Origin of the sequence: Streptomyces sp. NPDC127197, from assembly GCF_042672405.1 — a bacterium.
Classification (GTDB): domain Bacteria; phylum Actinomycetota; class Actinomycetes; order Streptomycetales; family Streptomycetaceae; genus Streptomyces; species Streptomyces flavusporus.
Genome location: NZ_JBHXVG010000026.1, coordinates 1 through 55917, shown reverse-complemented (window position 1 = coordinate 55917; position 55917 = coordinate 1). Strand labels below are relative to the sequence as shown.

Here is a 55917-nt window from a genome sequence, read left to right as displayed (position 1 = left end):
GCGCAGCGGCGTGAGTTCGTGGATCGCCGTGTAGATGGCGACGATCGGGATCTTCCAGAGGAAGTCGAAGACGAGACTGCCGAGCCCCATGGTGACGCTGGTGGCGGCGTCCTTCGCCTCGTAGCCCGCCGCGTCCTCGTCGGGATGGAGGCGGACGCTGATCATCTCGATCACGGTGAGCAGTACGAAGGCGGGTATCGACCAGACCACGACATCGGGGAGGTTCGGCATGGCTGCACCGTAGGACCGCGGATCGGCCACGGCTAGACGTTGTTACCGACAAGTATTACCGGGGGTACGCGCTTGCTTGTTGGCGATCTCCACCAATGGCGCACGCGCGCGTGCACTCTCAGCCGGTACGCCCCGAGCAGGAGGACGGACCTGCGCCCCTGACGGACGGCGATGTCAGTCCCGGCCCGTATTCTCAGTGACCATGCTCGAAGACCGCATGACCGCAGCGTCCTCCCCCACCGCGTGGCCGGCCGCGTATCCCCACGGATATGCGGTCGTCGACGTGGAGACCACGGGCCTGGCCCGGGACGACCGGATCATCTCCGCGGCCGTCTACCGGCTGGACGGGCGCGGCGAGGTCGAGGACCACTGGTACACGCTGGTCAATCCGGAGCGGGACCCCGGGCCCGTGTGGATCCACGGTCTGACGAGCGAGGTACTCGAAGGGGCGCCGCTCTTCCAGGACATCGCCGAGGAGTTCGCGACCCGGCTGGAGGGCCGGGTGCTCGTCGCGCACAACGCCGTGTTCGACTGGCAGATGATCGCCCGGGAGTACGCGCGCGCGAAGAGCGAGGCCCCCGTGCGTCAACGGCTGTGCACCATCGCCCTGTCCAAGGTGCTGGAACTGCCGCTGCCCAACCACAAGCTCGAGTCGCTGGCCGCGCACTTCGGCGTCGTCCAGCAACGGGCGCACCACGCACTGGACGACGCGCGCGTGCTGGCCGAGGCGTTCCGGCCGAGCCTGAGAGCCGCGGCCGAGAGCGGCGTACGGCTGCCGCTGCACGAGTGCCGGCCGCTGACCGAGTGGTGGGAGCCGCCCGCGCCCCGCATCGGACAGCAGGCGACGGGCGGGTACGGCGGCTACCGGCCGGGAAGTTGGCGGCCCTCCCGCAAAAGGCCCGCCTGCCCGTATCCCAACCCGGGTCGGTACGAAGAGGGCAAACGCCTCAAGCAGGGCATGCGGGTCGCCTTCTCGGGGGACACGTCGGTCGAGCGCGAGCTGCTGGAGGACCGTGCGACCGAGGCCGGGCTGCATGTCTCCACGAGCCTGTCCCGGCTGACCAGCCTGCTCGTCACGAACGACCCGGACTCGGGTACGTCGAAGGTCGTCAAGGCCCGGCAGTACGGCACGCCGGTGGTCGACGAGGCGGCGTTCGGACAGCTCCTCGGGGACGTGGAACCGGCGTCGGAGCCGTGAACCCGGCAGGCAGCCGTACGGACGGGTGATTGCCGAGCGACTCGCCCGGCGCCCGCTCGCTCGTGCGGCGGAGACGGCTCACCCTGTGGCGCATGGCGACATGTGAAGTTTGCGGCAATAGCTACGGAATGACCTTCGAGGTGCACGCACAGGGCGCGGTGCACGTCTTCGACTGCTTCTCCTGTGCGATCCACCGCATGGCCCCCATCTGCGAGCACTGCCGGGTCCAGATCATCGGCCAGGGCGTCGAGGCCGAGGGCCACTGGTACTGCGGCGCCCACTGCGCCCGCGCAGAGGGGAAGGTGGGGATCATCGACAAGGTCTGAGACGGTCCAAGCCCCACCCGATCCCCTGCGGCACACCCCAGCGACAGCACCCCGCAGCCCGAGATGTACGGTCGTGGGGTGTACCGCTTCCTGTTGTCCCGGCAGTGGGTGATCCTCACCCTTGTCGCCCTCGCGCTCATCCCCACGATGATCGAGCTGGGCTTCTGGCAGCTTCACCGGCACGAGAACAGGGTCGCGCTGAACCAGGTGATCGCCGACTCGCTGGCGGCCGAGCCGGTCCCGGCCGAGTCGCTGACCTCGCCCGGCGCCGAGGTCGAGGACGCGGACCTGTACCGCCGGGTCACCGCGAAGGGCCGCTTCGACACCGCGCACGAGGTCGTCGTACGCCGCCGGACCAACGCGGACGACGAGGTCGGCTTCCACGTCCTGACGCCCTTCGTCCTCGACGACGGCAAGGTCCTCCTGGTGAACCGGGGCTGGATCCCTGCGGACGGCCCCAGCCAGACGGCGTTCCCGAAGATCCCCGCACCGGCGGAGGGTGAGATCACCGTCACCGGACGGCTGATGCCCGACCAGACGACCGCCGAGAGCGGCATCAAGGACGTCAGGGGGCTGCCGGACCGCCAGGTCATGCTGATCAGCAGCGAGCAGGCGGCCGAGCGCCTCGGCAAGCAGGTCCTCGGCGGCTACATCGAACTGACCTCGCCCGAACCCAAGGGCGACACACCCGAACTGATCCCGGCTCCGGACCACGACAGCATCGGCAACCACATGGCCTACGCCATCCAGTGGTGGCTGTTCTCCGCGGGCGTCCCGGTCGGCTGGGTCATCCTCGCCCGCCGCGAGGTCCGGGACCGCGCGGCGGCGGCGAAGCAGAAGCAGACGGAGGCGGAACCGGCGCCGGTGTAGGGCGGACACGCCCTAACCCCGTCATCCGCCCGGCTCTTGCCCGGATTGCCCCCACGGCCCCCGGGAACCCGGGATCCGTGTACCCGCCCACCGAGAACCGAGCCCAGAGCAAAGCCGAGAACGGCGCCGGTATCGGCGCCGTGAACTGCATCGAGGACTACGCCCTCATCGGCGACGAACAGACCGCCGCCCTGATCGGCAAGGACGGCTCCGTCGACTGGCTCTGCCTCCCCCGCTTCGACTCGGCCGCCTGTTTCGCCAAGTTGCTCGGCAACCAGGAGAACGGCCACTGGCGGATCGCCCCCAAGGGCGCCGAGGGCAACTGCACCCGCCGCGCCTACCGCCCCGGAACGCTGGTCCTCGACACCGAGTGGGACACCCCGGAGGGGTCGGTCCGGGTCACCGACCTGATGCCGCAGCGGGACCGCGCACCCGACCTCGTACGCGTCGTGGAGGGCCGCAGCGGCCGGGTGACCGTACGCAGCACACTCCGCCTGCGCTTCGACCACGGCTCGATCGTGCCGTGGGTACGCAGGACCGACGGGCACCGGGTGGCCGTCGCGGGCCCGGACTCGGTGTGGCTGCGCAGCGAACCCGCCGTGCGCACCTGGGGCGAGGACTTCGGCACGCACTCGGAGTTCACGGTCGAGAAGGGCGAGAAGGTCGTGTTCGTCCTCACCTGGCACCCCTCCCACGAGCCGCGCCCGCCCCTCGTCGACCCGTACGGGGCACTGCGCAGCAGCGTCACCGACTGGCGGGCGTGGGCAGCCCGCTGCCGTTACGACGGCCCCCACAAGGACGCGGTCGTCCGGTCGCTGATCACCCTCAAGGCCCTCACCTACGCGCCGACCGGCGGCATCGTCGCCGCTCCCACCACCTCACTTCCCGAGGAGATCGGCGGTGTGCGCAACTGGGACTACCGCTACTGCTGGCTGCGCGACTCCACCCTCACCCTGGGCGCGCTGCTGTCGGCGGGCTACCAGGAGGAGGCGGAGGCCTGGCGCAACTGGCTGCTGCGTGCGGTCGCGGGCGACCCGGCGGACCTGCAGATCATGTATGGACTGGCAGGTGAACGGCGGCTTCCGGAGTACGAGCTGCCCTGGCTGACCGGTTTCGCCGGTTCCGCACCCGTGCGGATCGGCAACGACGCCGTACGGCAGTTGCAGCTGGACGTGTACGGCGAGGTCATGGACTCCCTGTCGCTGGCCCGGCTTTCGGGCCTGTCCGTCAAGCCGGACATGTGGCGGCTGCAGTGTGCCCTGATGAAGTTCCTTCGTACGGCGTGGCGGCAGCCGGACGAGGGGCTGTGGGAGGTGCGCGGCGGCCGGCGCCAGTTCGTGCATTCGAAGGTGATGGTGTGGGTGGCCGCCGACCGCGCGGTGCGCACGCTGGAACGGCATCCGGAGCTCAAGGGTGACCTGGCGGGCTGGCGGGAGATGCGCGAGGAGGTGCACCGCGAGGTGTGCGAGCGGGGGTACGACCCCGAGCGGAACACCTTCACGCAGTACTACGGTTCGCGCGAGCTGGATGCCGCGCTGCTGCTCATTCCGCGCGTCGGCTTCCTGCCGCCGGACGACCCGCGCGTGAAGGGAACCATCGACGCGGTGCGCGAGGAGCTGTGCCACCAGGGCTTCCTGCGCCGCTACAGCACCGACGGGACGGTCGTCGACGGGCTGCCCGGCAGCGAGGGCACCTTCCTGGTGTGCTCGTTCTGGCTCGCGGACGCACTGCACATGACGGGTCGTACGGACGAGGCCCGCGAGCTGTTCGAACGACTGGTGGGGATGGCGAACGACGTGGGGCTGCTGGCCGAGGAGTACGACCCCGTGACCGGCCGCCAGCTCGGCAACTTCCCGCAGGCGTTCAGCCATATCGGCCTGGTGAACACGGCCCTCGCCCTGTACGGGGCGGACAGGGCAGGATAGGGGCTATGGATCTTGGACTGAAGGACCGGGTGTACGTCGTCACCGGGGCCACGCGCGGCCTGGGCAACGCCTCCGCGCGCGAGCTCGTGGCCGACGGGGCGAAGGTGGTCATCACCGGGCGGGACGACAAGCGGGTCGCCGACGCGGCGGCGGAGCTGGGGCCGAACGCGTACGGGGTGGCCGTGGACAACGGCGATCCGCAGGCGGCGGCCCGCCTGATCGGTGCCGCGCGCGAGCGGTTCGGCGGCTTCGACGGCATCCTCGTCAGCGTCGGCGGGCCGCCCGCCGGCTTCGTCGCCGACAACACCGACGAGCAGTGGCAGTCGGCGTTCGAGTCGGTGTTCCTGGGTGCGGTACGGCTCGCCCGTGCGGCGGCGGCGGAACTCGAAGCCGGGGGCGTCATCGGGTTTGTGCTGTCCGGCTCGGTGTACGAGCCGATTCCGGGGCTGACCATCTCCAACGGGCTGCGGCCGGGGCTGGCGGGCTTTGCCAAGTCGCTCTCGGACGAGCTGGGGCCGCGGGGTATTCGCGTCGTCGGGGTGCTTCCCGGTCGTATCGACACGGATCGCGTGCGTGAGCTGGACTCCTTGTCCGCGGATCCGGAGGCGACACGTGCGGCTGCCGAGTCGCGTATTCCGCTGCGGCGGTACGGGGCGCCGGAGGAGTTCGGGCGTACGGCCGCGTTCCTGTTGTCGCCGGCTGCGTCCTATCTGACGGGCGTCATGGTGCCGGTGGACGGCGGAGCGCGGCACGGCTTCTGAGAGGCACGTCAACTGACCCTTTCCGCACGGTGCTTGACGCCCCTCAGGCGGACCTCGGCCGGCAGCGACGCCAGGCCCGCCGAATCGCGGGCGTGGGCCAGGGCCTGGGCCGTGAGGCGGTGCAGTGCGTCCCCGGGGTCCACGTGCGGCTCCACCAGGAGCCGTACCCGTGCCTCCGGTGCGCTGCGGCGGCCCGTGAGCTGGACGTGGGCGCGGGCGACGCCGTCCAGGGCGCCCGCCTCACCGGTGAGTACGCCCTCCAGGGCCTGCCCGCGCAGCAGGGCGCCCTCCCCGTCGCCGGTGTCGACGAGCACCTCGGAGAGCCGGCGCCGGCGCAGCACCGCGACCAGCCACCACAGGGCGAGCAGGACGAGGACGGCGAGCGCGGCGAGGACGGTGGGCCACCACCAGCCGGCGCCCTGCCAGCGGGTCCGCTCGGCGTCGCCGAGCAGCACGTCGTTCCTGCCGTGATGGATCCACCAGGACGGGGGGTCGACGCCCAGCCCGACGGCGAGCACCGCCCCGCCCAACACGACCAGCACCAGCCCGACGATCGCGAGCAGCACCCGGTTGACGGTCCTGAGCATCGCGCTCACCCCTTCCGGCCGGGCCGCCGGACGTGCACCGTCAGCGCGGGCCGCCGGGCCAGGCCCAGTCCCCTGATCGCGTCGGCGAGCACGCTGTCCAGGTCGGCGCGTACCTCGTCCAGTTCACGGAAGTGCGAGACCGCCCGTACGTCGGCCCTCTTGCGGCGCATCCGGACCCGTACCGACTGCACACCGGACACCTCCATGGCCCGGTCGCGCAGCACGGTCGCGGCGGCGTCGCGGTGCAGTCCGGCGCGTACGTCGGCATGGGTGCGCCGCATCGGCAGGACAGCTCGCAGGCCGGGCGTCGTGGCCAGCACGATCAGCCAGAGGCCGAGGGCGGCGGCGACGCCGGCGCCAACGAGGACCCAGGTGTCGTCGAGGGGGCGTTCGGCGAGTTGGCGGGCGAGTTCCCGGCGCCAGCGCATGGACGGCCGGTCGGCGCGGACGGCGGCGATGTCGTAGAGGAAGGCGCCCGCGACGACGAGGAGCAGCAGCGCGACGATGCCCGCGGGGATACGGCGGGCCGACCAGAAGCGGTGGTTTCCGCCGTTGTCCGCGTCGGCGGCCGGCAGCGGTTCGTAGGCAGCCGACGAGGCGGACTGGCCGAGTTCGGGCTCGGCCGCCTCCTTCTCGATGACCGGCAGTTGCTGTGTGGTGCCCTCGGAGCCCTGGGACTCGCTCATCGCGCCCTCCCCTGCGCCGCCGCCAGATGCAGCTGCTCCACCTGGACGGCGACCTCCGGAACGTCCATTCCCACCAACGCGCCTACCCGTTCCACGACCCGGCGACGCACCTGCCCGCAGCGGGAGCCGATGTCGCTGGGGTAGTCGAGTTCGAGGTGGATGCGGACCCGGGCGGCGTCGTGGTGCACGACGACCGTGGCGTGCGGGCGGGCCGCCTCGGGCGGCAGCGTGCCGAGCGCCTCGCGGGCCGCCTGCGCGGCGATCTTCGCGACCACGCGGTCGGCGATCAGGGTCGCCCCGCGCTCGCCCGGAGGTACGACGGTGACCGGTCTGCGAGGTTCGGCGGCCCCACTGCTCACGGGCGTCACCGCCGGCGTTCGCCACGCGAACGGAAGAAGTCGCCGACCTCCAGGTCCCCCTCCAGGAACCGGCCGACGACGAACCCGACGGCTCCCAGGGCCGCCACCAGCAGGAAGGCACCGAACCCGCCGAAGTACCCGGCGAAGCCCAGGGCCATCCCGGCGATCATGCCGACCAGGGCCATGCTCATCGTGCGCTCCTCAGCTAGTCAGCGGCGCGTCAGCCGTACGGTGCTCCGGTCGCCGGGGCGTCACTGGATCCGGGTTTCCGTCTCCTCTTCTTCTTCCTCCGGAAGCTTGACATCACTCACCGCGATGTTGACCTCGACGACCTCGAGTCCGGTCATCCGCTCCACGGCCGAGACCACGTTCTCCCGCACGGCCCGCGCGACGTCGGCGATCGCGACGCCGTAGTCGACGACGATCTCCAGATCGAGCGCGGTCTGCACCTCTCCGACCTCGGCCTTCACCCCGCGCGTCACGGACTTCGCCTGGCCGGGCACCCGCTCGCGTACGGCCCCGAAGGTGCGGCTCAGTCCGCTGCCCAACGCATGCACGCCGACGACGTCGCGGGCGGCGAGTCCGGCGATCTTCTCGACGACCCCGTCGGCGATGGTGGTCCTCCCCCGGGTCCCCGGATCGCCGCCGCCACGCCTGGTGGGCTTGCGGGTCTGCACTGGAGGCTGGGTTTCGCTCTCAGGAGCCTGTGTCCGGTTCATCTCGGTCATGACCGTGCGTCCCTTTCGGTCGTCGTCCCCTTCGCCCACGGTAAGCGCGGTTACTCGGGGGCGCGCCAGGAATGCGGCAGGCTGGAGTAATGACGGCGGACGGATGGACACGGGCGGTACGGCGGCAACTGGGGCTCGGCAGGCTTCTGCCGCTGGGCGGCCCGCGCGACGGCGCGTGGATCACGGAGCGGGCGGTGGAGGCGGTGCTGCGGCACGCGGCGGGCGCGGTGCCCGGCGTGCGTCTGGGCGCGGTCGGGATCAGCCTGGCCGATCCGGAGGGCGCCCATGAGCCCGCCGTACCGCCACCGCCGAGCGCCCTGCCGCCCGGCCCCCTCCGTGTGACCGCCGGCTTCGCGGCCACGGCCGCCGAACCGCTGCCGACGGCGGCCTCCCGGCTGCGGAGGGCCCTGGCGGCGGCCGCGTCGCAGCGGCTCGGGCTGACGGTGGCGGAGATCGACCTGCGGGTGACCGCCCTGCTGGACCAGGAGGCGGAACCCGACGCCGTACAACCCCCGGAGCCGCCGCAGGCGCGGGAGTCGACAGACGCCGAGGAAGCCCTGGTGGCCGACGCCGCCCTCGCCGTCCAGGGCGTGAGCCGTCTGACCGGGGCGCTGGGCGGTGTGGGCCGGGCGGTGCACCTCGAGGCGGAGCCGGGCGACCGCGCGCTCCCGCGCCGCCATGTGCGGATCGAACTGGCGGTACGCGCGGACCACCGGGCCGTGGACGTGGCCCGGGAGGTCCGCGCGAAAGTGGGCGAGGCGCTGCCGGATCACCCCACGGTGGCGGTACTGATCACGGCGGTCGGCTGACCGTCCTACTCGCCGATGCCCGCCAGATCCCGCAACCGGCGCGCCTGAGCGGCGCGTTCGGCGACCCGCTGCTCCTCGTACGTACGTTCTCCCACACCCCGCAGCAGGGCCTTGGTCTCGATGACCGCGTCCCGTGGCGCGGCAAGGAGCGCCGCCGTCAGGTCCCGTACGGCGCCGTCGAGTTCGGCCGGCGGCACGGCGACGTTCGCCAGCCCCGTACTCACGGCCTCCTCGGCCTGTACGAAGCGCCCGGTCGCGCAGATTTCGAGCGCACGGGCATAGCCGACGAGCCCGACCAGCGGATGGGTGCCGGTCAGGTCCGGCACCAGCCCCAGGCTGGTCTCGCGCATGGCGAACTGCACGTCGTCCGCGACGACGCGCAGGTCGCAGGCGAGGGCGAGTTGGAAGCCCGCGCCGATGGCATGCCCCTGCACCGCGGCGATGGACACGATGTCGCTGCGCCGCCACCAGGTGAACGCCTCCTGGTACTCGGCGATGGTCGCGTCCAGCTCGGCGTCACCGCCGCGCGCGAGGTCGATGAAGGACGGCTCGCCCTCGAAGCCCTCGGGCGTGAACGCCTGCCGGTCGAGCCCGGCCGAGAAGGACTTGCCCTCGGCGCGCAGCACGACCACGCGGACGGTGCCCGGCAGCAACCGGCCCGCCTCGGCCAGCGCCCGCCACAGAGCGGGGCTCTGCGCGTTGCGCTTGGCCGGATTGGTCAGCGTCACCGTGGCGATGGCGTCGTCGACGGTGAGCCGTACGCCGTCCTTGTCGAGTACCGGGTCGAGCGAAGCCATGGGGCGCCTCCGATGGGTGCGGTCATCGTGAGTGCCGTACGACGGCACTCATAAGTGACTGCACAGTAACCACCCAGCCGATCACCTGACCGACCGGGTGGCCACCATCGAAGTCGAGGGGCCTCGCCCGGGGGTCAGGCCGAAGCGGCCTTCTTGCCCCGTGTCGCCCCGCCACGCCCACGGAGCGTGACGCCCGACTCGCTGAGCATGCGGTGTACGAAGCCATACGAGCGGCCGGTCTCCTCGGCCAACGCCCGGATGCTCGCACCGGCGTCGTACTTCTTCTTCAGGTCTGCCGCGAGCTTGTCGCGCGCGGCGCCGGTCACCCGGCTGCCCTTCTTCAGAGTCTCGGCCACCCGTGCCTCCTCATGGGAAGTGCGCTCTGGTCCCCTCATGATCACCCCTCCGGGGCTTCCTGGCCACCCATTCGGCAAGGTCCGTGGGTGAGGGTTTTGACGACAGGAGCACATCCCCACAAGCGGAATCTGTACTTCCACCAGGTGATGCGCATACGACCGAACGGGTTGTTCCGTGAATCACCAGGTCAGGAACGGGGCGCGGCCGACCCCTTGTCGACAAAGGGATCGGCCGCGAAACCGGTGTAGGACACACCGGGGTACGAGGAGATCTCACACAGATGATGGATCACCGATGGGCCGAATGATCCATACGCGTGGATCACTCATTCGATCAAGCGGCACTGACCGCCCCCGCCGGCTCAGGCGAGGGCGACCAGATCGGCGTAGTCGGCGCCCCACAGGTCCTCGACGCCGTCCGGCAGCAGGATGATCCGCTCCGGCTGGAGCGCCTCGACGGCGCCCTCGTCGTGGGTGACGAGGACGACGGCGCCCTTGTAGGTGCGCAGCGCGCCGAGGATCTCCTCGCGGCTGGCCGGGTCGAGGTTGTTCGTCGGCTCGTCGAGGAGCAGGACGTTGGCCGACGACACCACGAGGGTGGCGAGGGCGAGGCGGGTCTTCTCGCCGCCGGAGAGGACCCCGGCCGGCTTGTCGACGTCGTCGCCGGAGAACAGGAACGAGCCGAGCACCTTGCGGACCGCGACCAGGTCCATGTCGGGCGCGGCCGAGCGCATGTTCTCCAGCACCGTGCGGTCGGGGTCGAGGGTCTCGTGCTCCTGGGCGTAGTAGCCCAGCTTGAGGCCGTGGCCCTCGATCACCGCGCCGGTGTCGGGCTTCTCGACCCCGGCCAGCAGGCGCAGCAGGGTGGTCTTGCCGGCGCCGTTCAGGCCGAGGATGACCACGCGGGAGCCCTTGTCGATGGCCAGGTCGACGTCGGTGAAGATCTCCAGCGAGCCGTACGACTTGGACAGGCCCTCGGCGGTCAGCGGGGTCTTGCCGCAGGGCGCGGGCTCGGGGAAGCGCAGCTTGGCGACCTTGTCCGACTGGCGGACCTCCTCGAGGCCGGACAGCAGCTTCTCCGCGCGGCGGGCCATGTTCTGCGCGGCGACCGTCTTGGTGGCCTTGGCGCGCATCTTGTCGGCCTGCGCGTTGAGCGCGGCGGCCTTCTTCTCCGCGTTGGCCCGCTCCCGCTTGCGGCGCTTCTCGTCGGCCTCGCGCTGCTGCTGGTAGAGCTTCCAGCCCATGTTGTAGATGTCGATCTGGGCGCGGTTGGCATCCAGGTAGAACACCTTGTTGACGACCGTCTCGACCAGGTCGACATCGTGGGAGATCACGATGAAGCCGCCGCGGTACGTCTTGAGGTAGTCCCGCAGCCAGATGATCGAGTCGGCGTCGAGGTGGTTGGTGGGCTCGTCGAGCAGCAGCGTGTCCGCGTCGGAGAACAGGATCCGGGCCAGCTCGATACGGCGGCGCTGACCGCCGGAGAGCGTGTGCAGCGGCTGGCCGAGCACCCGGTCGGGCAGGTTGAGCGCGGCGGCGATGGTGGCGGCCTCGGCCTCGGCGGCGTATCCGCCCTTGGTGAGGAACTCCGTCTCCTGGCGCTCGTACTGCTTCATCGCCTTCTCGCGGGTGGCGCCCTTACCGGTGGCGATGCGCTGCTCGTTCTCGCGCATCTTGCGGATCAGGACGTCGAGGCCACGCGCGGACAGGACGCGGTCGCGGGCGAGGATGTCGAGGTCGCCGGTGCGGGGGTCCTGCGGGAGGTAGCCGACCTCGCCGGAGCGGGTGACGGCGCCGGCGGCGGGGATGCCCTCGCCGGCCAGGACCTTGGTGAGGGTGGTCTTGCCGGCGCCGTTGCGGCCGACCAGGCCGATGCGGTCGCCCTTGGCGACACGGAAGGTTGCGGATTCGATGAGGACGCGGGCACCGGCGCGCAGCTCGATACCGGAGGCGGAGATCACGGACAGACTCCAGGGCGGGTTGTGAGGCGGGACAGGCGGCTGAGGGACTTCCCGCCGTCTAATGCACGAGGAGAATGGCCATGGACCCAGTCTAACGGGGCGCTGCAACCAGTTTTTGCGGGTTCAGATGTTCGGCCCGCGGCCGAGGACCTCGTTGCCCAGGGGCCTGCGGTGCGGGGCGATCCGGCCCAGGTCGTCGACGGCGACGAGCTGCGCGGTCCACGCGCCCCGGGCGCAGGGCTGGGCGATCAGCAGGGCTCCGCCGCGGTGCAGCGCACGTTCGGGCGCGAACCAGCATCCCTTGCGGGCGGGCAGCACCCAGCGCAGGTCTCCGTCGGCGGTGCGGTACGCGGCGACGCGGCGCGGGGTGAGGACGGCGAGGATGCCGCGGCCGAGGGGGCGCAGCACGCCGGTGCCGCCGTGGGCCGTGAGCCAGTCGGCGGATGCGGGCAGAGCGCGGTGCCAGCGCACGGCCCTGCCGTCGGTGGCGGTGACGAAGCCGTCGTCCCAGAGCGTGATCGCCTCCCCGCGCGCGGGGAGCACGGTGAGCGGCCGCCGGCCGTCACGGGCGTGGCGCCAGCGGACCTCGCCGGTCGTCGGGTCGTACGCCTCGACGGTTCCGTCACGGGTGCGCAGGTCCGTCGGGTGCTGCACACGCGCGTGGACGGTGAGGCGGTCTCCGTAGGGGGCGGGGCGCGCCTGGTGGGCGGCGGCGAGGAGGGGGGCCGCGAGGAGAAGGGCGGCCCCGGCGGCCACAAGGCGGCGGAGGGTGCGCAGCGGGGCCTTCGAGACCGGGGCGTGGGGGCTCGTCCGCGTCACCTCGACCGGCAGAACGATCACCACGCCCCCTTCGTCCGGAGCCCACTGCTCGCCGCTTCCCACACGGACAGGCGCAGAGCGTAGCCACGCGCGGGACGGGGCGCGGGGTGCGCCGTCGGGACACGACGCGGGGGCGAGGGCGGGTCCCCCGTTCGGACGCCCGCCCGGCGTCGGCTTCCTCCCGGTCGCGGGGCGTTGTCAGTGGCGGGTGCAAGACTGAGCAACAGGCAGCATTTCCGGGCTTGTTTCCGGATTGTCTCCGGGATTTCCGGACTGGAGATCCCGGCATTTCAGGCAGCGATACACAAGGGAGTGATCGGCATGGCGGGCACCGGCAGTGGGCGTCCGAGCATCTTTCCGACGCTGCTGTACTCGGACGCGAAGGCGGCGATCCGGCAGCTGACGGAGGCCTTCGGCTTCACGGAACTGTCCTTGTACGAGAGCCAGGACGGCACGGTGATGCATGCCGAGCTGGTCCAGGGCAACGGCGCGGTGATGCTCGGCTCGAAGGGCCGCGGCGGCCGCTTCGACGAGGCGATGAAGGGCGCGGGCCCGACGGGGGTGTACGTCGTCGTGGACGACGTCGACGCACACCACCAGCGGGCCGTGGACCACGGCGCGGAGATCCTGATGCCCCCGACGGACCAGGACTACGGCTCGCGGGACTACATGGCCCTGGACCTCGAGGGCAACATCTGGAGCTTCGGGACGTACGGCCCGCAGATAGAGGCCTGAGCCGGGTCAGCTGCCCCCGGTGTGCACCTGGAAGGCCGCACGGCGTACGGCCTTGGCCAGGGCGGGGTCGGGGTGGGCCGCGGCGAGCGCGACCAGGACCTGGACGGTGCGGGGATGGCCGACCGCGCGCACTTCGTCGAGCAGCGCGGGCACCGTCGGCTGCACGGCGGACTCCAGATGCCGGACGAGCAGGGGCGCCTCGCCGTGGTCGGCGACGGCGGCCGCCGTGTCGACCCACAGCCAGGTGGCCTCCTCCCGGGTGAGCACCTCGTGGGCGTCCTCCGGGTCGGCTCCGTCGTGTTCGGCGAGCCACAGCAGGGCGTACGGCCGCAGGGTCGGCTCGTCGAGCGCGGTGCGTACGTCGGGCTCGGCGGGGGCGCCGACGACGCGCAGCGCCTCGAAGGCGAGGCCGCGCAGCAGGGCGTCCTCGCCGCGGGCGGCGTCGAGGAGTTCGGTGACGGCGCTGCCGACGGGGCGGGCGGCGAGCCAGGCGCGGTACTCGGCGCGGGCCGCGTTCGGGCGCAGCTGGGCGCAGCCGCGGAGCATGTCCTCGGCGGCCGCCTCGATGTTCCCGGCGGGGCTCTGCGCGGCGACGCAGATCTGCTCCAGCTTGACCCAGACCGCCCAGCTGCCCAGCGGGGTGAGGGTGGCCTGGCCGTCGCCGTAGGTGAGTGCGCCGACGGAGGCGAGGGCGTGCAGGGCCCAGTCGAGGAGAGGGGCCAGTTCGGCGTCGTCCCCGCGGGGCTCGGGGTGCGCCGGGCCGGCGTCGGTGGGGGGCGCGGGGGCCGGGATGCGCGCGGGTTCGCGTGGCGGGCCGTAGGGGACTTCGCAGCGCTCGGTGCGCAGTTCTCTGACACGTTGTGCCAGCAGGTCGAGGAGCTGCTCGACGGGGACCGGTCCGGCGGACAGCTGGAGGAAGGAGAGCACCTGAGGCATGGCCGAGACGACCTCGGCGACGGCGGCGGGCTCGTGGTCGGCGGGTTCCGGGTGGGCGAGCGACCAGGCGTCGAACAGGGCGACCCAGCCGCGCAGAACGGCGGTGTCGTCACGGTCCCAGGCCCGCAGCCGCCAGCCGGGGCGGGCGCTGTCGCCGTGCACCTCGACGAGGCCGGCGAGGCGGGCGGTGTCCCAGTCGGCGCGGACCTGGGCCGGCGTCAGACCCAGGTGCTCGGCCGCCCGTTCGGCGGTCGCGTCGGCCAGGGCGGCCTTGCCGTCGGAGGTCGCGTTGTCCCTGCCGGGGCCGAGTGCGGTGTCGGCCCAGCGGGCGACGCGGGCCGCGCCGGCCAGCCGGGAACGTGCCATTCCAGCCAGCTCCGAGGGGGCGGGCGTGCCCTCCGGCGGGCGGGGCGCGGGGCGGCGCGAGCGCCGCTGGTTCATCGCTCGGGGGGCGGCGGCCAGGGGTCGCGGGCGGACGAGTCGAAGCCTGGAGTCGCGCGGGATACGGGACGTCACGGGTGCAGTCTTCCGGTTGACGGTCCGAAAACCCAAACGGAATGTCACGGGCGGCGACGGGACTGGCCAACGCAAGGCTCTTCCGGCGGCTGTGGGCCGAGATCCGGACAGTGGTACGGCGTTAAACGGAACCGTCGCGGCCGGGACTCACATCAGCGGTGTCAGGAAGCGGCGGAGGGCTTCCTCGTATGCCGACGGGTCGGCGTTCCACAGGGCGCTGTGCGGGGCCTGCCGGACGGTGTGGAGGGCGACCAGGTCGGGGCGGCGTTCGGCCAGTCGGCGGGAGTAGGCCCAAGGGGCAACCGTGTCGTCGGGGCCGTGGAAGACAAGGGTCGGGATCTTGAGCCGTTCGGGGTGGGCGGCCTCGTCGATGCGGTCGCCGTACAGACCGGTGCGGCCCTGGGCGGCGCGCACGGCCAGCGGCAGCAGGGGTGCGGGCATCCGCCGGGCCGCGGCCAGGGCGCGCAGCGTCGCCTCCCAGTTGAGGACCGGGGAGTCGAGCACCAGGCCGCGGATGCGGTCGCGGTCGGCGGAGTGCGCGGCGGCGCGCAGGGCCATGGTGGCGCCGGTCGACCAGCCGTACAGGACGACCCGCTCGGCGCCGTACCGCACGGCGTAGCGGATCGCCGCGTCCAGGTCGCGCCACTCGGTCTCGCCGAGATGGTTCAGGCCGTCGGGCGGGCGGGGTGCGCCGAGGTCGCCGCGGTAGGCGAGGTCGAGCACGGGGAAGCGGAGGCCGTGCAGGAACTCCATGACGTTCATGGGGTGTTCCCGTGTCGTGCCCAGGCCGTGCACGGTGATCACCCAGATGTCCCTGGCGGCGGGCACGAACCAGGCGGGCAGGACGCCGAGTTCACCGGGCACGTCGATGTCGGTGTGGTCGAGACCGAGGGCGGCGCCGGGGTCGCCGATGTGCAGGTTGGGAGTGAGCCACACCTTGTCGCCCGGCTCCAGGCTGCCGTGCGTGACGCGCTCCAGGCGGCGGACGACGGCGTCGGCGGGGTGCGGGGCGCTGTCCAGGACGGGGCCGACGACCGCGTGGGATCCGTCGCCGGAGAGGCCGTAGGTGCCGGGGCGCTGGGAGGCCAGGGCACGGGTGAGGGTGACGCGGCCCGCGGCCGTGCCGTGCACGGTGAGCCGGGGTTCGGTGGGCAGGGGTCGGCCCGGCGGCGCCTTCAGTGCGGCGCCGCTGGCGAACCGGCCGGCGGCCACGGCGGCGGCGCCGACCGCGGTCATCGCGGTGACGGCGGCGGCCGCCGCTTTGACAGTGCGCACGGATCCAGTGTCCTGGCGGACGTCGGCGGGGGCCAGTGGGAGGGGGGCTCGGGGTGATGCGGCTTGGGGCGTTGAGGGGGCGGGTGGAGGGTGGGGGTGGGATCGGTCACCGGCGCATGCCGGTGCCGCTGCGCCCACCCGTGCCGCCCCAGCGGCACGACTGCCCGCAGCTACGTGGCATGGCTGCCCGCAGCTCCGCTCGCGTCACTCCCGCTGCCCGTACCCCCGCAACCGCTCTCCCGCCGCCCTCAGCTGGTCGTCGGACAGGAGGGTCGGGGTCAGGCCGGGGATCGAGGAGGCGGTCAGCCAGAGGTGGCACATCCACTCGAGCTGGGCGGTGCGGTCGTAGGCCTGGTCGAGGGTGGCGCCGTAGGTGAGGGTGCCGTGGTTCTGGAGGAGGCAGCCGGAGCGGTCGGCGAGGGCGTGCAGCATGTTCTCGGCCAACTCCTCGGTGCCGTACGTTGCATACGGGGCAACCCGGACGGGCCCGCCGAGCGCGCCGGCCATGTAGTGGATCGCGGGGAGCTCGCGGACGAGCGTCGAGACGGCGGTGGCGTGCACGGCGTGGGTGTGGACGACGGCGCGGGCGTCGGTGGTGCGGTACACGGCGAGATGCATGGGCAGTTCGCTCGTCGGGACGAGCGTGCCGCGCACCTGCCGTCCGTCGAGGTCGACGGCGGTCAGGTCGTCCGGCGTGAGCCGGTCGTAGGGGACGCCCGACGGTGTGACCAGGACCGTGTCCCGGACGCGTACGGACACATTGCCGGACGTACCGACGACCAGTCCGTCGGTCACGGTCCGGCGGGCCGTCGCCACGAGCGCCTGCCAGGCCCGGAACTCCTCGTCCCGCACACCGCCCATCCGCGACTCCCCCACTTCCTGTGCGCCCTCCCGGCCGCCCCGGACGTCCCGCTGGTCCCGCCGCTTTTCCGCCATGCCGCGATCCTGCCAGGGAGGCCGTCGGGCGGTTGCCGCGCCGGAGCACTGTAGGGCGGAAGCGGCACGTCCGGAAGGGTGCATATCAGCACAGATCCCCCTTCACCCCTACTTGGCCGGAGATCGATGAGCATTCAACGATCTTCCCGTACTCTCTGGGGGGATTTGTCATGCACGTTGCCATTCCGGGGGGGAACATGGCCCGTGACCGCAAACCGTTCCGCCATCGCAGCCGCCTCGCCGCGGCGTCGGTGGCGGCCCTCGCGATCGGGGGGACCGCACTGGCCGAGATTCCGGCCACGGCGGCGAGCAAGCCGAAGGGGCACGACGTCTCGTCGCATCAGAAGAACGTCGACTGGCAGAGCGCGAAGTCGAAAGGCGCCCGGTTCGCCTACGTCAAGGCGACCGAGTCCACCACGTACCGCAACCCGTACTTCAGCCAGCAGTACAACGGCGCGCGGAACGCGGGCCTGATACGCGGGGCGTACCACTTCGCACTGCCGAACAAGTCGTCGGGCAAGGCCCAGGCGGCGTACTTCGTCCGCAACGGCGGCGCCTGGCGCGGGGACGGCTGGACGCTGCCACCCGCGCTCGACATCGAGTACAACCCGTACGACAAGAAGCACAAGTGCTACGGCCTGAGCAAGGCGAAGATGGTCAGCTGGATCAAGGCCTTCAGCGACGAGGTGAAGCGGCTCACCGGCCGCCGCCCCGTGATCTACACCACCACCCACTGGTGGAACACCTGCACGGGCGGCAGTCGCACCTTCGCCGGCAATCACGCACTGTGGATAGCGCGCTACGACTCGGCGAGCGCGGGAACACTCCCGGCCGGGTGGTCGTTCTGGACGCTCTGGCAGTACGACAACAGCGGCAGCCTGCCGGGTGACCAGAATCTCTTCAACGGCTCGACGACCCAGTTGAGGAAGTTCGCAAAGGGTTCGTAGCCGGACACCACGGGGCCGTCGATCCCTGACCGGACGGCGGCCCCCACCTTGCGACACCAGGGAGCCCCCCTCAGTTCACCTTTCGTTCACTTGGGTTACGTACGTTCGTCCGGCCAATGACCTCGAACGATTGCCTGGGTAAATGGAAGGCATCTCGCTGATCCTCGCGATTGTGGTGGTAACCGCACTCGCGTTCGATTTCACGAACGGTTTCCACGACACCGCGAACGCGATGGCAACCACCATCTCCACCGGTGCCCTCAGACCCAAGGTCGCGGTGGCCATGTCCGCCATCCTCAACCTGGTCGGCGCCTTCCTCTCCGTGGAAGTCGCCAACACGATCTCCAAGGGGCTGGTCGACGAGAGCGGCATACGTCCCGAGGTCATCTTCGCCGCACTCGTCGGCGCGATCCTGTGGAACCTGCTGACCTGGCTCGTAGGCCTCCCGTCGTCCTCCTCGCACGCCCTCATGGGCGGTCTGATCGGCGCCACCGTCGCCTCGGCCGGCGTGGGCGCCGTGCACGGCGACGCGCTCGTCACCAAGGTGCTGATCCCGGCGATCGCCGCCCCGCTGGTGGCCGGCATCGCGGCGATGCTCGCCACGCGGCTGACGTACCGGCTCGGCAGGAAGGCCGACGGCAAGGCGGCCGCGAAGGGCTACCGGGCCGGCCAGATCGCCTCCGCCGGCCTCGTCTCCCTCGCCCACGGCACCAACGACGCGCAGAAGACCATGGGCATCATCACCCTCGCCCTGGTCGCCGGCGGCTCCCTCGCCCCCGACTCCGACCCCCCAATGTGGGTCATCCTCTCGGCCGGTCTGGCCATCGCGCTCGGCACCTACCTCGGCGGCTGGCGCATCATCCGCACCATGGGCAAGGGCCTGACCGACCTCCAGCCGCAGCAGGGCTTCGCCGCGCAGACCAGCGCCGCGACGGTCATCCTGGCCTCCTCCCACCTGGGCTTCTCGCTGTCCACCACGCACTCGGTCTCCGGTGCGGTGATGGGTGCGGGTCTCGGCCGCAAGGGCGGGGTCGTGCGCTGGTCCACCGCCACCCGCATGTTCGTCGCCTGGGGCCTGACCCTGCCGGCCGCCGCGCTGGTCGGTGCCGTCGCGGAGTGGGTGACCGGCTTCGGCTCGTGGGGCACCGCGCTCGTCGCCGTCTTCCTGGTCGCCTCCAGCGCCGCGATCTGGAAGCTCTCCCGGCGTGAGGTCGTCGACCACACGAACGTCAACGACACGGCGGAGGAACCGGCCGGTGTCGTGACGACCGCGATGGCCGCCGTGGCCACGCCCCCACCCGGCGCGGCCGAGGGCCTGAGGGCCACGATCCCCGCGCAGCCCACATCCGCGGACCAGGCGCCTTCCCAGGCCGCCGTCTGAGCCCCCAGGTACGAAGGAAGCAGAAGCAGCATGAAGATCGACTGGGCGGCCCTCGGCTCCGTCTTCGGCGTCAGCCTCGTGGCCACCGTGGCCCTCGTGGGCCTGTTCACCCTCGGTATCGCGGGCCTGTCCCGCCGGGAGCGCGCGGCGGCGCAGGGCGACTCGGCCGCGCTCGCGGTCGCGGGGGCTTACGCCGCCTTCGCGGCATGTGCGGCGGCGGTGGCGTACGGGATCTATCTGATCGTGGCCTGAACCTGACTCAACCGACGCGCCGGGCGGTACGGGGTTTCCCGTGCCGCCCGGCGCGTCGGTGTGTGGGCCTCAGCACACTCCAGCACCGCAGGTCACAGGCAAGTTGACGCCCCTTCCGACCCCGTGGTGGACTTCCGGGGCCATGTACGGCGGCAGGAGAGGAAGCCCGGTGTGAATCCGGCGCGGTCCCGCCACTGTGACCGGGGAAGAAATTCCCCGGGAGCCAGGAACTCTCACCGCCGGTCTCGTCGAACCAGGGCGTGGACACCCTGAGTGAGGACATATCGCGATGCTCGGCTGCCGTTCGAGGTTGAGGTTCAGTACCCGGCTTCTGCCCGCCCCCGCGATCGGCTGAGCCGATGCGTGCCGATCGCGTCTTCGCGTACGGCGCCGCTCTCGGTCTCCTCGGCGATCTGCTCCTCGGTGATCCGCGCCGGGGACATCCGGTCGCCGCGTTCGGGCGGGCCGCCGGTGGGGTCGAGCGGGTGCTGTGGCGGGACCACCGCGGGTGGGGTGCGCTGCATGCCGTCGTGTGTGCCGGCTCGGCGGTAGCCCTCGGGACCGCGGCCTCGCGTCTCGTACGGTCGTCTCCCGCCGCCTCCGTGGCCCTCACCGGCGTCGCCACCTGGGCGGTCGTGGGCGGGACGTCGCTGGCCCGCGAGGCCCGGGCCATCGGCCGTGCCCTGCAGGCCGGTGATGTGGAGGGTGCGCGGGCGCGGCTGCCGCATCTGTGCGGGCGGGATCCGCAGGCGCTCGACGCGGACGGGATCGCCCGGGCGGTCGTGGAGTCGGTGGCCGAGAACACCTCCGACGCGGTCGTCGGGGCGCTGGTGTGGGGGGCCCTCGGCGGGGTGCCGGGACTGCTCGGGTTCCGGGCCGTGAACACCCTCGACGCCATGGTCGGGCACAGGTCGCCCAAGTACCTGCGGTACGGGTGGGCTTCCGCCCGCCTCGACGACCTCGCCGGGTGGCCGGGCGCCCGGCTGACCGCCGTACTCGCCGCGCTGGCCGGTCCCGATCCGCGGGGAGCCGTACGGGCCTGGCGCGCGGACGCCGACCGGCATCCGAGCCCCAACGCCGGGCCGGTGGAGGCCTCGTTCGCGGGGGCGCTCGGGGTGCGGCTGGGCGGGACCCTGTCCTACGGGGGCCGGGTCGAGCGCCGGCCCGTGCTCAACGCGTCGGCGGGGCGCGCCGTCCGGGTCACCGACGTGGAGCGGGCGGTACGGCTGTCCCGGCGCGTCGGACTGCTCGCGCTCGGCGTCTGTGTCGCCGGGCGGCTGCTGACAAGGGGGCGTACGTCATGAGTGGTGGAGGTCTGCTGGTCGCCGGCACCACCTCCGACGCCGGCAAGAGCGTCGTCACCGCCGGGATCTGCCGGTGGCTGGTGCGGCAAGGCGTGAAGGTGGCGCCCTTCAAGGCGCAGAACATGTCCCTCAATTCGTTCGTGACGAGGGAAGGCGCCGAGATCGGGCGGGCTCAGGCCATGCAGGCCCAGGCCTGTCGGGTCGAGCCGACCGCGCTCATGAACCCGGTGCTGCTCAAGCCCGGTGGTGAGCAGAGCAGTCAGGTGGTGCTCCTCGGGAAGCCGGTCGGTGAGCTCAGTGCGCGCGGGTACCACGGGGGGCGGCAGCAACAGCTCCTCGGGACCGTGCTCGACTGTCTCGCCGAGTTGCGGGGCACGTATGACGCGGTGATCTGTGAGGGGGCCGGCTCTCCGGCCGAGATCAATCTGCGGCGGACCGACATCGTCAACATGGGCATCGCGCGCAATGCGCGCCTGCCCGTGCTTGTGGTCGGTGACATCGACCGCGGGGGCGTCTTCGCCTCCTTCTTCGGGACCGTGGCGCTTCTTTCGCCGGAGGATCAGGAGCTCGTCGCCGGGTTCCTGGTCAACAAATTCCGGGGGGATGTGTCGCTGCTCGAACCCGGGCTCGACATGCTGCACAGCCTCACCGGGCGGCGGACGTACGGCGTCCTGCCCTTCCGGCACGGGCTCGGCATCGACGAGGAGGACGGGCTGCGGGTCTCACTGCGGGGAGCCGTCCGGGAATCCCAGGTCTCCTCTCCCGTCGGCGAGGACGTGCTCCGCGTCGCCGTCTGCGCGATCCCCCTCATGTCCAACTTCACCGACGTCGACGCCCTCGCCGCCGAACCGGGCGTCGTCGTGCGGTTCGTAGACCGGCCGGAGGAGCTCGAGGACGCCGATCTGGTGGTGATCCCCGGCACTCGTGGAACCGTCCGTGCCCTGCGGTGGCTGCGGGAGCGGGGGCTGGCGCAGGCCATCGTCCGAAGGGCCGCCGAGCAGCGGCCCGTCCTCGGGATCTGCGGCGGCTTCCAGATCCTCGGCGAGCACATCGAGGACGAGGTCGAGAGCCGGCAGGGCCATGTCGACGGGCTCGGGATCCTTCCCGTACGGGTGCGGTTCGCCCGGGAGAAGACCCTCACCCGACCGACGGGGGAAGCCCTCGGCGAGCCCGTCGAGGGGTACGAGATCCATCATGGGGTCGCCGAGATCACAGGCGGGGATCCCTTCCTGGACGGCTGCCGGGTCGGGCAGACCTGGGGCACGCACTGGCACGGCTCGCTGGAGTCGGACGGTTTCCGGCGGGCGTTCCTGCGCGAGGTGGCCGCCGCCGCGGGCCGCCGTTTCGTGCCGGCGCCCGACACCTCGTTCGCCGCGCTGCGCGAGGAGCAGCTCGACCGGCTCGGCGACCTGATCGAACAGCACGCGGACACGGACGCGCTGTGGCGGCTCATCGAGTCGGGCGCGCCGCAAGGACTGCCTTTCATTCCACCGGGAGCGCCCGCATGAGCACTGTGTTGTTGTTGTCGACCGCCGACACCGATCTGCTGGCGGCCAGGGCCGCTTCCGGTGCCTCGTACCGGATCGGCAATCCGACCCGGGTGGATGTGGAACAGGATCTGCCCGGGCTCCTCGACGGCGCCGACATCGCCGTCGTACGACTGCTGGGCGGCAAGCGGGCCTGGGAGGACGGGCTCGCCGAGCTCAAGGCCTCGGGCATCCCGACCGTGCTGCTGGGCGGCGAGGCCGTACCGGACGCGGAGCTGATGGCCGAGTCGTCCGTCCCGGCCGGAGTGGTGGCCGAAGCGCTCAAGTATCTGGTCGAGGGCGGGCCCGCCAACCTCACCGAACTCGCCCGGTTCCTCTCCGACACCGTGCTGCTGACGGGCGAGGGGTTCGTCGAGCCGCAGAAGATGCCGGAGTACGGCGTCCACGGCGAGCGTCCCTTCGTCGACGGCCGTCCCACCGTCGGCGTGCTCTTCTACCGGGCCCATGAGCTGAGCGGCAACACCGCCTTCGTGGACACCCTGTGCGACGCCATCGAGGCGCGGGGCGCCAACGCCCTTCCCGTGTACTGCGGTTCGCTGCGCGGTGCGGACGCGGAGCTGTACGAGCTGCTGTCGAAGGCCGACGCCCTGGTCGCCACCGTCCTCGCGGCCGGCGGCACGCACGCCTCGCAGGCGTCGGCGGGCGGCGACGAGGAGTCGTGGGACGTCGGCAGGCTCGCCGAGCTCGACGTCCCTGTGCTGCAAGGTCTTTGCCTCACCTCCTCGCGGGCCGCCTGGGACGAGTCCGACGCCGCCCTCTCCCCCATGGACGCGGCGATGCAGGTCGCGATCCCGGAGTTCGACGGGCGGATCGTCACCGTCCCCTTCTCCTTCAAGGAGCAGGGCCCGGACGACGTGCCCGTGTACGTCGCCGACCCGGAGCGGGCCGGGCGCGTCGCCGGAATCGCCGTACGGCACGCGCGGTTGAAGCACAAGCCGAACGCCGAGAAGAAGCTCGCGCTCGTCTTCACCGCGTACCCGACCAAGCACTCGCGCGTCGGCAACGCCGTCGGCCTCGACACGCCCGCGTCGGCGGTACGAGTCCTGGACGCGCTGCGGGACGCCGGGTACGGCCTCACCGAATACCCCGCGGGCGGCGACGAGTTGATTCACCGGCTCATCGAAGCCGGCGGGCACGACGTCGAGTGGCTGACCGAGGATCAGCTGGCCGCCGCGCCCGCGCGCGTGCCACTGGCCGACTACCGGGCGTGGTTCGACAAGCTCGACCCGGAGCTCAGGGACGGGATGCTGGAGGCGTGGGGCGAGCCGCCGGGTTCACTGTACGTCGACGGGGACGACATCGTCCTCGCCTCGCTCCAGTTCGGGAACGTCGTCGTCATGATCCAGCCGCCGCGCGGCTTCGGCGAGAACCCGATCGCCATCTACCACGACCCCGACATGCCGCCGTCCCACCACTACATGGCGGCCTACCGCTGGCTGGAGAACACCTTCCAGGCCGACGCGATCGTGCACATGGGCAAGCACGGCACGATGGAGTGGCTGCCGGGCAAGGGGCTCGGGCTCAGCGGCGGGTGCGCGCCGGACGCGGTCCTCGGGGATCTGCCGTTGATCTACCCGTTCATCGTCAACGACCCCGGCGAGGGCACCCAGGCCAAGCGCCGCGGCCACGCCACCGTCGTCGACCATCTCGTGCCGCCGATGGCGCGGGCCGACACGTACGGCGACCTGGCCAAGCTGGAGCAGCTGCTCGACGAGTACGCGCTCGTCTCCGACCTGGACCCGACCAAAGCCCCGGCCGTACGCGCCCAGATCTGGACGCTGGTCAAGGCGGCCGAGCTGCACCACGACCTGCATGTCGACGAGCAGCCGGACGACGAAGAGTTCGACGAGTTCGTCATGCACATCGACGGCTATCTGTGCGAGATCAAGGACGTGCAGATCCGGGACGGACTGCACATCCTCGGCGGTGGGCCGGTGGGCGAACCGCGCGTCAACCTCGTGCTCGCCGTGCTGCGCGCCTCGCAGGTGTGGGGCGGGCAGGCGAACGCGCTGCCGGGGCTGCGGGCCTCGCTCGCGCTCCACTTCGGCCTGGTCGAGAAGGAGTTGCTCGCCGAGCCGGGGGCTCCGGTGAAGGTTCCGGTCGAACTGACGGATCTGGTCGAGGGGCCGTCCCGTACGGCCGCCGACGCGATCGACCTGCTGGAGCAGCTGTGCCGGCGGATCGCGGAGGGGATGGAGTCCCGCGACTGGGCGGCTTCCGAGAGCACCGCTCTCGTACGGGAGGTGCTCGGCACCGAACTCCCGGATGCCGTCTCGGTGGTGGAGTTCGCCTGTACCGAGGTCGTCCCCCGGCTCGCCCGTACCACCGACGAGATCGGTCACATCCTCAAGGCCCTCGACGGCGGTTACGTCCCGGCGGGCCCGTCGGGCTCCCCCACCCGTGGGCTCGTCAACGTCCTGCCGACCGGCCGCAATTTCTACTCGGTCGACCCCAAGGCCATTCCGTCCAGGCTCAGCTGGGAGGTCGGCCAGTCACTCGCCGACTCGCTCGTGCAGCGGTATCTGCAGGACACCGGCGAGTACCCGAAGTCCGTCGGCCTGACGGTCTGGGGCACGTCCGCCATGCGCACCCAGGGCGACGACATCGCCGAGATCCTCGCGCTGCTGGGCTGCCGCCCGGTGTGGGACGACGCGTCGAGACGCGTCACCGGTTTCAAGATCGTCCCACTGGCCGAGCTCGGCCGTCCCCGCATCGACGTCACGGTCCGCATCTCCGGCTTCTTCCGGGACGCGTTCCCGCATGTCGTCGGGCTCATCGACGACGCGGTACGGGCGGTGGCCGAGCTGGACGAGCCCGCCGACCGGAACTACGTCCGCGCCCACGCCGACGAGGACACCGCCGAGCACGGTGACCGGCGGCGCGCGACCGCCCGTGTCTTCGGGTCGAAGCCGGGGGCCTATGGGGCGGGGTTGCTCCCCCTCATCGACGCCCGCAACTGGCGCTCGGACGCCGACCTCGCCGAGGTGTACGCGGTGTGGGGCGGCTACGCGTACGGGCGCGGGCTCGACGGGCGGGCGGCGCGCGGGGACATGGAGACGGCGTTCAGGCGGATCGCCGTGGCCGCGAAGAACGTCGACACGCGTGAGCACGACCTCGTCGACGCCGACGACTACTTCCAGTACCACGGCGGCATGGTCGCCATGGTCCGCCACCTGACGGGCGCGAGTCCCGAGGCGTACGTCGGCGACTCCGCCACCCCCGACCAGGTGAAGACCCGCACCCTGGGCGAGGAGACCCACCGCGTCTTCCGGGCCCGGGTGGTCAACCCGCGCTGGATGGCGGCGATGCGGCGGCACGGCTACAAGGGCGCCTTCGAGATGGCGGCGACCGTCGACTACCTCTTCGGCTACGACGCCACCGCCGGGGTCGTCGACGACTGGATGTACGAGAAGCTCAGCGCCGAGTACGTCTTCGACCCGGAGAACCGGGACTTCATGAAGAAGTCCAACCCGTGGGCGCTGCGCGGCATCACCGAGCGGCTGCTGGAGGCCGCCGACCGTGGGCTGTGGGCCGAGCCGGACGCGGACACCCTGGAGCGGCTGCGCGCCACCTACCTGGAGCTCGAAGGCGACCTGGAGGGCGAGGACAAGTGACCACCCCGTTTCCGTTCACGGCCGTCGTCGGCCAGGACGATCTGCGGCTCGCGCTGCTGCTGAACGCCGTGTCCCCGGCGGTCGGCGGCGTGCTCGTGCGCGGCGAGAAGGGCACCGCCAAGTCGACGGCGGTGCGCGCGCTGTCGGCGCTGCTGCCTCAGGTGCCCGTGGTCGCCGGGTGCCGTTTCTCCTGCGACCCCGCGGCTGCCGACCCGTCGTGCCCGGACGGGCCGCACGAGTCCGGGCCGGGCGTGTCGCGGCCGGCGCGCATGGTCGAACTGCCCGTCGGCGCCTCCGAGGACCGGCTGGTCGGCGCCCTGGACATCGAGCGGGCGCTCGCCGAGGGCGTGAAGGCCTTCGAGCCCGGCCTGCTCGCCGACGCACACCGCGGGATCCTGTACGTCGACGAGGTCAACCTGCTCCACGACCACCTGGTCGACCTGCTGCTGGACGCGGCGGCGATGGGCGCGTCGTACGTCGAGCGCGAGGGTGTCTCCGTACGGCATGCCGCACGGTTCCTGCTCGTCGGCACCATGAACCCCGAAGAGGGCGAGCTGCGGCCGCAGTTGCTCGACCGGTTCGGGCTGACCGTCGAGGTCGCGGCCTCACGGGAGCCGGACCAGCGGGTGGAGGTCGTCAGGCGGCGGCTCGCCTACGACGACGATCCGGCCGGTTTCGCCGCCCGGTGGGCGGACGAGGAGACCGCCGTACGGGCGCGGATCGTGGCCGCGCGTGAGCTGCTGCCCTCCGTGCGGCTCGGCGACGGGGCGCTGCGGCAGATCGCGGCGACCTGTGCCGCCTTCGAGGTGGACGGCATGCGGGCCGACATCGTGATGGCGCGGACCGCTACCGCGCTGGCGGCGTGGGCCGGGCGGACCGATGTGCTGGCGGAGGATGTGCGGCAGGCGGCGCTGCTCGCGCTGCCGCACCGGCGCAGGCGGAATCCCTTCGATGCGCCGGGGCTCGACGAGGACAAGCTCGACGAGACGCTGGAGGAGTTCTCCGGCGACGACGACTCCGATCCCGATGACAGCGGGCCGGGCGGGGGCGGCGGCGGGCAGCCGGCTCCGGACGCCGGTCCGCAGGGCGGTGACACGGGCGCCCGGCCGGAGTCCGGTGAGGGCGGCGGGCCGTCGGGCGGTGGCGAACAGTCCGCCGTACGGGCCGCCGAACCGTTCCGTACCAAGGTGCTGAGTGTGCCCGGGATCGGCGAAGGGGCCGCCGGGCGGCGCTCGCGGGCGCGGACCGAGCACGGGCGGACCACGGGGGCCCGACGACCGCGCGGGGCGCTCACCAAGCTGCATCTGGCGGCGACGGTGCAGGCCGCGGCGCCGTATCAGCGGGCGCGGGGGCGGTCCGGGCCGGGGCTCGTGGTGCGCCGGGACGATCTGCGGCAGGCGACACGGGAGGGGCGTGAGGGGAACCTCGTGCTGTTCGTGGTCGACGCCTCCGGGTCGATGGCGGCGCGGCAGCGGATGGGCGCCGTGAAGGGGGCCGTGCTGTCGCTGCTCCTCGATGCCTACCAGCGGCGGGACAAGGTGGGGCTGGTGACCTTCCGCGGGTCGGCGGCCGACCTCGCGCTGCCGCCGACCTCGTCGGTGGACGCGGCGGCGGCCCGGCTCGAGTCGCTGCCGACGGGTGGGCGTACGCCGCTCGCGGCCGGGTTGCTCAAGGCACACGAGGTGCTGCGGGTGGAGCGGCTGCGGGATCCGGCGCGGCGGGCCCTCGTCATGGTGGTGACCGACGGGCGGGCGACCGGTGGCCCCGAACCGCTGGCGTTGGCGTCGCGTGCGGCCGGGCTGTTCGCGGCCGAGCAGGTCGCGTCGGTCGTCGTGGACTGCGAGTCGGGGCCCGTGCGGCTGGGGCTCGCCGGGCGGCTCGCGGGTGAGCTGGGCGGTACGGCGGTGACGCTGGACGAGCTGCGGGCGGACTCGATCGCCGGGCTGGTCAGGGAAGTTCAGGGCAACAGGAGGGCCGCGTAATGCCGCAGGGACAGCCGAGTGTCGTACCGGACGACGGGCTGACGACTCGTCAGCGACGGAACCGGCCGCTCGTCGTCGTGCACACGGGCGTGGGGAAGGGCAAGTCCACCGCCGCTTTCGGGCTGGCGCTGCGCGCCTGGAACCAGGGGTGGCCGATCGGGGTGTTCCAGTTCGTGAAGTCGGCCAAGTGGAAGGTCGGCGAGGAGCGGGCACTGCGGGTGCTCGGGGACTCCGGGGAAGGCGGGTCCGTCGCCTGGCACAAGATGGGCGAGGGGTGGTCGTGGGTGCAGCGCGACGACCAGATGGACAACGAGGAGAAGGCCCGGGAGGGCTGGGAGCAGGTCAAGCGGGACCTGGCCGCCGAGACGTACCGGCTGTACGTGCTGGACGAGTTCGCATATCCGATGCACTGGGGCTGGGTCGACACCGACGAGGTCGTGTCCGTGCTGCGGGACCGGCCGGGCACCCAGCATGTCGTCATCACCGGGCGGAACGCGCCCGAGAAGCTGGTCGACGTCGCCGACCTCGTCACCGACATGTCCAAGGTCAAGCATCCCATGGACGTCGGGCAGAAGGGCCAGAGGGGCATCGAGTGGTGACTTCTGTGCCCCGGTTGGTCATCGCCGCGCCGTCGTCCGGCAGCGGCAAGACCACCGTCGCCACGGGGTTGATGGCCGCGTTCGCCGCGCGGGGGCTCGCCGTGTCCCCGCACAAGGTGGGGCCGGACTACATCGACCCCGGGTATCACGCGCTCGCGACCGGGCGGGTGGGGCGGAATCTCGACGCGTATCTGTGCGGGCCGGAGTTGATCGGGCCGTTGTTCCTGCATGGGGCGCGTGGGTGCGACATCGCCGTCGTGGAGGGGGTGATGGGGTTGTACGACGGGGCCGCGGGGGAGGGTGAGCTGGCGTCCACCGCTCATGTGGCGAAGCTGTTGCGGGCGCCGGTGGTGCTCGTGGTCGACGCCTCGTCGCAGTCCCGGTCCGTGGCGGCGCTGGTGCACGGGTTCGCTTCCTGGGATCCGGAGGTGCGGGTCGGGGGTGTGATTCTGAACAAGGTCGGCTCCGATCGGCATGAGCTGCTGCTGCGGGATGCTCTGGACTCGGCCGGGGTGCCGGTGCTCGGCGTGCTGCGGCGGGTGGTTCGGGTGGACACGCCGTCGCGGCATCTGGGGTTGGTGCCGGTCGCCGAGCGGCGGGCGGAGGCCGTGGATGCTGTGGCGGCGATGGCCGCGCAGGTCGAGCGTGGGTGCGATCTCGAGGCGCTGTTGGGGTTGGCGCGGAGTGCGGGAGCGTTGTCGGGTGCGGCTTGGGATGCGGCTGAGGCCTTGGGTTCCTCGCCCCCGCCGCTCCTTCCCGTTCCCGACCCTGGGGGCTGCGCCCCCAGACCCCCCTATCGGCCCGAAGGGCCTCGTCCTCAAACTCCCCCAGAGGGGGTACCCCCAGACGGGCTGGTTGTTGCTGTTGCCGGTGGGGAGGCCTTCACGTTTTCCTATGCCGAGCACAGTGAGCTGCTGGCCGCTGCCGGGGCCGACGTCGTGGCCTTTGATCCGCTTCGTGATGAGCAACTGCCCGAAGGAACACGCGGGTTGGTCATCGGGGGTGGGTTTCCCGAGGTGTATGCCGCCGAGTTGTCCGCCAACGAGCCGCTTCGTAAAGCCATTGGCGAGCTTGCGCTCGCGGGTGCGCCTGTCGCTGCCGAGTGTGCCGGGCTGCTGTATCTGTGCCGGGAGTTGGACGGGCTGCCCATGTGCGGCGCGCTCGATGCGGAGGCGCGGATGTCGGAGCGGCTCACGCTCGGCTACCGGGACGCCGTCGCCGTCAGTGACAGCGTGCTCGCCGGGGCCGGGACGCGGATGCGTGGGCACGAGTTTCATCGGACCGTGGTCGAGCCCGGGTCCGGTACCGCCCCTGCCTGGGGGATGCGGGCGCCCGAGCGGCGCGTCGAAGGCTTCGTACAGCGCGGTGTGCACGCGAGTTATCTGCACACGCACTGGGCGTCCGCGCCCGGTGCGGCCCGTCGGTTCGTGGAGAGGTGCCGGACGTCATGAGCAGCAGGCTGATCGGAGTCGGGGTCGGTCCCGGCGACCCGGAGCTGGTGACCGTCAAAGGCGTCAACGCGCTGCGCGCCGCCGACGTGGTCGTCGTCCCGGTCATGGACACCGGTGAGCGCGGGCGCGCCGAGGCGACCGTGCTGCACTACGTGCCCGAGGAGAAGGTGCTGCGGGTGGTGTTCGCGCTGAACGAGCGCAGCGACCGGGCGCGGCGCGAGGCCGCCTGGGACGCGGCGGGTGAGCGGGTCGCCGGGTTGCTCACCCGGCATGCCTCCGTGGCCTTCGCGACGATCGGGGACCCGAACGTGTACTCCACGTTCACCTATCTCGCGCAGACCATCGCCGAGCTGGTCCCGGGGACCGTCGTCGAGACCGTGCCCGGCATCACCGCCATGCAGGATCTCGCGGCGCGCTCGGGTGCCGTGCTGACGGAGGGGACCGAGCCGCTGACGCTGGTGCCGGTGACCGCCGGGGCCGCCGTGCTCAAGGAGGCGCTGAACGGGCCCGGGACCGTCGTCGCCTACAAGTTCGGGCGGCAGGCGGCCGAGGTCGCGGAGGCGTTGCGGGAGAGCGGGCGGCTCGACGGGGCGGTGTGGGGGTCGGCGCTGGGGCTGCCGGAGGAGTCCGTCCGGCCGGCCGGCGAGCTGGACGGGACTGCGCTGCCGTATCTCTCGACGCTCATCGCGCCCGCGCGGCGCGAGGGCGGGCGGGGCGGCAAGTTGTGAACCTTGAGGGCTCACTCCGCGATGCCCACCACCAGCCAGATGAACGCCGCCCCCGCGACCGTGCACAGCAGCGTGGAGCGGGCGGGGTGTTCGTGGTGGGCCTCGGGCAGGATCTCGGCGGCGGCGAGGTAGAGCAGTGCGCCGCCGAAGAAGCCGAGGTAGGCGCCGAGCAGCGGCTCCGGGATGGCGAAGAGCAGGGTCGAGGCCGCGCCGGCGACCGGTGCGGCCGCGGCGGCGAACAGCATCGTCAGCGCCCTGCGGCGGGCGTTCCCGTACAGGCGGGTGAGGGTGTACGTGTTGAAGCCGTCCGCGAAGTCGTGGGCGATCACCGCGAGCGCCACGGCCACGCCCATGCCGCCGCCGACCTGGAAGGCGGCGCCGATCGCCACGCCGTCCATCGCGCTGTGCCCGATCAGCGCGGCCGCCGCCGTCAGGCCCACCTCCGGGGTGCGGTCGGCGCGGCGGGCAGCGAGCAGGCGTTGCACCAGATGGGCCAGCAGGAAGCCGGCCACGAAGAGGAGCAGGGCGGCCGGTACGCCGTAGAGCTCGGTGTCCGCCGCCGCCAGTGCCTCCGGCAGCACGTCCAGGCCGACGACGCCCAGCATCAGGCCGCCGGCCAGGCCCAGCACCAGGTGCCGGCGGGCGGTGACGCGCAGGGCCGTCCAGCCGCCCGCCAGCGTCATCAGGAACGCGCCGAGCGCGACGAAGACAGCCATGCGCCCTTGCTATCGGATCGACGGGCGTGTGCGCACTCCCCTCGCTCGAGGGGACCCCGATGGCGTCACCAGCCGCAGTACTCGTAGGACTTGTAGGAGAGGACCGATTTCCCATGGCCGATGCCCCCACCGGCAAGGTGACCTTCGTCGGTGCCGGCCCCGGCGCCGCCGATCTGCTGACGTTCCGTGCCGCGCGCGCCATCGCCGAGGCCGATGTCGTGATCTGGGCGGCGAGCCTGGTGCAGGCGGAGGTCCTCGAGCACGCCCGGGAGGGCGCGGAGATCCTCGACTCGGCGACGATGTCGCTGGAGGACGTGGTCGCCGTGTACGAGCGCGCGCACGCCGAGGGCCTGCAGGTGGCCCGCATCCACTCCGGCGACCCGGCGCTGTGGGGCGGCACGCAGGAGCAGCTCGACCGGTGCGCCGAGGTCGGTATCGCGACCGAGGTCGTACCCGGTGTGTCGTCGTTCTCGGCGGTGGCCGCGCTCGCGCAGCGGGAGCTGACCATCCCGGAGGTGGCGCAGTCGGTCGTCCTCACCCGGCTCGGCGGCGGCAAGACGCCGATGCCGCCCGGGGAGGAGGTGCGCGAGTTCGCCAAGCACGGCACGACCATGGCGGTCTTCCTGTCGGCGGCCCGCAGCGGGCAGCTGGTGCGGGAGCTGCTGGAGGGCGGCTATCCCACGACCACCCCGGTCGTCGTCGCCTACCAGGCGACGTGGCCGGAGGAGCTGGTCGTGAAGTGCACGATCGGCACGCTGGAGGAGACGGTCAAGGAGCACAAGCTCTGGAAGCACACCCTCTTCCTGGTCGGTCCGGCCCTCGACGCGCACGGCACCCGCTCGCACCTGTACCACCCCGGTCACTTCCACGGCTACCGCAAGGCCGACCCTGAGGCCCGCCGGGCGCTGCGCGAGCGGGGTGCGAGCACGTGATCACCGTAGTCGGTACGGGGACGGGGGCCGCGCTCGCGGACGACGTGGCCGCCGGGGCGGAGCTCGTCGTGGGCGGGCGACGGCATCTGGGCGCCGTACGGCTGCCGGAGGGCGCCGAGCGGATCGTGCTCGGGCCGCTGGCGCCCGCGCTGGACACCATCGAGGAGTACGTCGCCAAGGACCGGCCGGTGGTCGTGCTGGCCTCCGGGGATCCGGGGTTCTTCGGGATCGTACGGGCGCTTGCGGAGCGGTTCGGGGCGGAGCGGCTGGACGTGCGGCCCGGCGTCTCGTCCGTCGCCGCCGCCTTCGCGCGGATCGGGCTGCCCTGGGACGACGCCGTGGTGGTCAGCGCGCACGGGCGGGAACTTCGGACGGCGGTGAACGTGTGCCGGGCCCGGCCGAAGGTCGCCGTGCTGACGGGGCCCGGCGCCGGTCCGGCCGAGTTGGGGGTCGCGCTGCTGCACAGTGAGCGCGTCCTGGTCGTCGCGTCCGCGCTGGGCGATCCGGAGCGGGAGCGCGTGGAGCGGGTGACGCCCGCCGAGGCCGCGGCGCGTGACTGGGGTACGGCCGTGAGTGTCGTGCTGTGCCTGGACGAGACGCGTGCGCTCGGCGCTGTACGGACGGTTGCCGGGCCTCCCGCCGCTCCCCCCGGATGGGCGCTGGACGAGGCCGGGTTCGCCCACCGCGACTCGATGATCACCAAGTTCGAGGTGCGGGCGCTGGCCCTGGCCCGGCTGGGTCCCCGCCTCGGCGACCTGGTGTGGGACGTGGGCGCGGGCTCCGGCTCGGTGGCCGTGGAGTGTGCGCGGCTCGGCGCGGCGGCCGTCGCCGTGGAGAAGGCGGCGGACGGGGTGGAGCGGATCCGCGCCAACGCCGCCGCGCACGGCGTGGACGTGCACGTGGTGCACGGGTCGGCGCCGGACGCGCTGGCGGACCTCGCCGACGACCCCGACGCGGTGTTCGTCGGCGGCGGGGGGCGCGAACTGCCCGCCGTCGTCACCGCGTGCGCCCGGCGCGCCCGGCGCACCGTGGTCGTCGCCGTGGCCGCGCTGGACCGGGTGCCGGCCGCGCGCGAGGCGCTGACGAGCGCCGGGTTCTCCTGCGACGGGGTGCTGTTGCAGTCGTCCCGACTCGCGCCGCTGCCGGGGGACGTGACCCGGCTCGCGGCGACCAACCCCGTATTTCTGCTGTGGGGCGTGCGGCGTCCCGCCTGTTCTGAAGGAGTTACCCAGTGATCGGCCTCATTTCCGCCACCGCGGCGGGGGCGGCGGCGCGGGACCGGCTGGCCGCGGCGTGGCCGGACCGCACGCGTGTGTACGACGGACCCGCGGGGGACGCCGTGCGGCGGGCGTTCGCCGAGTGCGGGCAGTTGGTGTGCTTCCTGGCGACCGGGGCGGTCGTCCGGTTGGTCGCGCCGCTGCTGGGCGACAAGACGTCCGACCCGGGCGTGGTCTGCGTCGACGAGGGCGGGCGGTACGCCGTGTCGCTGGTCGGCGGGCACGGCGGCGGCGCCAACGAGCTGGCCCGCGAGGTGGGTTCGGTGCTCGGTGCCGAGCCGGTGGTGACGACGGCGACCGACGCCGTCGGGATCGCGGGCCTGGACACGCTCGGGCTGCCGGTGGAGGGCGATGTCGCCGCCGTGTCGCGGGCGCTCCTCGACGGGGAGCCGGTGGCGCTGCGGGCGGAGGTGGCGTGGTCGCTGCCGCCGCTGCCGGTCGCCGAGGACGGGCCGTACGCGATCCGGGTGACGGACCGTTCGGTGGAGCCCGCCGCGCGGGAGGTCGTGCTGCGTCCGCCGACGCTGGTGGTGGGCGTCGGCGCGTCCAAGGGGGCGCCCGTGGCAGAAGTGCTTGACGTGATCGAGGGCGCTCTGCGGGACGCGGAGCTGTCGGTGGCGAGCGTCGCCGAGCTGGCCACCGTGGAAGCCAAGGCGGAGGAGCCCGGCATCGTCGAGGCCGCCGCCCGGCTGGGGGTGCCGCTGGTGACGTACGGCGCGGAGGAGCTGGCCCGTGTCGAGGTCCCCAACCCGTCCGACGCGCCGCTCGCCGCGGTGGGCACGCCGTCGGTAGCGGAGGCGGCCGCGCTGGTCGGCGGGGGCGAACTGCTCGTACCGAAGCGGAAGTCGGCGGGCCGACCCGCCATGGCGACCTGTGCCGTCGTACGGCGGCCAGGGCGCGGCCGGCTCGCGGTGGTCGGGCTCGGGCCGGGCGCCCGGGACCTGCTGACCCCGCGCGCCAAGGCGGAGCTGGAGCGGGCGTCGGTGCTGGTCGGGCTCGACCAGTACGTCGGTCAGATCCGCGATCTGCTGCGGCCCGGCACCCGGATCCTGGAGTCCGGTCTTGGCGCGGAGGAGGAGCGGGCGCGCACGGCGGTCGCCGAGGCCCGCAAGGGGCAGGCGGTGGCGCTGATCGGCAGCGGGGACGCGGGCGTGTACGCCATGGCCTCCCCCGCGCTCGCCGAGGCGTCCGACGACATCGACGTGGTCGGCGTGCCGGGCGTGACGGCGGCGCTGGCGGCCGGGGCGATCCTCGGGGCGCCGCTCGGCCACGACCACGTCTCGATCAGTCTGTCCGATCTGCACACGCCTTGGGAGGTCATCGAGCGGCGGGTGCGGGCCGCGGCCGAGGCGGACATCGTCGTGACGTTCTACAACCCGCGCAGCCGGGGCCGCGACTGGCAGCTGCCGAAGGCGCTCGGCATCCTCGCCGAGCACCGGGAGCCGACGACGCCGGTCGGTGTCGTACGCAACGCGTCGCGGGCGGACGAGTCGAGCCGGCTGACCACGCTGGGCGCGCTGGACCCGGCGACGGTCGACATGATGACGGTCGTGACGGTGGGCAACACGGCGACCCGCGAGATCGCAGGCCGCATGGTGACGCCGCGCGGCTACCGCTGGCAGGCATCACAGGAGGGCGCCCAGTGAACCGTGTGGTCCATCCCATCGAGCAGGAGTCCTTCCGGCGGCTGCGCGCCCGTCTGGACACCTCGCACTTCCCGCCGCTGACCCGGGCGGTGGTGGAGCGGGTCATCCACTCCGCCGCCGACCTCGACTACGCGACCGACCTCGTCATGGACGAGGCCGCGTTGGAGACGGCGTACGCCGCGCTGCACGCCGGCGCGCCCGTCGTCGTGGACGTCGAGATGGTCGCCGCCGGCATCACCCGCCGGGAGACCGTCTGCCAGCTGAAGGACGCGAAGGCCGGTCCCGGGCTGACCCGTTCCGCGCACGCCATGCGGCTGGCGTACGAGCAGGTCGGGCCCGGCGCGCTGTGGGTGATCGGCTGTGCGCCGACCGCCCTGGAGGAGCTGCTGACGCTGGACGCCGATCCGGCGCTCGTCATCGGCCTGCCCGTCGGTTTCGTCGGGGCGGCCGAGTCCAAGGCCGCGTTGCGCGAGAGCGGGCTGCCCGCCGTGAGCAACGTGTCCGAGAAGGGCGGGTCGGCGGTCGCCGCCGCCGCGCTCAACGCCCTGCTGTACCACCGTTCCTAAAGACTGAACGGGAGTGAGTCCTGTTGCCAGAGCTCATGCTCAGCCGCGTGCCCCGAACGGTTGTGGGCACACTGGTCCCCCGCTTTCGCTCCGCATCCAGCGCCGACGGATCGTGTCCGCGGTCCGGGAATGCGGGGGCGGGTTTCCTCACGCCCCAGGACACTCGATGCGGCCTGGACGGTCCGATGCCCCACAGCATCACTCTGGTGCTGTGGGGGCGGTGCCGTCCGTCGCCGGATCGGGTACCCCAGGGCGCGCCTTCCGATCGCCACGGCGGCGGTGTCGTGGCGGGTGGTCTTGCGTGTCTCCGTGGTCAGGGGGTGCTTCCAGTGCTGGGCGCCCCAGCGGGACGTGTAGGCCGGATCGACGGCCACGACAGTGATGCCGAACTCCGCGGCCATGGACACCAGTCTGCTACGCAGCTTTGCAGTGGGCAGACCGGAGACCAGTCGGCGGAACCGCTTTTGCCGCCCGTGCTTCTCGCGGGTGTTGTCCGCGGTGAAGTCCAGGTTCTCGATCGCGATGGACAGGCCGTGGCGCTTGGCCCAGTGCAACAGGCGGATGAGGGCATGCCGCACCTGGGCGTCGCGATGCGGTGCCTCGCCGGTCAGGTCGTAGTCGAACCTGCGAGGTTCGCCGACCGGGTTGCCGTGGGCGTCCAGGCGCCAGGCAGCGAGATGGTCGGCGTTGGTGTCCACGCCGATCAGCCCGGCAGTCCTGGCAGCCTCCAACGTCACGATCCTCACCGACGGGGTCTGCCAGGAAGCCGTCAGGTACCAGCGGTCAAGACCCACGTCGTAGTGAATGCGGTAAGCCACGGCGCGGTTCGCGGTGATGCGGTCGGTCCACTGCTCGCCCCGGTGCCGGAAGCCGATCCGGCAGGCAAGCACGTACCGGCCGTTGGGCGCATTCGCCAGGGCGGCCAGCTGCGCCGGAAGCTTGATGGTCACCTCACCATCCGGGGTGACACGGATCGTCTCGTTCCCGAACCGCCTCCCCGACTCGCCGTCCGCCTGAAGGAATCGGCGCTCGGCCTGCCACTGGCGCCGCCACTGTTCCTCGGTCAACTGGGCGGCTTCCAGATGGTGCCGCATGCGCAGCAGCTTCTTGCCGCCGCGTGCCACCCGCACACGTCCGGCCTCGTAATCGGCCCGTTCCTGCTTCAGCCGGTCCTCCAGCAGGTGCAGGCGCCGGGATTTGGTAAACCACTCCGCCTGGGAGCGATAACCGCCAGGCAAACCCTGGGAGCCCTTGGCTCCGATCGGCAGCGACAGCCGACGCCTGACCATGTCGACACCTGCCTGCAGCATCTGGATGCGGGCCAGCTGGCTGCGCCTGGCCAATGCCCATTGGTCGTGCGTCGCTTTGGTAATGCTCCCTGCCCAGCGGGAAGAGGACTCCTCGGTCAATACCCGCTTGCGCCGCGCCCACTGGTCATTGTCATGGTCGAGTCCGGCCGCGCAGCGGTCCTTCAGGTCCCGGGAGGCCAGGGAGCCGAGCAGGTCACCGACCAGGCACAGGACCTTCGCGTCCTGCCCGGACAGGCCCTTGAGGCCGGCACGGATCGTAACCCCGGACGGGCCGGGCACCACGAACGGCGCCGCCACCTCGCGCAGCCCACCCATGTCCCATCCCCCGCAGGATCCCGAAAATGCCGTCATCACACCCCAACGAGCGCTTCCCTCAGAGGTCACGCATTCGACACAAGAACTCTCGTTCCCTCCAAGGCCCGCGCACCGTCGTCGACGGGCTCACCTACGCACACCAGAACACGCCCGAGACCTGTCAGCCGACGGCAGATCATGCCCACTCCGAAGGAGACCCTGTGACCACCCCGCCGCCCGCCCTGCTCATCGCCGGTCACGGCACCCGGGACGACGCCGGGGCCGAGGCGTTCCGCGACTTCGTACGGGAGCTGGGCCGCCGCCACCCCGACCTGCCCGTCGCGGGCGGCTTCATCGAGCTGTCCCCGCCCCCGCTGGGCGATGCCGTGACCGAACTGGTGGAGCGCGGGGTACGGCGGTTCGCCGCCGTTCCGCTGATGCTGGTGTCCGCCGGCCACGCCAAGGGGGACATCCCGGCGGCGCTGGCCCGCGAGAAGGAACGGCACCCGGGGATCTCGTACTCCTACGGGCGTCCGCTGGGCCCGCACCCGGCGCTGCTGAGCGTCCTGGAGCGGCGGCTGGACGAGGCGCTGGGGACCTCCGGGCGCAGCCCGCGGGACCGGGCCGACGTGACCGTGCTGCTGGTCGGCCGGGGGTCGACGGACCCGGACGCGAACGCCGAGGTGCACAAGGCCGCGCGGCTGCTGTGGGAGGGGCGCGGGTACGCCGGGGTCGAGACGGCGTTCGTGTCGCTGGCGGCGCCGGACGTGCCGAGCGGGCTGGACCGGTGTGTGCGGCTGGGGGCCAGGCGGATCGTCGTGCTGCCGTACTTCCTGTTCACCGGCATCCTGCCGGACCGGGTGCAGATGCAGGCGGAGGGCTGGGCGGCCGCGCACCCGGAGGTCGAGGTGCGCTCGGCGGACGTCATCGGGCCGGAGCCGGAGCTGCTGGACCTGGTGATGGAGCGGTACGAGGAGGCGGTGCAGGGGGATCTGCGGATGAACTGCGACTCGTGCGTGTACCGGATCGCGCTGCCCGGCTTCGAGGACAAGGTGGGGCTGCCGCAGCAGCCGCACTACCACCCCGACGACGACGGTCACCACCATCACGGCCACCACCACGGCGGGCACGCCCACTCCCATGCGCACTGAGGGCGACGCGCACGACCTGCGGCACCACGGGGACGCCGAGGTCCGGGACGAGGGACGGTCACTGGTCGACCTGGCGGTCAACGTGCGCGCCGGCACACCGCCCGCGTGGCTGCGGGAGGTGATCGCCGGGTCGCTCGGCGGGCTGGCGGCCTACCCGGACGGGCGTTCCGCTCGGGCTGCGGTGGCGGCCCGGCACGGTCTCGCACCGGACCGGGTGCTGCTGACGGCGGGCGCGGCGGAGGCCTTCGTGCTGCTCGCCCGGGCCCTGAAGGTCAGTCAGCCGGTCGTCGTGCACCCGCAGTTCACGGAGCCGGAGGCGGCGCTGCGGGATGCGGGCCACACCGTCGACCGGGTGCTGCTGCGCGAGGAGGACGGCTTCCGGCTGGATCCGGGGGCGGTGCCCGAGGACGCCGACCTGGTCGTGATCGGCAACCCGACCAACCCGACGTCGGTGCTGCACCCGGCCGACGCCATCGCCCGACTGGCCCGTCCCGGGCGGACGTTGGTGGTCGACGAGGCGTTCATGGACGCCGTGCCGGGTGAGCGGGAGGCGCTGGCCGGGCGGACGGACGTTCCCGGGCTCGTGGTCCTGCGCAGCCTGACGAAGACCTGGGGGCTGGCCGGGCTGCGCATCGGATACGTGCTGGCGTCCCCGGAGACCATCGCCGGCCTCGAACGCGCCCAGCCGCTGTGGCCCGTGTCCACGCCGGCGCTGGCCGCCGCAGAGGCGTGCGTGGGACCGCAGGCCCTGGCGGAGGCCGCACACGCCGCGCACCGCATCGCCGCGGACCGGGCCCACCTCGTGGCGGGGCTCTCCGGGATCGCCGGACTGCAGGTCGTGCAGCCCGCCGAGGGGCCCTTCGTCCTCGTACGGCTGCCGCGGGCCGCCGTCGTACGCCGGCACCTGCGCGACCTCGGGTACGCGGTGCGGCGCGGGGACACCTTCCCCGGGCTGGGCGAGGAGTGGCTGCGGCTGGCGGTCCGGGACCGGGCGACGGTCAGCTCGTTCCTCCGGGCGCTGGAGCAGGCGGTGACCCGGGCGGACCGCTGAGCGGGGGCACTCGCTCCCGGGTGCCGTCCGGGAAGCGGATCTCCACGGTTCCGTCGGCGTCGACCGTCGCGCCGGCGCCTGTGCGCAGAGCGTGCGGATCGGCGCTGAGCATCACGAGGGTGACCAACAGGCCGGCGCCGTCGGGCCGCTGAAGAACAGGCGTCGCCGAGTGGTGTCCGCAGGCATTGGTCCCGACGGCCTGCGCGACCGTGCCGTCGGCACCGCTCCAGCCGTACAGCCCGACGATCGCGCTGGTCAGACCGTCGGCGCGGCGGGCCAGCGCCCAGCCGGGCCCGGTGCGGGCGACCGGCGGCGCGGTGTCGTCGGCCACGGACCAACCGCCCTCGCGCACCGGCGCGTCGGGCGGTACGTCGAGACGGTGCACCCGCACCTCCCACGGGCCGTTCACCACGCTGACCGTCTCGATGCGATGGCCGCCGCCGGCCTGCCAGGAGGCGGCGCGGCGGCCCTCGGCACCGAGGGGGTGGATACGGCCGCGCGGAGACGGTGTGCTGTCCGCGGACAGGACGGCGATGTGGTTGTCGGGGCCCGGTGTCTCGGGGGCCGTGGCGCTGGAGTAGGCGAGCCTCGCGTAGTGCGGGCTGTCCTCGGCCGTGGCGGGCGGGGGCGGCAGCCGGTCACTGCCGTGGTTGACCAGCCGTACGATCCCGTCGGCCGCGGTGGAGTGCAGCAGCCAGCCCGGTGCGGGCAGGGCCAGGCACACGTCCGTGGTGTCCACGGGGGCCGGTTCCTCGGGCGCCGTCCACACGGGGTGGTCCGCAGGCAGGAGCAGACCGAGGAAGGCCTTGCTCGCCCAGTACGGGGAGGCGGGGCCGGAGTACCGCTGGGTCACGCCGAGGAACGGTCGGTACCAGCCCAGCGTGAGCAGGCCCCGCTCGTCCGGCGCCCCGCGCTCGGCGAAGTGCTTCAGCGCGCCCGAGGCGAGGCGACGGGTGCGGCCCGGCGGCAGCGGCGTGGCGTCGGCGAGCGCGCCCGCCCACAGGGGGGCGGTGGTGGCGAAGCGGTAGGTGAGAGAGCGGCCCTGGTGGACCGGGGCCCCGTCGGAGCCGAAGAAGTGCTGGTGGACGGCGAGGAATTCGCGCAGGCGCGCGCGATGCCGGGCCACCGTCTCCGGGTCCGCCCGCGGGCCCGCGATCCGCGCCCACAGCACCGGATACAGATGCAGCGCCCAGGCGTTGTAGTAGTCGAACTTCCGGCCGTCGCCGTCGGTGTACCAGCCGTCACCCCGGTACCAGTCGTCGAGGCGGGCGAGCCCGGCGTCGATCTCGGCCCGACTGTGCGGGGCACCGACGGACGCGAGGAACTCCTCGGTGATGACCTGGAACAGCCGCCAGTTGGAGTCGTTGGCACGGGCGCCGACAAAACCGCCGAGCCAGTCGGTGACCTGCTCGCGCACACGGTCGTCGAGGTGGTCCCACAGCCAGGGGCGGGACTCGTGCAGGGCGATGGCGATGGAGGCGGCCTCGACCATCGGCTGGGCTCGGTCGGTGATGGGCGGCCAGTGTTCCCCGTCGTGCGGGTCGGTGCCGGCGGCGAGTCCGGTGGCGTACCGCTCGATCAGTCCGGGACCGACTCGTCCGCCCGAGCCCGCGATGCGGAACGCGGCAAGCAAGAAGGAACGCGCATAGCCCTCCAGCCCGTCCGACCAGGGCCCGGAATGGCTGGCCGGCCCCGGCAGCCGGTACTGCGCGAACCCCGGCGAGGCATACGGCAACAGCCCGTCGAGCAGCCGGTCGGCGACCGCCTCCCAGTGGGCATGGGTCCAGCCGGTGATCGGCGAGAGGAGAGGGTCGAGTTCGGGCAGGCGCGTAGGGTCGGGGAGCGACACATACGGGGCGCTCATACGGGGTTGGGTCCTCCTTGAGTCGGATGGCGCCGCTTCTTGAGAGGCGCGGGAACAGCGCCCGTAAGGGGCGCGGGGAACTGCGCGACCAGCCACGAACTACCTGCAGTCGTCTACGGCGCTCCCAGCGAAGCGACGCTACGGCGCACAACGATGTGCGTACCGAGCAGATGGTGATTCCCACCGGATTGCTCGGGATCACGCAAAGCGATACGCACGGCGGCACGACCAAGCTCCTCCGCAGGAGTACGCACCGTGGTGAGCGGCGGATTGAAATCCTCGGCCAGCGGAATGTCGTTGTACCCGACAACAGAGATGTCATCGGGAACGCTCAGCCCAGCGTCGGCAATCGCGCGGAGCGCCCCCGCAGCGACCATGTCGTCCCCCGCGAACACGGCCGTGAACTCCCGCGTCTCCTTGAGCAGTTCGGTCATCGCACGCAGCCCGGCCGCACGCCCGAGCCCACAGTCGACCACGCGGCCGGCGCTCCGCGGCAGCCCATGCTCGGCGAGCGCCGCCCGATACCCGGCGACGCGGGCGTCGAGTGCCGTGTTGCCGGGCAGTCCACCGAGGAACACGATCCGCCGGTGCCCGGCGGACAGCAGGTACCCGGTGATCGCCCGCGCCCCCGCCTCGTTGTCGAACTCGACGACCAGCGCCGGAATATCAGGATCCGGCGCCGGTCGCCCACACAGCACGAGCCGGCCCCCGGAGGAGTCCAGCGCCTGCGCATAGTGAGCGACGCGCGAGCGATACGCGTCGTCCTCGACGACGCCGCCGACCAGGATCACCAGCCGTGCCCCCTCCTCCCGCATCAGCTGCACGAACTCCATCTCGCGCTGCGGATCCCCGCCGGTCGCGCCGACCACGCACAGCCAGCCCCGGTCGGCGGCCTCCGCCTCCACGCCCTCGGCGACCTGGGCGTAGAACGGGCTGGTGACCTGGCGGACGACGACCGCGGCCATCTTCCGGCCGCCGCCCACCAGCGCCCGCGCATGCGCGTTGGCGACGTAGTCGAGGTCGCGGGCGGCACGCAGCACACGGGCCCTGGTCGCCGTGGGCACCGGGTGGTTGCCGCTGAGCGCACGGGACGCGGTGGCCATGGACACGCCGGCCCGTTCGGCGACGTCGCGGATCGTGACCCGCCGTTTGGCGCCCATGTCGTTACCCATCCCCCGCGTCTCCCCTTCCTGCCAGTGGTTCTTCAGGTGTTGGCCGCGTAGTCCTGCGCGAACTCCTCGGCCATTCTGTCGCCGCCCCGGTCCCGCCACCGCTTCACCGTCGCGTCCCATTCGGACAGCGGGATGCGGCCCGCGACGATGCCGGTGACGGTGTCGTCGAGGAGCGCCTTGAGCGTGGTGCCCTGGGCGTTGTTCGTGCGGGACTGCAGACCGAAGGAGGCGTTGCGGATGGCGTGCGGGACGACCTTCTGCTGCCAGGCGTGCAGGGCCCGTACGGCGTCGGGCATACCGGGCACGAACAGCACCTGGGGGCCTTCGGCGAGGTACTTCAGCGGCAGGTTGGTGTTGTTCTCGACCTCGCCGAGCTTGGTGGGCTTGGGCGCGCCGCCCTTTCCGCGGGTGAAGTGGGTGCCCTCGACGCCGTAGTGGACGAGTTCCCACTCCTGGCTGCCGAAGGGGGCGGCGAGGTAGTCGAGGATGCGCAGCAGCAGCTCGATGCGTTCCTTCTTCGCCTTCTTCAGCACGGTGTAGCCGAAGGAGCGGCGGGCGGCGACGATGCCGCCGGGTTCGCCGCCGACGCTGTAGGGGAGGGCGGCGGCCGGGGTCATCCCAGCCGGGGCTTCCTGGTACTTGGGCAGGTAGGCGCCGAAGCCGTCCTGCATGGAGCCGACGGTGCCGTTGTAGTAGAGCGTGGTCAGGTCGATCTGGGAGATGGACGTGGCGTCGGGGTGGTACGAGCCGTTCTTGCGGAGCTGCGCCTGGAAGGCGATGGCCGCCTTGTAGCGTTCGTCGGCCCAGCCCGGCTGGAAGGTCCCGTCCTTGGTGACGGCCCAGCCCTGGGGCGCGTTGTGGGCGGCGGAGTGCACGGCGTTGCCGAACAGGGAGCCCTGGGCGGCGCCGAGGGCGTACGTCCGTCCCTTGGTCGCCTGCTTGGCCACGGCGGCGAAGTCGTCGGACGTCCAGCCCTCCTTCATGCCGACGTCGGTGAACATGCCCTGGTTGATCCAGAGGGTGGAGCCGGGCAGCGGGCGTTCCAGGGGGATGCCGTGGATGCGGCCGCCGATGCGGCCCATGTCCTGCCAGGCGTGGGTCGGGATGTTGGCGAGGTTGGGGTAGTCGGCGATGGCGTCGCCGGAGAGGAAGGGGGTGAGGTCCTCGGCGCGCCGCTGCACGAACTCGGCCTCGCGGGGCAGCACGAACCCGGAGAAGAGGTTGATGACGTCCGGCAGGGAGTCGGCGTCGCCGGCCATCACGGTGGCCATCTTCTTCTGGTAGTCGGCCTGGGAGACGATCGTGTACTCGATCTTCACGCCGAGGGCCTTCTCGACCGCGGCCCAGAACCGGTTGGCGGAGGCCGGTTTCGGGGGTGTTCCGAACGAGACCGACATGACCTTGATGGTGGAGCCGTCGCCCGGGGTGCGGGCGACGGACTTGACCAGGTCGGAGGGGTAGGAGGTGTAGCCGACCTGGACGCCCGCCTGCGTGGGGGCGAGGTCCGGCTTGGGGCCGGTCGCGGGCTTGTACGCGGGCCAGGGCGCGAGCTTCTTGCCCGCGTTGGAGACGTCGCTGTCGCCGCCGGAGGAGGAGCAGGCGGTCAGCAGACCGGGGACGGAGACCGCGGCGCCACCGGCGGCCAGGGAACGCAGCAGGGTACGTCGGGACATGCGAGGCATGGGAGACCGACCTTTCTGAGTACGGCTCTTGATGGAATGTCAGCTCTTGATGGCGCCGGTGAGCACGCCCTTGGTGAAGTACTTCTGCAGGAAGGGATAGACGAGCAGGATCGGCACGGTGGCGATCACCAGGACCGCCATCTGCACGGTCTGCGGGGCCGTGATGGTGGCCTCGCCGGTGGTCGCGTCGGTGAGCCCGGATCCGGCCACCACATAGGTGCGCAGCACCTGTTGCAGCGGCCAGTGGTCGCTCTCCAGGTAGAGCGAGGCATAGAACCAGGAGTTCCAGTACGCCACCGCGTAGAACAGGCCCACGACGGCGAGCGCGGCCTTGGACAGCGGCAGCACGATCGAGAACAGCACCCGCCAGTCCCCCGCCCCGTCGAGGCGTGCCGCCTCGTACAGCTCCTCGGGGATGCCCTGGAAGAAGCCCCGCAGGACGACGAGGTTGAACACGTTCACCAGGACGGGCAGGACCAGGGAGGCGTAGTTGTCCAGCAGGCCCAGCTCCTTGACCAGCAGGAAGCCGGGGATCATGCCGGGCGGGAAGAGGAACGTGAACAGGATGAGCAGCAGCACCGGCCGGCCGCCGAACACACCGGGGCGGGACAGCGCGTAGGCGAGGGTCACCGTGCAGGCGAGGCTGAGGAGCGTGCCGACGATCGTGACTCCGGCACTGACGCCGAGGGCGTGGGTGACGATGCCGCCGTCGAGGATGTCCCGGTACGCGTCCAGGGACGGCTCGGTCGGCCACAGCACCCAGCCGCCGTTGGCGACGACCTCGTCCGTGGAGGCCAGCGACGTCGACACGATCACCAGGAACGGCACGCACACCAGCAGCACGACCGTGGCGAGCGCGAGGACCTTGCCGGCCTGGGTGAGGGGCCGGGGCTTCTCCAGCCAGCCCGGCCGTGCGGATGCGCTCACTTGTAGACCCCCTGTTCGCCCAGGCGGTGGGCGACCTTGTTGGCGGCGTAGACGAGGAGGGCGCCGATGACGCCCTTGAACAGGCCCGCGGCGGCGGCGAATCCGTAGTCGCCGCCGACGATGCCCTGGTAGTAGACGAAGGTGTCGATGATCTCGGCGGCCTCGGGACCGACCGCGTCGCGTTGCAGCAGCATCTGCTCGAAGCCGACGGAGAGGATGTCGCCGAGCCGCATGATGAGCAGCAGCACGATCACCGGCCGGATGGCGGGCAGGGTGACGTGCCAGAAGCGCCGCCAGGGACCCGCCCCGTCGATCGCGGCGGCCTCGTACTGCTGCTCGTCGACCTGGGACAGCGCGGCGAGGAAGATGATCGTGCCCCAGCCGGCGTCCTTCCAGATGACCTGGGCGACGACGAGCGGCTTGAAGGCGTCGGGGTTGCCGATGATGTCGACGGTGTGCAGCCCGGCGCCGCTCAGCGTGCTGTTGAGCAGTCCGGTGTCGCCGAGTACCTGCTGGAAGAGGGCGACGACGATCACCCACGAGATGAAGTGCGGCAGATACGCCACCGACTGCACGAAGCGCCGGACCGTGCTCCAGGTGAGGCTGTGCAGGAGCAGGGCGAGCGCGAGCGGCACCGGGAAGTAGAAGACCAGTTGGAGGACGGCGATCCAGAGGGTGTTGACGACGGAGGACCAGAAGGCCCCGTCCTCGAACATGCGCTGGAAGTTGCCCAGCCCGACCCAGGGGCTGCCCCACAGGCCGTCGAAGGGCACGTACTCCTTGAACGCGATGACGTTGCCGACCAGGGCGCCGTAGTGGAACAGCAGGAAGTAGGCGAGGCCGGGCAGCATGAGCAGGAAGAGAGTTCGGCTCCGTCCGTGAAAGCGCTTTCGCCGAACAACGGCCACGGTTCCCCCTCATGTCTCTGGATCGGCGTGAGGGGAAGTTAAAGCGCTTTCATTCGACAGTCAACAGCTCTGGCGCAGAAAAGACGTTGACCCACGTCAGGGCAGGTGCCTCAACGTGGGCCACAGGGTGAAAACGCTTCCACTCTCCTGGTTTACGTCAGCTCCGCTTGCGGCGCGCCAGGGCCACCGCTCCCCCGCCCGCCGCCAGCAGCGCGACGGCGCCGCCCGCGATGTACGGAGTCGTCGAGCTGCCGCCCGTCTCGGCCAGACCCGACTCGGCGGGCGCACCCTGGGGCTTCACGTCGCCGGCCGGATCCGCGCTCGGCGGCACGGCCTGGCCCGCCGGGGCCGCCGGCGCCTCGCAGGTCGCCTTCGCGAGCGTCAGCGTGCCCTCGACCTCGGCGACGTTCAGCTTCAACGGGTTGACGGAGACCTTGAGTTCGAGGGCGGTGGCGGCCGCCGTACGGGAGGTCGTCTCCCGCTGCGAGAGGTCCAGGCGCACCTCGCCCACGCCGGGGACCGTCACGTCGGTCGGGCCGCCGGCGGTCAGCGTCACGCGCTTGCCCAGTACCGTCACCGCGCCCAGCACGTTGGAATCGGCGACCGGCGCCTCCCCGGCCGCGCAGGTCGCCGTCGAGGTGATGCCCTCGACCTCGATGAGGGACAGCAGTGGCAGACCGGGGACGTGGAGCTGGGCGTTGGCCAGCCGCGTGGAGCCCTCCGCCTTCTCGGCGGTCACCGTCGCCCTGGCCTGCGCCACGTCCGCGCGCAGCACGGTGAACGGGTTTCCGCCGTCGACGCCGTCCAACCGGGCGGTCAGCGCGGTCTTCTCGGCGCTCTGCGGCGCCTGCACCTCGTTGAGGGAGACCGCGAGCGGGACGTTCACGGTCTTGTTGAGCAGGGACACATCGAGCCCGGTGCGCAGCACCACGGCGCTCGCGCGGCCCTCGTCACCGGTCGCGTGGGCGGAGCCCGCGCCGGCCAGGGCCGCAGGACCGGCGGCCAGGGCGGTGGCCGTCGCGACGGTCGCGAAACTGCGTGCGGGCATGCGGAAGTTCTTGCCGTTCAAGGTGGGGACCCCCAGAGGAGACTTGCTCGGGACCCGGCAAGAATTACGCACCGAGAGTGAACAGTCAGCAGTCCAGCGGGACTTCACCCCAAAGTGGTGTTTCCGTGAACCTTTTCGAATCGCCCGGCACGGGTGTTCCTCGAAGTCACCCCCGTACCCCCTTCTGTGCGAGCGCGCGCGTTGACGCACCGGCGCAGGGGCCGGAGTGGGCAACGAGGGAGTACGGCCTTCGGTAACTCTGCGTCAACTAGCCGACAACCCGCCCGTTCAGCACGATCCGCCGAGGCGCCGCCAGGACGCGTACGTCCGCTCGCGGGTCGGACGCGTACACCACGAGGTCTGCCGCCGCCCCCTCCTCCAGGCCGGGGCGGCCGAGCCACTTGTGGGCCGCCCAGGTCGTCGCCGAGAGCGCCTCGACCGGTGGGATACCGGCCGTGACCAGTTCCGCGACCTCGGCCGCCACCAGGCCGTGGGGCAGGGTGCCGCCCGCGTCCGTGCCGACGAAGACCGGGATGCCGGCGTCGTAGGCGGAGCGGACCGTGTCGTAGCGGCGTTCATGGAGGCGGCGCATATGGGCCGACCAGCGGGGGAACCTGGACTCGCCGCCGTCGGCCAGCTTCGGGAAGGTCGCGATGTTGACCAGGGTCGGGACGATCGCCACGCCCCGCGAGGCGAACAGCGGAATCAGGTCCTCCGTCAGGCCCGTCGCGTGTTCGATGCAGTCGATGCCCGACTCGACCAGGTCCCGCAGGGAGTCCTCGGCGAAGCAGTGGGCGGTCACGCGGGCGCCCAGGCGGTGCGCCTCCGCGATTCCCGCCTCCACCGCCTCGCGCGGCCAGCAGGCCGACAGGTCGCCCACCTCGCGGTCGATCCAGTCGCCGACCAGCTTCACCCAGCCGTCGCCGCGCCGGGCCTCCTGGGCGACGTAGGCGACCAGGTCGTCCGGTTCGATCTCGTGCGCGTAGCCGCGGATGTAGCGGCGGGTGCGGGCGATGTGCCGGCCGGCCCGGATGATCTTCGGCAGGTCCTCGCGGTCGTCGATCCAGCGGGTGTCGGAGGGTGAGCCGGCGTCGCGGATCAGCAGGGTGCCCGCGTCGCGGTCGGTCAGCGCCTGCTTCTCCGCGACGTCGTCGTCGACGGGGCCGTGCGCGCCGAGGCCGACATGGCAGTGGGCGTCGACGAGGCCGGGCAGGGCCCAGCCCTCGACGGTACGGATGTCGCGGGCGCCGACGGGGCGGTCGTAGGAGATCCGGCCGTCGACGACCCACAGCTCGTCCCGGACGTCGTCGGGTCCGACGAGCACCCGTCCCTTCACCCGCAGCACAGCGCCATTCCTCATGAGCTGCACTGTAGTCAGGCGGGCCCTACTCGCTCTTCCCGCCCACCTGGTCCGAGGTCTCCTCCTCCACGTCCGCCATCGCCGGGTCGAGGAGACGGGAGAGGAAGTGGCGGGTGCGCTCGTGCTGCGGGTGGGCGATGACCTGGTCGGGGGTGCCGTCCTCGACGATCACGCCGCCGTCCATGAAGACGACCCGGTCGGCGACCTCGCGGGCGAAGGTCATCTCGTGGGTGACGACCATCATCGTCATGCCCTCGTTCGCGAGCATGCGCATGACGGCCAGGACGTCCCCCACCAGCTCCGGGTCGAGCGCCGAGGTCGGCTCGTCGAACAGCATCACCTCGGGGCCCATCGCCAGCGCGCGGGCGATGGCGACGCGCTGCTGCTGGCCGCCGGAGAGGGAGGAGGGGTAGGCGGTCGCCTTCTCCGACAGGCCCACACGCTCGAGGTTCTCGGCGGCGACCCGGGCAGCCTCCGCCTTGCCCCGCCCGAGCACCCGGCGCTGCGGCAGCGCGAGGTTCTCGGTCACCGTGAGGTGCGGGAAGAGGTTGAACTGCTGGAAGACCATGCCGATCCGGCGGCGTACCGCGTCGATGTCGACATCGGGGTCGGTGACCTCCGTACCGCCGACGAAGACCTGGCCCTTGGTCGGCTCCTCCAGCAGGTTCACACAGCGCAGCAGCGTCGACTTGCCGGAGCCGGACGGGCCGATGACACAGACGACCTCGCCCTGACCGATCTCCAGGTCGATGCCACGCAGCACCTCGTTGTCGCCGAAGGATTTGTGCAGCTCGCGGATCTCGATTTCCGGACGGCTCATTTCACGGCCTCCTGGGCCTTCGCCTCCATACGACGTACGACGAATCCGAGCGGGATCGTGACCAGCAGGTAGCACAGGCCGGCGACCAGGATCGGCGTGGAGTTGGCGGTCTGGCTGGCGAGGTCGCGGCCGAACTTGGACAGCTCCCGCTCCTCCAGGGTGACACCGAGGAACAGCACCAGCGAGGAGTCCTTGAAGAGCAGGACGAGTTCGTTGGTGAGGGGCGGCAGAATGATCCGGAAGGCCTGCGGGAGGATGATCGAGACCATGGCGCGGGCGGGCGAGAAGCCCAGGGAACGGGCCGCCTCCATCTGCCCCTTGGGCACCGCCTGGATGCCCGCGCGGAACGTCTCGGCCATGTACGCGGCGGCCACCAGGCCGAGCGCGAGGGCGACCTTGCCGTACGTTCCGCCGGGGATCTCGGTGCCGGGGAAGGCCAGCGGGACGGCCACGCCGATGAAGATGAAGATCAGCAGGGCGGGCAGGCCGCGGAAGATCTCGATGTAGATGCCGGCGATCCAGCGGTACGGGCCCACGGAGGACAGCCGCATGAGGGCCAGGACCATGCCGAGCACCAGGCCGACCAGGAAGCCGGACAGCGTGTACAGCACGGTGTTCTTCAGCGCCAGCGTGATGACGTCCGGGAACATCTGCTCGGCGATGTCCTGCTGGGCGAACTGGTTCTGCAGCCGGTCCCAGTCGGCCCCGACCGCGAGGGCGACCAGGGCGCCGACGAAGACGACGTACTGCACACCGCGGGACACCCGGCGCTTCTGGCGCCGCGTCAACCCCTTCTTGCGGGGTTGGACTTCGGTCTTCGCGGCGTCGGTCATGAGGCGGCGGGCGAGGCGGCGGCCTCCTCGTACGGGCCGATCCACTGCTCGTACAGCTTCTTGTACGTGCCGTCGGCCTTGGCGTCCGCGAGGGCCTTGTTGACGGCCTTGAGCAGCGGCGCGTTGCCCTTCTTCACCGTGAAGCCGTACTCCTCGCCGGTGTTGATCTGCTCGGCGACCTCGAACGCGTCGGCGTTGGCCTGGTCCTTGAGCCAGCCCTGGACGACCGGGTAGTCGATCACGACGGCCTCGACCTGGCCGGTGCGCAGGCCGTTGAGGACGGCGTCGGAGGACTCGAAGGAGACCGGGTCGAGGCCCTGGCTCTTGGCGTAGTCCTCGCCGGTGGTCTGCGCCTGGGCGCCGACCTTCTTGCCCTTGAGGTCGGCGAAGGAGCCGATGCCGCTCTTCTTGTCGACCAGCACGGCCTGGGTCGCCTCGAAGTACGGGTCCGAGAAGTCGACGTTCTTCTTGCGCTCCTCGGTGATGGTCATGCCGGCGGCGGCGAGGTCGCACTGGCCGGCGTTGAGGGACCCGCCGGTCTTGAAGTTCTCGAAGGGCTGGTCGACGATCTGCTGCTGCACGCCCAGGTCCTCGGCGACCAGGTCGATCAGCGAGACGTCGAAGCCCTGCACCTTGCCGTCGATCTCCGACTGGAAGGGCGGGTAGGGCAGGTGGGTGCAGGTGGTGAGCTGGCCGCCCTTGACGAGAGTGACCCCGCCGGCGGCGGTCTGCGTGCCGCTCGCGTCGCCGTCGTCCGACCCGCAGCCGGCCACGAGCAGCAGCCCGGCCGTCGCGGTGGTGGCGGCCAGAATGCGGGCCCGGCGCCCGAGGACCGTGTTCACGGGGACCTCCTGTGAGGGAACTGAGTGTTCCGATTATAAGGAGAACTTTGAACCACTCAAACCAATCCCATGGCGACGAGGCCGTCCGGCCTGAGAAGTCGCCGGTAACAGGGGTGTGCGGCCCGCCGGTTACCCTCGACAGCGTCGACCCCGTGAACGAAGAGAGCACCGCCGTGACCCATCCCCTCCTGGACCTGGCCCCGCTGACCGCAGCGCACTTCGCCGCCATCGAGGACCGGGTGGCCCGGCTGCTCGGCACCCGCCAGGACGTGGTGATCATGCAGGGGGAGGCGCTGCTGCCGCTGGAGGGCGCGATCCGCGCCACGGCCGGTCCCGGGACGACGGCACTGAACGTGATCACCGGACCGTACGGGCAGACCTTCGGGAACTGGCTGCGGGACTGCGGGGCGACCGTGATCGATCTGGCGGTGCCCTTCCACACGGCGGTCACGGCCGAGCAGATCCGGGCGGCCTTCGCCGAGCACCCGGAGATCGACTTCGTGTCCCTGGTGCATGCGGAGGCGGCAACCGGCAACACCAACCCGGTCGCGGAGATCGGCGAGGTGGTACGGGAACACGGGGCGCTGTTCTACCTGGACGCCGTCGCCTCCATCGGGGCCGAGCCGGTGCTGCCGGACGCGTGGGGCGTGGACCTGTGCGTCATCGGGGCGCAGAAGGCGATGGGCGGTCCCGCCGGGGTGTCGGCGGTGTCGGTGAGCGAACGCGCCTGGGCCCGTATGACGGCGAACCCGAACGCCCCACGCCGCTCCTACCTCTCCCTGCTGGACTGGAAGGAGCGCTGGATCGACGCTGGCCGGACGTCCCTGCTGCACGCGCCGGCCCAGCTGGAGATGCTGGCCCTCCAGGCGTGCGTCGAGCGGATCGAGGCGGAGGGCCCGCAGGCGGTGATGGCCCGGCACGCGGCCGCCGCGGCTGCGACCCGCGCGGGGGCGCTCGCGCTGGGCGGCGGCCTGGAGCCGTACGTGCACGAGGCCGCGGAGGCGGCGCCGGTCGCGACCACCCTGCGGGCACCCTCCGGCGTCGTGGCGTCGGAACTGGTGACCAGGGCCCTGGAGAGCGACCCCGCGCTGCCGCTGGCCGCGGGCGGGGGCGCGCTGGCCAAGGAGATGATCCGCGTCAACCACTACGGTCCCGACGCGACGCCGGGCGCGGTCCGGGCGAGCCTGGCCGCCCTGGGCGCTGCCCTGACCGAGAAGGGTCTGGCGGTGGACCTCGATGCGGCGCGGCGGGCTGCGGAGGCCGCCTGGCAGTAAGCGCCGGGCACTCTCTTCACGGTTGATTTTCCGGGATTCCTTTTCCGCAGTTTCAACAATTTCAACCAATTAACGGGGAGCAGCTTCCCGTATTCTTCTGCCCGCTTTCCCCGGCCTTAAACGCAAAGATTTCGCGAACACCAAGCGGCGTAATTCGGGCAGATCTCCTGAGGGTTACATGGTTGTGACGCGTTCCACATCGCGCCCGTTTTGTGCACTATGTGGCCGACAAACCAGGGCATTCCGCTGCACCTTCGCGCGGCTGCACGCGCACGCGTGATAACACAGGACGCGCAGACACGTAAGCCCCTCCGGCCATGCAATTTCGAATTTCGCTCGGTAAATTCAATTCGCATGACTGCCGCACAAGCAGACCTGCACATCGACCGTCCGGCGGTTTCGGACGGGGCCGCTGTCTGGCGGCTCGCCAAGGAATCCGGAACCCTCGACCTGAACTCCTCGTACAGCTATCTGCTGTGGTGCCGGGACTTCGCCGCCACGTCGGCGGTGGCGCGGGCGGACGACGGAGCGGCCGTCGGCTTCATCACCGGGTACCTGCGGCCGGACCGCCCGGGGACCCTGCTGGTGTGGCAGGTGGCCGTCGACGCCGCGTACCGCGGACGCGGGCTGGCGGCGCGGCTGCTCGACGGACTGACCGCCCGGGTCGCCGCCGAGCAGGGGCTGACCTCCGTCGAGACCACCATCACGCCGGGCAACACCCCCTCCGAGCGGCTGTTCACCTCGTACGCCGCCCGGCACGACGCCCGCGTCGAGCGCGAGGTGCTGTTCGAGACGGGCCTGTTCCCGGACGGCCCGCACGACCCCGAAGTCCTGTACCGCATCGGCCCGTTGACCCACCTCTCGCAGTGACCCGTCGCAATTGACCGTTGCAACTGACCGTCGTATGACCGTCGCAATGAGGAGCGATTCTCCGTGACCATCACCCAGCCCGACCTCAGCGTCTTCGAAACCCTGGAGTCCGAGGTGCGCAGCTACTGCCGCGGCTGGCCCACCGTCTTCGACCGGGCGCGCGGCAGCCGCATGTACGACGAGGACGGCCACGAGTACCTCGACTTCTTCGCCGGAGCCGGCTCGCTCAACTACGGGCACAACAACCCGGTGCTCAAACGGGCCCTGCTCGACTATCTGGACCGGGACGGCGTCACCCACGGTCTCGACATGTCGACCACGGCCAAACGCGCCTTCCTGCAGACCTTCCAGGACCTGGTGCTGCGCCCGCGCGACCTGCCCTACAAGGTCATGTTCCCGGGCCCGACCGGCACCAACGCCGTGGAGTCCGCGCTGAAACTGGCGCGCAAGGTCAAGGGGCGCGAGGCCATCGTGTCCTTCACCAACGCCTTCCACGGGATGTCCCTCGGGGCCCTCGCCGTGACCGGCAACGCCTTCAAGCGGGCCGGGGCCGGTATCCCGCTGGTGCACGGCACGCCGATGCCCTTCGACCACTATCTCGACGGCAAGGTCGAGGACTTCCTGTGGTTCGAGCGGCTCCTCGAGGACCAGGGCTCCGGGCTCAACCAGCCCGCCGCCGTGATCGTCGAGACCGTGCAGGGCGAGGGCGGGATCAACGTGGCCCGGGCCGAGTGGCTGCGCTCGCTCGCCGAGCTGTGCCGACGCCGCGACATGCTGCTGATCGTCGACGACATCCAGATGGGCTGCGGGCGCACCGGCGCGTTCTTCTCCTTCGAGGAGGCCGGGATCGTGCCCGACATCGTCACCGTGTCGAAGTCCATCAGCGGCTACGGGCTGCCGATGTCGCTGTGCCTGTTCAAGCCGGAGCTGGACGTGTGGGAGCCGGGCGAGCACAACGGCACCTTCCGCGGCAACAACCCGGCGTTCGTCACGGCCACCGCCGCGCTGGAGACGTACTGGACCGACGGCTCGGCCATGGAGAAGCAGACCCGCGCGCGCGGCGAGCAGGTCGAGCAGGCGCTGATCGCCATCACCGAGGAGAACCTCGCCGACGTCAAGGAGTACCGGGGCCGCGGGCTGGTGTGGGGCATGGAGTTCCACGACAAGGGCCGGGCCGAACGCGTCGCCCGCCGCGCCTTCGAACTCGGGCTGCTGATCGAGACGTCCGGCCCCGAGAGCGAGGTCGTCAAGCTGCTGCCCGCCCTCACCGTCACCCCCGAGGAGCTGGACGAGGGCCTGCGCGTCCTCGCCCGTGCCGTACGCGAAACCGTCTGAGAAAAGGAGCTGTTCAGCACCGTGATCGTCCGTTCGTTCAAGGACATCGAAGGCACCGACCGGCATGTGAAGGCCGCGTCCGGCACCTGGGAGAGCAAACGCATCGTCCTCGCCAAGGAGAAGGTCGGCTTCTCGCTGCACGAGACGATCCTGTACGCGGGGACGGAGACGTCGATGTGGTACGCCAACCACATCGAGGCCGTGGTCTGCGTGCAGGGCGAGGCCGAACTGACCGACCACGAGACCGACCGGACGTACACGATCACGCCCGGGACGATGTACCTCCTCGACGGCCACGAGCGGCACACGCTGCGCGTCAAGGAGGACTTCCGCTGTATCTGCGTCTTCAACCCGCCCGTGACCGGACGGGAGGACCACGACGAGAACGGCGTCTACCCCCTGCTCACCGAACCCGAGGAGGTGTGACATCCCCATGACGACCAGCACTGTCACGGATCTCTACCCCAGCCGCGGCACCACCGAGGTGTCCGTCCCCCGCCAGGACCCCGTCGTCTGGAGCGCGCCCGGCACCCCCGGGCCGATCGACGTCGCCGGTCTCCAGTCCTTCGAGCGGGACGGCTTCCTCGCCATCGAGGAACTCATCACCGACGACGAGGTCGCCGTCTACCGGGATGAGTTGAACCGGCTGGTGGCGGACCCGGCGATCCGGGCCGACGAGCGGTCGATCGTCGAACCGAAGTCGCAGGAGATCCGGTCCGTCTTCGAAGTGCACAAGATCAGCGAGGTGTTCGCCGCGCTGGTGCGCGACGAGCGGGTCGTCGGGCGGGCCCGGCAGATCCTCGGCTCGGACGTGTACGTCCACCAGTCGCGGATCAACGTCAAGCCGGGCTTCGGGGCCAGTGGCTTCTACTGGCACTCGGACTTCGAGACCTGGCATGCCGAGGACGGTCTGCCGAACATGCGGACGGTGTCCGTCTCGATCGCGCTGACCGAGAACTACGACACCAACGGCGGGCTCATGATCATGCCGGGGTCGCACCGGACGTTCCTCGGATGCGCGGGGGCCACGCCGAAGGACAACTACAAGAAGTCGCTGCAGATGCAGGACGCGGGCACGCCCTCGCACGAGGCGCTGACCGCGATGGCCTCGCAGTACGGCATCAAGTTGTTCACGGGCAAGGCCGGTTCGGCGACCTGGTTCGACTGCAACTGCATGCACGGGTCGGGCGACAACATCACGCCGTTCCCGCGCAGCAACGTCTTCATCGTCTTCAACAGCGTGGAGAACGCGGCGGTCGAGCCGTTCGCGGCACCGGTACGGCGGCCGGAGTTCATTGGCGCGCGGGACTTCACGCCGGTGAAGTGACGTAGCCGGACGTGTCGAGTCGGGGGGCCCCCCCGCGGGGGCCCCCCCCGGTTGAATTGCCGGCAAAAACACCCCACCCACCCCCCCCCCGCCCCT

The 55917-nt window shown here is 71.7% G+C and carries 53 protein-coding genes and 1 riboswitch (1 of these 54 only partly in view); of the genes, 28 read left to right on the top strand and 25 right to left on the bottom strand.

Translation table 11 applies throughout. The annotated features are described in order from the left end of the window. A protein-coding gene (locus ACFVJQ_RS32040; RefSeq protein WP_385515861.1) for a sterol desaturase family protein crosses the window boundary here: on the bottom strand, positions 1-231 show its start. 642 nt of this gene lie to the left of the window's left edge; only the first 231 of its 873 coding nucleotides appear in the window; its start codon is at positions 229-231; the stop codon falls past the left edge of the window. 202 nt (positions 232-433) lie between these two features. Here ACFVJQ_RS32040 and ACFVJQ_RS32035 point away from each other — a divergent pair, with 202 nt between their 5' ends. The 5 genes from ACFVJQ_RS32035 (at position 434) to ACFVJQ_RS32015 (ending at position 5311) form a co-directional block, all read left to right on the top strand. Continuing rightward, positions 434-1429 carry a DEDDh family exonuclease gene (locus tag ACFVJQ_RS32035; protein WP_385789072.1) on the top strand — a complete coding sequence of 332 codons (996 nt, stop codon included), beginning with the start codon at positions 434-436 and terminating at the stop codon, positions 1427-1429. Between the two features lie 92 nt (positions 1430-1521). Next, positions 1522-1755, top strand: coding sequence for a hypothetical protein (locus tag ACFVJQ_RS32030; protein WP_307625899.1), 234 nt, complete (start codon positions 1522-1524; stop codon positions 1753-1755). A 78-nt stretch (positions 1756-1833) separates the two neighbouring features. Next, positions 1834-2625, top strand: coding sequence for an SURF1 family protein (locus ACFVJQ_RS32025; RefSeq protein WP_385789070.1), 792 nt, complete (start codon positions 1834-1836; stop codon positions 2623-2625). Between the two features lie 140 nt (positions 2626-2765). Beyond that, a complete protein-coding gene (locus ACFVJQ_RS32020; RefSeq protein WP_385789128.1) occupies positions 2766-4550 on the top strand; it encodes a glycoside hydrolase family 15 protein in 1785 nt (594 codons plus the stop codon). A 5-nt stretch (positions 4551-4555) separates the two neighbouring features. Next, complete coding sequence (locus tag ACFVJQ_RS32015) at positions 4556-5311, top strand: SDR family oxidoreductase (RefSeq protein ID WP_385258050.1); 756 nt, start codon at positions 4556-4558, stop codon at positions 5309-5311. A gap of 8 nt (positions 5312-5319) precedes the next feature. Here ACFVJQ_RS32015 and amaP read toward each other — a convergent pair whose 3' ends face one another. Genes amaP through ACFVJQ_RS31990 form a run of 5 tightly spaced genes read right to left on the bottom strand, consistent with a single transcriptional unit; the run spans position 5320 to position 7671 of the window. Further along, positions 5320-5898 carry an alkaline shock response membrane anchor protein AmaP gene (gene amaP, locus ACFVJQ_RS32010; protein WP_385515857.1) on the bottom strand — a complete coding sequence of 193 codons (579 nt, stop codon included), beginning with the start codon at positions 5896-5898 and terminating at the stop codon, positions 5320-5322. Between the two features lie 5 nt (positions 5899-5903). Next, positions 5904-6584, bottom strand: coding sequence for a DUF6286 domain-containing protein (locus ACFVJQ_RS32005; protein ID WP_385515856.1), 681 nt, complete (start codon positions 6582-6584; stop codon positions 5904-5906). Further along, complete coding sequence (locus ACFVJQ_RS32000; protein WP_385515855.1) at positions 6581-6952, bottom strand: hypothetical protein; 372 nt, start codon at positions 6950-6952, stop codon at positions 6581-6583. Before ACFVJQ_RS32000 ends, ACFVJQ_RS32005 begins: the two co-directional genes overlap by 4 nt. After that, positions 6949-7134 (bottom strand): hypothetical protein, encoded by a 186-nt coding sequence (locus tag ACFVJQ_RS31995; protein WP_385515854.1) that lies wholly within the window; start codon positions 7132-7134, stop codon positions 6949-6951. Before ACFVJQ_RS31995 ends, ACFVJQ_RS32000 begins: the two co-directional genes overlap by 4 nt. Before the next feature lie 60 nt (positions 7135-7194). Then, positions 7195-7671, bottom strand: coding sequence for an Asp23/Gls24 family envelope stress response protein (locus ACFVJQ_RS31990; RefSeq protein WP_385515853.1), 477 nt, complete (start codon positions 7669-7671; stop codon positions 7195-7197). A gap of 89 nt (positions 7672-7760) precedes the next feature. Between ACFVJQ_RS31990 and ACFVJQ_RS31985 the strand changes: the two genes are divergently transcribed. Next, entirely contained in the window at positions 7761-8480 is a 720-nt protein-coding gene (locus ACFVJQ_RS31985) for a nucleopolyhedrovirus P10 family protein (RefSeq protein ID WP_385789066.1), read from the top strand. 5 nt (positions 8481-8485) lie between these two features. On the opposite strand, the gene ACFVJQ_RS31980 is transcribed toward ACFVJQ_RS31985, so the two are convergent. The 4 genes from ACFVJQ_RS31980 to ACFVJQ_RS31965 form a co-directional block, all read right to left on the bottom strand. After that, the gene (locus tag ACFVJQ_RS31980; protein ID WP_385789064.1) at positions 8486-9277 is read right to left on the bottom strand and encodes an enoyl-CoA hydratase/isomerase family protein; all 792 of its coding nucleotides are present in this window, start codon (positions 9275-9277) and stop codon (positions 8486-8488) included. A 134-nt stretch (positions 9278-9411) separates the two neighbouring features. Further along, complete coding sequence (locus ACFVJQ_RS31975) at positions 9412-9633, bottom strand: helix-turn-helix domain-containing protein (protein ID WP_018567695.1); 222 nt, start codon at positions 9631-9633, stop codon at positions 9412-9414. 362 nt (positions 9634-9995) lie between these two features. After that, positions 9996-11594, bottom strand: coding sequence for an ABC-F family ATP-binding cassette domain-containing protein (locus tag ACFVJQ_RS31970; RefSeq protein WP_385515851.1), 1599 nt, complete (start codon positions 11592-11594; stop codon positions 9996-9998). Positions 11595-11717: 123 nt separating this feature from the next. Further along, on the bottom strand, positions 11718-12434 hold the full coding sequence (locus ACFVJQ_RS31965; protein ID WP_385789062.1) for a PQQ-binding-like beta-propeller repeat protein: 717 nt from the start codon (positions 12432-12434) through the stop codon (positions 11718-11720). Positions 12435-12734: 300 nt separating this feature from the next. On the opposite strand from ACFVJQ_RS31965, the gene ACFVJQ_RS31960 reads away from it, so the two are divergent. After that, on the top strand, positions 12735-13148 hold the full coding sequence (locus ACFVJQ_RS31960) for a VOC family protein (RefSeq protein ID WP_385515849.1): 414 nt from the start codon (positions 12735-12737) through the stop codon (positions 13146-13148). A gap of 6 nt (positions 13149-13154) precedes the next feature. Here ACFVJQ_RS31960 and ACFVJQ_RS31955 read toward each other — a convergent pair whose 3' ends face one another. The 3 genes from ACFVJQ_RS31955 to ACFVJQ_RS31945 form a co-directional block, all read right to left on the bottom strand. After that, on the bottom strand, positions 13155-14600 hold the full coding sequence (locus ACFVJQ_RS31955; RefSeq protein ID WP_385789060.1) for a hypothetical protein: 1446 nt from the start codon (positions 14598-14600) through the stop codon (positions 13155-13157). Positions 14601-14747: 147 nt separating this feature from the next. Next, on the bottom strand, positions 14748-15875 hold the full coding sequence (locus ACFVJQ_RS31950; protein ID WP_385515847.1) for an alpha/beta hydrolase family protein: 1128 nt from the start codon (positions 15873-15875) through the stop codon (positions 14748-14750). A gap of 204 nt (positions 15876-16079) precedes the next feature. Next, the gene (locus ACFVJQ_RS31945) at positions 16080-16811 is read right to left on the bottom strand and encodes a class II aldolase/adducin family protein (RefSeq protein ID WP_385515846.1); all 732 of its coding nucleotides are present in this window, start codon (positions 16809-16811) and stop codon (positions 16080-16082) included. A gap of 197 nt (positions 16812-17008) precedes the next feature. Here ACFVJQ_RS31945 and ACFVJQ_RS31940 point away from each other — a divergent pair, with 197 nt between their 5' ends. The 10 genes from ACFVJQ_RS31940 to cobI all read left to right on the top strand — a co-directional run bounded on the left by ACFVJQ_RS31940 (position 17009) and on the right by cobI (position 30616). Next, positions 17009-17758, top strand: coding sequence for a lysozyme (locus ACFVJQ_RS31940; protein ID WP_385789057.1), 750 nt, complete (start codon positions 17009-17011; stop codon positions 17756-17758). Between the two features lie 142 nt (positions 17759-17900). After that, the gene (locus ACFVJQ_RS31935) at positions 17901-19139 is read left to right on the top strand and encodes an anion permease (RefSeq protein ID WP_385515844.1); all 1239 of its coding nucleotides are present in this window, start codon (positions 17901-17903) and stop codon (positions 19137-19139) included. 30 nt (positions 19140-19169) lie between these two features. Continuing rightward, complete coding sequence (locus ACFVJQ_RS31930) at positions 19170-19391, top strand: hypothetical protein (protein WP_224735878.1); 222 nt, start codon at positions 19170-19172, stop codon at positions 19389-19391. Between the two features lie 109 nt (positions 19392-19500). Then, positions 19501-19645, top strand: a riboswitch (cobalamin riboswitch). Positions 19646-19750: 105 nt separating this feature from the next. Then, positions 19751-20695: a cobalamin biosynthesis protein gene (locus ACFVJQ_RS31925; protein WP_385789055.1), complete on the top strand. Its 945-nt coding sequence runs from the start codon at positions 19751-19753 to the stop codon at positions 20693-20695. Beyond that, positions 20692-22203, top strand: a complete 1512-nt coding sequence (locus tag ACFVJQ_RS31920; protein ID WP_385789053.1) for a cobyric acid synthase — start codon at positions 20692-20694, stop codon at positions 22201-22203. The genes ACFVJQ_RS31925 and ACFVJQ_RS31920 overlap by 4 nt, the downstream gene beginning before the upstream one ends. Then, positions 22200-25856 carry a cobaltochelatase subunit CobN gene (gene cobN, locus ACFVJQ_RS31915; RefSeq protein ID WP_385789051.1) on the top strand — a complete coding sequence of 1219 codons (3657 nt, stop codon included), beginning with the start codon at positions 22200-22202 and terminating at the stop codon, positions 25854-25856. The genes ACFVJQ_RS31920 and cobN overlap by 4 nt, the downstream gene beginning before the upstream one ends. Further along, positions 25853-27838, top strand: coding sequence for a putative cobaltochelatase (locus ACFVJQ_RS31910; protein ID WP_385789049.1), 1986 nt, complete (start codon positions 25853-25855; stop codon positions 27836-27838). The genes cobN and ACFVJQ_RS31910 overlap by 4 nt, the downstream gene beginning before the upstream one ends. Further along, the gene (gene cobO / locus ACFVJQ_RS31905; protein WP_385509089.1) at positions 27838-28437 is read left to right on the top strand and encodes a cob(I)yrinic acid a,c-diamide adenosyltransferase; all 600 of its coding nucleotides are present in this window, start codon (positions 27838-27840) and stop codon (positions 28435-28437) included. Before ACFVJQ_RS31910 ends, cobO begins: the two co-directional genes overlap by 1 nt. Further along, complete coding sequence (locus ACFVJQ_RS31900) at positions 28431-29888, top strand: cobyrinate a,c-diamide synthase (protein WP_385789047.1); 1458 nt, start codon at positions 28431-28433, stop codon at positions 29886-29888. The genes cobO and ACFVJQ_RS31900 overlap by 7 nt, the downstream gene beginning before the upstream one ends. Further along, positions 29885-30616 carry a precorrin-2 C(20)-methyltransferase gene (gene cobI / locus ACFVJQ_RS31895; protein ID WP_385509091.1) on the top strand — a complete coding sequence of 244 codons (732 nt, stop codon included), beginning with the start codon at positions 29885-29887 and terminating at the stop codon, positions 30614-30616. Before ACFVJQ_RS31900 ends, cobI begins: the two co-directional genes overlap by 4 nt. Before the next feature lie 11 nt (positions 30617-30627). Here the strand turns inward: cobI and ACFVJQ_RS31890 are convergent, their stop codons facing one another. Then, complete coding sequence (locus ACFVJQ_RS31890) at positions 30628-31332, bottom strand: ZIP family metal transporter (protein ID WP_385789044.1); 705 nt, start codon at positions 31330-31332, stop codon at positions 30628-30630. 113 nt (positions 31333-31445) lie between these two features. On the opposite strand from ACFVJQ_RS31890, the gene cobM reads away from it, so the two are divergent. From cobM to ACFVJQ_RS31870, 4 genes are read left to right on the top strand one after another with little or no spacing between them, the layout of a single operon-like run. Beyond that, positions 31446-32264, top strand: coding sequence for a precorrin-4 C(11)-methyltransferase (gene cobM / locus ACFVJQ_RS31885; protein WP_224739761.1), 819 nt, complete (start codon positions 31446-31448; stop codon positions 32262-32264). After that, positions 32261-33499, top strand: a complete 1239-nt coding sequence (gene cbiE, locus ACFVJQ_RS31880; RefSeq protein WP_385509093.1) for a precorrin-6y C5,15-methyltransferase (decarboxylating) subunit CbiE — start codon at positions 32261-32263, stop codon at positions 33497-33499. Before cobM ends, cbiE begins: the two co-directional genes overlap by 4 nt. Next, on the top strand, positions 33496-35187 hold the full coding sequence (gene cobJ / locus ACFVJQ_RS31875; RefSeq protein WP_385509094.1) for a precorrin-3B C(17)-methyltransferase: 1692 nt from the start codon (positions 33496-33498) through the stop codon (positions 35185-35187). The genes cbiE and cobJ overlap by 4 nt, the downstream gene beginning before the upstream one ends. Further along, positions 35184-35753, top strand: coding sequence for a precorrin-8X methylmutase (locus ACFVJQ_RS31870; protein WP_385509095.1), 570 nt, complete (start codon positions 35184-35186; stop codon positions 35751-35753). The genes cobJ and ACFVJQ_RS31870 overlap by 4 nt, the downstream gene beginning before the upstream one ends. Here the strand turns inward: ACFVJQ_RS31870 and ACFVJQ_RS31865 are convergent. Then, complete coding sequence (locus tag ACFVJQ_RS31865) at positions 35750-37378, bottom strand: IS200/IS605 family accessory protein TnpB-related protein (protein ID WP_385509096.1); 1629 nt, start codon at positions 37376-37378, stop codon at positions 35750-35752. The two genes, ACFVJQ_RS31870 and ACFVJQ_RS31865, sit on opposite strands and share 4 nt — an antisense overlap. Positions 37379-37578: 200 nt before the next feature. On the opposite strand from ACFVJQ_RS31865, the gene ACFVJQ_RS31860 reads away from it, so the two are divergent. Further along, positions 37579-38508, top strand: a complete 930-nt coding sequence (locus ACFVJQ_RS31860) for a sirohydrochlorin chelatase (protein ID WP_385509097.1) — start codon at positions 37579-37581, stop codon at positions 38506-38508. Further along, the gene (gene cobC, locus ACFVJQ_RS31855) at positions 38498-39559 is read left to right on the top strand and encodes an Rv2231c family pyridoxal phosphate-dependent protein CobC (RefSeq protein ID WP_385789041.1); all 1062 of its coding nucleotides are present in this window, start codon (positions 38498-38500) and stop codon (positions 39557-39559) included. The genes ACFVJQ_RS31860 and cobC overlap by 11 nt, the downstream gene beginning before the upstream one ends. Here cobC and ACFVJQ_RS31850 read toward each other — a convergent pair. The 10 genes from ACFVJQ_RS31850 to ACFVJQ_RS31805 form a co-directional block, all read right to left on the bottom strand. Next, positions 39507-41423, bottom strand: a complete 1917-nt coding sequence (locus tag ACFVJQ_RS31850; RefSeq protein ID WP_385789040.1) for a DUF2264 domain-containing protein — start codon at positions 41421-41423, stop codon at positions 39507-39509. The genes cobC and ACFVJQ_RS31850 overlap by 53 nt on opposite strands. Before the next feature lie 113 nt (positions 41424-41536). Then, positions 41537-42583, bottom strand: a complete 1047-nt coding sequence (locus ACFVJQ_RS31845; protein WP_385789126.1) for a LacI family DNA-binding transcriptional regulator — start codon at positions 42581-42583, stop codon at positions 41537-41539. A 44-nt stretch (positions 42584-42627) separates the two neighbouring features. Further along, a complete protein-coding gene (locus tag ACFVJQ_RS31840; protein ID WP_385789038.1) occupies positions 42628-44277 on the bottom strand; it encodes a sugar ABC transporter substrate-binding protein in 1650 nt (549 codons plus the stop codon). A 39-nt stretch (positions 44278-44316) separates the two neighbouring features. Further along, positions 44317-45204 carry a carbohydrate ABC transporter permease gene (locus ACFVJQ_RS31835; RefSeq protein ID WP_385789036.1) on the bottom strand — a complete coding sequence of 296 codons (888 nt, stop codon included), beginning with the start codon at positions 45202-45204 and terminating at the stop codon, positions 44317-44319. After that, positions 45201-46055 carry a sugar ABC transporter permease gene (locus ACFVJQ_RS31830; RefSeq protein WP_129797188.1) on the bottom strand — a complete coding sequence of 285 codons (855 nt, stop codon included), beginning with the start codon at positions 46053-46055 and terminating at the stop codon, positions 45201-45203. Before ACFVJQ_RS31830 ends, ACFVJQ_RS31835 begins: the two co-directional genes overlap by 4 nt. Positions 46056-46269: 214 nt before the next feature. Then, a complete protein-coding gene (locus ACFVJQ_RS31825; RefSeq protein ID WP_385789034.1) occupies positions 46270-47181 on the bottom strand; it encodes an SCO1860 family LAETG-anchored protein in 912 nt (303 codons plus the stop codon). Positions 47182-47428: 247 nt separating this feature from the next. Continuing rightward, entirely contained in the window at positions 47429-48520 is a 1092-nt protein-coding gene (locus ACFVJQ_RS31820) for an amidohydrolase family protein (RefSeq protein WP_385509101.1), read from the bottom strand. A gap of 25 nt (positions 48521-48545) precedes the next feature. Beyond that, on the bottom strand, positions 48546-49340 hold the full coding sequence (locus tag ACFVJQ_RS31815) for an amino acid ABC transporter ATP-binding protein (RefSeq protein WP_385509102.1): 795 nt from the start codon (positions 49338-49340) through the stop codon (positions 48546-48548). Beyond that, positions 49337-50173 carry an amino acid ABC transporter permease gene (locus ACFVJQ_RS31810; protein WP_224734773.1) on the bottom strand — a complete coding sequence of 279 codons (837 nt, stop codon included), beginning with the start codon at positions 50171-50173 and terminating at the stop codon, positions 49337-49339. The genes ACFVJQ_RS31815 and ACFVJQ_RS31810 overlap by 4 nt, the downstream gene beginning before the upstream one ends. Further along, a complete protein-coding gene (locus ACFVJQ_RS31805) occupies positions 50170-51015 on the bottom strand; it encodes a basic amino acid ABC transporter substrate-binding protein (RefSeq protein WP_385509103.1) in 846 nt (281 codons plus the stop codon). Before ACFVJQ_RS31805 ends, ACFVJQ_RS31810 begins: the two co-directional genes overlap by 4 nt. 173 nt (positions 51016-51188) lie before the next feature. Between ACFVJQ_RS31805 and ACFVJQ_RS31800 the strand changes: the two genes are divergently transcribed. The 5 genes from ACFVJQ_RS31800 (at position 51189) to thpD (ending at position 55821) form a co-directional block, all read left to right on the top strand. Beyond that, positions 51189-52289 (top strand): pyridoxal-phosphate-dependent aminotransferase family protein, encoded by a 1101-nt coding sequence (locus tag ACFVJQ_RS31800; RefSeq protein WP_385789124.1) that lies wholly within the window; start codon positions 51189-51191, stop codon positions 52287-52289. 354 nt (positions 52290-52643) lie between these two features. Continuing rightward, complete coding sequence (gene ectA, locus ACFVJQ_RS31795) at positions 52644-53159, top strand: diaminobutyrate acetyltransferase (protein ID WP_385789031.1); 516 nt, start codon at positions 52644-52646, stop codon at positions 53157-53159. Between the two features lie 63 nt (positions 53160-53222). Continuing rightward, positions 53223-54494, top strand: coding sequence for a diaminobutyrate--2-oxoglutarate transaminase (gene ectB / locus ACFVJQ_RS31790; RefSeq protein ID WP_224734770.1), 1272 nt, complete (start codon positions 53223-53225; stop codon positions 54492-54494). A 21-nt stretch (positions 54495-54515) separates the two neighbouring features. Next, positions 54516-54920, top strand: coding sequence for an ectoine synthase (locus ACFVJQ_RS31785; protein WP_224734769.1), 405 nt, complete (start codon positions 54516-54518; stop codon positions 54918-54920). A gap of 7 nt (positions 54921-54927) precedes the next feature. After that, complete coding sequence (gene thpD / locus ACFVJQ_RS31780; protein WP_385509105.1) at positions 54928-55821, top strand: ectoine hydroxylase; 894 nt, start codon at positions 54928-54930, stop codon at positions 55819-55821. The last annotated feature ends 96 nt before the right edge of the window (positions 55822-55917 follow it).

What these genes read in the sequence shown, in the direction of transcription:
- ACFVJQ_RS32035 (WP_385789072.1), top strand. Translation starts at nt 434, where the DNA reads ATGCTCGAAGACCGCATGACCGCAGCGTCCTCCCCCACCGCGTGGCCG.
- ACFVJQ_RS32030 (WP_307625899.1), top strand. Translation starts at nt 1,522, where the DNA reads ATGGCGACATGTGAAGTTTGCGGCAATAGCTACGGAATGACCTTCGAG.
- ACFVJQ_RS32015 (WP_385258050.1), top strand. Translation starts at nt 4,556, where the DNA reads ATGGATCTTGGACTGAAGGACCGGGTGTACGTCGTCACCGGGGCCACG.
- amaP (WP_385515857.1), bottom strand. Translation starts at nt 5,898, where the DNA reads ATGCTCAGGACCGTCAACCGGGTGCTGCTCGCGATCGTCGGGCTGGTG.
- ACFVJQ_RS32005 (WP_385515856.1), bottom strand. Translation starts at nt 6,584, where the DNA reads ATGAGCGAGTCCCAGGGCTCCGAGGGCACCACACAGCAACTGCCGGTC.
- ACFVJQ_RS31995 (WP_385515854.1), bottom strand. Translation starts at nt 7,134, where the DNA reads ATGAGCATGGCCCTGGTCGGCATGATCGCCGGGATGGCCCTGGGCTTC.
- ACFVJQ_RS31990 (WP_385515853.1), bottom strand. Translation starts at nt 7,671, where the DNA reads ATGACCGAGATGAACCGGACACAGGCTCCTGAGAGCGAAACCCAGCCT.
- ACFVJQ_RS31985 (WP_385789066.1), top strand. Translation starts at nt 7,761, where the DNA reads ATGACGGCGGACGGATGGACACGGGCGGTACGGCGGCAACTGGGGCTC.
- ACFVJQ_RS31980 (WP_385789064.1), bottom strand. Translation starts at nt 9,277, where the DNA reads ATGGCTTCGCTCGACCCGGTACTCGACAAGGACGGCGTACGGCTCACC.
- ACFVJQ_RS31960 (WP_385515849.1), top strand. Translation starts at nt 12,735, where the DNA reads ATGGCGGGCACCGGCAGTGGGCGTCCGAGCATCTTTCCGACGCTGCTG.
- ACFVJQ_RS31945 (WP_385515846.1), bottom strand. Translation starts at nt 16,811, where the DNA reads ATGGCGGAAAAGCGGCGGGACCAGCGGGACGTCCGGGGCGGCCGGGAG.
- ACFVJQ_RS31940 (WP_385789057.1), top strand. Translation starts at nt 17,009, where the DNA reads ATGGCCCGTGACCGCAAACCGTTCCGCCATCGCAGCCGCCTCGCCGCG.
- ACFVJQ_RS31935 (WP_385515844.1), top strand. Translation starts at nt 17,901, where the DNA reads ATGGAAGGCATCTCGCTGATCCTCGCGATTGTGGTGGTAACCGCACTC.
- ACFVJQ_RS31930 (WP_224735878.1), top strand. Translation starts at nt 19,170, where the DNA reads ATGAAGATCGACTGGGCGGCCCTCGGCTCCGTCTTCGGCGTCAGCCTC.
- ACFVJQ_RS31925 (WP_385789055.1), top strand. Translation starts at nt 19,751, where the DNA reads ATGCGTGCCGATCGCGTCTTCGCGTACGGCGCCGCTCTCGGTCTCCTC.
- ACFVJQ_RS31920 (WP_385789053.1), top strand. Translation starts at nt 20,692, where the DNA reads ATGAGTGGTGGAGGTCTGCTGGTCGCCGGCACCACCTCCGACGCCGGC.
- cobN (WP_385789051.1), top strand. Translation starts at nt 22,200, where the DNA reads ATGAGCACTGTGTTGTTGTTGTCGACCGCCGACACCGATCTGCTGGCG.
- cobO (WP_385509089.1), top strand. Translation starts at nt 27,838, where the DNA reads ATGCCGCAGGGACAGCCGAGTGTCGTACCGGACGACGGGCTGACGACT.
- cobI (WP_385509091.1), top strand. Translation starts at nt 29,885, where the DNA reads ATGAGCAGCAGGCTGATCGGAGTCGGGGTCGGTCCCGGCGACCCGGAG.
- ACFVJQ_RS31890 (WP_385789044.1), bottom strand. Translation starts at nt 31,332, where the DNA reads ATGGCTGTCTTCGTCGCGCTCGGCGCGTTCCTGATGACGCTGGCGGGC.
- cobM (WP_224739761.1), top strand. Translation starts at nt 31,446, where the DNA reads ATGGCCGATGCCCCCACCGGCAAGGTGACCTTCGTCGGTGCCGGCCCC.
- ACFVJQ_RS31865 (WP_385509096.1), bottom strand. Translation starts at nt 37,378, where the DNA reads ATGGGTGGGCTGCGCGAGGTGGCGGCGCCGTTCGTGGTGCCCGGCCCG.
- cobC (WP_385789041.1), top strand. Translation starts at nt 38,498, where the DNA reads ATGCGCACTGAGGGCGACGCGCACGACCTGCGGCACCACGGGGACGCC.
- ACFVJQ_RS31850 (WP_385789040.1), bottom strand. Translation starts at nt 41,423, where the DNA reads ATGAGCGCCCCGTATGTGTCGCTCCCCGACCCTACGCGCCTGCCCGAA.
- ACFVJQ_RS31845 (WP_385789126.1), bottom strand. Translation starts at nt 42,583, where the DNA reads ATGGGCGCCAAACGGCGGGTCACGATCCGCGACGTCGCCGAACGGGCC.
- ACFVJQ_RS31840 (WP_385789038.1), bottom strand. Translation starts at nt 44,277, where the DNA reads ATGCCTCGCATGTCCCGACGTACCCTGCTGCGTTCCCTGGCCGCCGGT.
- ACFVJQ_RS31830 (WP_129797188.1), bottom strand. Translation starts at nt 46,055, where the DNA reads ATGCTGCCCGGCCTCGCCTACTTCCTGCTGTTCCACTACGGCGCCCTG.
- ACFVJQ_RS31820 (WP_385509101.1), bottom strand. Translation starts at nt 48,520, where the DNA reads ATGAGGAATGGCGCTGTGCTGCGGGTGAAGGGACGGGTGCTCGTCGGA.
- ACFVJQ_RS31815 (WP_385509102.1), bottom strand. Translation starts at nt 49,340, where the DNA reads ATGAGCCGTCCGGAAATCGAGATCCGCGAGCTGCACAAATCCTTCGGC.
- ACFVJQ_RS31810 (WP_224734773.1), bottom strand. Translation starts at nt 50,173, where the DNA reads ATGACCGACGCCGCGAAGACCGAAGTCCAACCCCGCAAGAAGGGGTTG.
- ectA (WP_385789031.1), top strand. Translation starts at nt 52,644, where the DNA reads ATGACTGCCGCACAAGCAGACCTGCACATCGACCGTCCGGCGGTTTCG.
- thpD (WP_385509105.1), top strand. Translation starts at nt 54,928, where the DNA reads ATGACGACCAGCACTGTCACGGATCTCTACCCCAGCCGCGGCACCACC.